Source organism: Achromobacter animicus, from assembly GCF_040775605.1.
GTDB lineage: Bacteria > Pseudomonadota > Gammaproteobacteria > Burkholderiales > Burkholderiaceae_B > Achromobacter > Achromobacter animicus.
Genome location: NZ_JAYGJK010000001.1, coordinates 2,380,088 through 2,437,758 on the forward strand (window position 1 = coordinate 2,380,088; position 57,671 = coordinate 2,437,758).

48 protein-coding genes and 1 pseudogene (2 of these 49 running past the window's edge) are annotated in these 57,671 nt (G+C 66.6%); 26 read left to right on the plus strand and 23 right to left on the minus strand.

Annotated features, from left to right (window positions below; translation table 11 throughout):
- The 7 genes from AB3147_RS10725 to AB3147_RS10755 form a co-directional block, all read left to right on the plus strand.
- Nucleotides 1–1,365, plus strand: the 3' portion of a protein-coding gene (locus tag AB3147_RS10725; protein ID WP_239214445.1) for an ABC transporter ATP-binding protein. 288 nt of this gene lie to the left of the window's left edge; only the last 1,365 of its 1,653 coding nucleotides appear in the window; its start codon lies beyond the left edge, outside the window; the stop codon is at nt 1,363–1,365.
- 11 nt (nt 1,366–1,376) lie between these two features.
- Entirely contained in the window at nt 1,377–2,303 is a 927-nt protein-coding gene (locus AB3147_RS10730) for a 2-hydroxyacid dehydrogenase (RefSeq protein ID WP_367351913.1), read from the plus strand.
- A 48-nt stretch (nt 2,304–2,351) separates the two neighbouring features.
- The gene (locus AB3147_RS10735; protein WP_367351914.1) at nt 2,352–3,332 is read left to right on the plus strand and encodes an alpha/beta hydrolase fold domain-containing protein; all 981 of its coding nucleotides are present in this window, start codon (nt 2,352–2,354) and stop codon (nt 3,330–3,332) included.
- An 8-nt stretch (nt 3,333–3,340) separates the two neighbouring features.
- A complete protein-coding gene (locus AB3147_RS10740) occupies nt 3,341–4,072 on the plus strand; it encodes an FMN-binding negative transcriptional regulator (RefSeq protein WP_367351915.1) in 732 nt (243 codons plus the stop codon).
- A gap of 18 nt (nt 4,073–4,090) precedes the next feature.
- Nucleotides 4,091–4,831: a class II aldolase/adducin family protein gene (locus AB3147_RS10745; RefSeq protein WP_367351916.1), complete on the plus strand. Its 741-nt coding sequence runs from the start codon at nt 4,091–4,093 to the stop codon at nt 4,829–4,831.
- Nucleotides 4,828–6,030 (plus strand): pyridoxal-phosphate-dependent aminotransferase family protein, encoded by a 1,203-nt coding sequence (locus AB3147_RS10750; protein ID WP_246282979.1) that lies wholly within the window; start codon nt 4,828–4,830, stop codon nt 6,028–6,030. The genes AB3147_RS10745 and AB3147_RS10750 overlap by 4 nt, the downstream gene beginning before the upstream one ends.
- A 144-nt stretch (nt 6,031–6,174) precedes the next feature.
- The gene (locus AB3147_RS10755) at nt 6,175–7,746 is read left to right on the plus strand and encodes an ABC transporter substrate-binding protein (RefSeq protein ID WP_175138920.1); all 1,572 of its coding nucleotides are present in this window, start codon (nt 6,175–6,177) and stop codon (nt 7,744–7,746) included.
- 25 nt (nt 7,747–7,771) lie between these two features.
- Here AB3147_RS10755 and AB3147_RS10760 read toward each other — a convergent pair whose 3' ends face one another.
- Complete coding sequence (locus tag AB3147_RS10760) at nt 7,772–8,563, minus strand: IclR family transcriptional regulator (RefSeq protein ID WP_367351917.1); 792 nt, start codon at nt 8,561–8,563, stop codon at nt 7,772–7,774.
- Between the two features lie 184 nt (nt 8,564–8,747).
- Here AB3147_RS10760 and speG point away from each other — a divergent pair, with 184 nt between their 5' ends.
- Nucleotides 8,748–9,332: a spermidine N1-acetyltransferase gene (gene speG, locus AB3147_RS10765; protein WP_175124181.1), complete on the plus strand. Its 585-nt coding sequence runs from the start codon at nt 8,748–8,750 to the stop codon at nt 9,330–9,332.
- Nucleotides 9,333–9,440: 108 nt separating this feature from the next.
- Here the strand turns inward: speG and AB3147_RS10770 are convergent, their stop codons facing one another.
- From AB3147_RS10770 to AB3147_RS10790, 5 genes are all read right to left on the minus strand, one after another.
- The gene (locus AB3147_RS10770) at nt 9,441–9,758 is read right to left on the minus strand and encodes an NIPSNAP family protein (RefSeq protein ID WP_056316357.1); all 318 of its coding nucleotides are present in this window, start codon (nt 9,756–9,758) and stop codon (nt 9,441–9,443) included.
- A gap of 34 nt (nt 9,759–9,792) precedes the next feature.
- Nucleotides 9,793–10,779, minus strand: coding sequence for a tripartite tricarboxylate transporter substrate binding protein (locus AB3147_RS10775; RefSeq protein ID WP_175124182.1), 987 nt, complete (start codon nt 10,777–10,779; stop codon nt 9,793–9,795).
- A gap of 49 nt (nt 10,780–10,828) precedes the next feature.
- On the minus strand, nt 10,829–12,514 hold the full coding sequence (locus AB3147_RS10780) for a thiamine pyrophosphate-binding protein (protein ID WP_367351918.1): 1,686 nt from the start codon (nt 12,512–12,514) through the stop codon (nt 10,829–10,831).
- Nucleotides 12,515–12,705: 191 nt separating this feature from the next.
- On the minus strand, nt 12,706–13,605 hold the full coding sequence (locus tag AB3147_RS10785; protein ID WP_343736756.1) for a helix-turn-helix domain-containing protein: 900 nt from the start codon (nt 13,603–13,605) through the stop codon (nt 12,706–12,708).
- Nucleotides 13,606–13,785: 180 nt separating this feature from the next.
- On the minus strand, nt 13,786–16,302 hold the full coding sequence (locus AB3147_RS10790) for a heavy metal translocating P-type ATPase (RefSeq protein WP_438860970.1): 2,517 nt from the start codon (nt 16,300–16,302) through the stop codon (nt 13,786–13,788).
- A 97-nt stretch (nt 16,303–16,399) separates the two neighbouring features.
- Between AB3147_RS10790 and cadR the strand changes: the two genes are divergently transcribed.
- From cadR to lpdA, 6 genes are all read left to right on the plus strand, one after another.
- Nucleotides 16,400–16,834, plus strand: a complete 435-nt coding sequence (gene cadR / locus AB3147_RS10800) for a Cd(II)/Pb(II)-responsive transcriptional regulator (RefSeq protein WP_175126100.1) — start codon at nt 16,400–16,402, stop codon at nt 16,832–16,834.
- A gap of 104 nt (nt 16,835–16,938) precedes the next feature.
- Nucleotides 16,939–17,532, plus strand: a complete 594-nt coding sequence (locus AB3147_RS10805; RefSeq protein ID WP_175185146.1) for a nitroreductase family protein — start codon at nt 16,939–16,941, stop codon at nt 17,530–17,532.
- A 199-nt stretch (nt 17,533–17,731) separates the two neighbouring features.
- On the plus strand, nt 17,732–18,964 hold the full coding sequence (locus tag AB3147_RS10810; RefSeq protein WP_105238419.1) for a 3-methyl-2-oxobutanoate dehydrogenase (2-methylpropanoyl-transferring) subunit alpha: 1,233 nt from the start codon (nt 17,732–17,734) through the stop codon (nt 18,962–18,964).
- A gap of 2 nt (nt 18,965–18,966) precedes the next feature.
- On the plus strand, nt 18,967–20,010 hold the full coding sequence (locus tag AB3147_RS10815; RefSeq protein WP_367351919.1) for an alpha-ketoacid dehydrogenase subunit beta: 1,044 nt from the start codon (nt 18,967–18,969) through the stop codon (nt 20,008–20,010).
- A gap of 1 nt (nt 20,011) precedes the next feature.
- The gene (locus AB3147_RS10820; protein ID WP_367351920.1) at nt 20,012–21,463 is read left to right on the plus strand and encodes a dihydrolipoamide acetyltransferase family protein; all 1,452 of its coding nucleotides are present in this window, start codon (nt 20,012–20,014) and stop codon (nt 21,461–21,463) included.
- A gap of 2 nt (nt 21,464–21,465) precedes the next feature.
- Entirely contained in the window at nt 21,466–22,869 is a 1,404-nt protein-coding gene (gene lpdA, locus AB3147_RS10825) for a dihydrolipoyl dehydrogenase (RefSeq protein ID WP_367351921.1), read from the plus strand.
- A gap of 22 nt (nt 22,870–22,891) precedes the next feature.
- Here the strand turns inward: lpdA and AB3147_RS10830 are convergent, their stop codons facing one another.
- Complete coding sequence (locus tag AB3147_RS10830; RefSeq protein WP_367351922.1) at nt 22,892–23,803, minus strand: LysR substrate-binding domain-containing protein; 912 nt, start codon at nt 23,801–23,803, stop codon at nt 22,892–22,894.
- Between the two features lie 89 nt (nt 23,804–23,892).
- Here AB3147_RS10830 and AB3147_RS10835 point away from each other — a divergent pair, with 89 nt between their 5' ends.
- On the plus strand, nt 23,893–25,167 hold the full coding sequence (locus AB3147_RS10835) for an amidase (RefSeq protein ID WP_367351923.1): 1,275 nt from the start codon (nt 23,893–23,895) through the stop codon (nt 25,165–25,167).
- 1 nt (nt 25,168) lies between these two features.
- The gene (locus AB3147_RS10840) at nt 25,169–26,146 is read left to right on the plus strand and encodes a Bug family tripartite tricarboxylate transporter substrate binding protein (protein WP_286890233.1); all 978 of its coding nucleotides are present in this window, start codon (nt 25,169–25,171) and stop codon (nt 26,144–26,146) included.
- 18 nt (nt 26,147–26,164) lie between these two features.
- On the opposite strand, the gene AB3147_RS10845 is transcribed toward AB3147_RS10840, so the two are convergent.
- Nucleotides 26,165–28,186, minus strand: a complete 2,022-nt coding sequence (locus AB3147_RS10845) for a PEP/pyruvate-binding domain-containing protein (protein ID WP_367351924.1) — start codon at nt 28,184–28,186, stop codon at nt 26,165–26,167.
- Nucleotides 28,187–28,350: 164 nt separating this feature from the next.
- Between AB3147_RS10845 and AB3147_RS10850 the strand changes: the two genes are divergently transcribed.
- Nucleotides 28,351–28,770 (plus strand): type II toxin-antitoxin system HicB family antitoxin, encoded by a 420-nt coding sequence (locus tag AB3147_RS10850; RefSeq protein ID WP_218343485.1) that lies wholly within the window; start codon nt 28,351–28,353, stop codon nt 28,768–28,770.
- Nucleotides 28,771–28,888: 118 nt separating this feature from the next.
- Here AB3147_RS10850 and argH read toward each other — a convergent pair whose 3' ends face one another.
- Nucleotides 28,889–30,310: an argininosuccinate lyase gene (gene argH, locus AB3147_RS10855; RefSeq protein ID WP_367351925.1), complete on the minus strand. Its 1,422-nt coding sequence runs from the start codon at nt 30,308–30,310 to the stop codon at nt 28,889–28,891.
- A 136-nt stretch (nt 30,311–30,446) separates the two neighbouring features.
- Between argH and AB3147_RS10860 the strand changes: the two genes are divergently transcribed.
- The 3 genes from AB3147_RS10860 (at nt 30,447) to AB3147_RS10870 (ending at nt 34,540) form a co-directional block, all read left to right on the plus strand.
- Nucleotides 30,447–31,814, plus strand: coding sequence for a mechanosensitive ion channel family protein (locus AB3147_RS10860; protein ID WP_175138929.1), 1,368 nt, complete (start codon nt 30,447–30,449; stop codon nt 31,812–31,814).
- A 124-nt stretch (nt 31,815–31,938) separates the two neighbouring features.
- On the plus strand, nt 31,939–34,005 hold the full coding sequence (locus tag AB3147_RS10865; RefSeq protein ID WP_367351926.1) for an NAD(+) synthase: 2,067 nt from the start codon (nt 31,939–31,941) through the stop codon (nt 34,003–34,005).
- Nucleotides 34,006–34,201: 196 nt separating this feature from the next.
- Complete coding sequence (locus AB3147_RS10870; protein ID WP_006386376.1) at nt 34,202–34,540, plus strand: P-II family nitrogen regulator; 339 nt, start codon at nt 34,202–34,204, stop codon at nt 34,538–34,540.
- Nucleotides 34,541–34,642: 102 nt separating this feature from the next.
- Here the strand turns inward: AB3147_RS10870 and gspF are convergent, their stop codons facing one another.
- On the minus strand, nt 34,643–35,848 hold the full coding sequence (gspF, locus tag AB3147_RS10875; protein ID WP_367351927.1) for a type II secretion system inner membrane protein GspF: 1,206 nt from the start codon (nt 35,846–35,848) through the stop codon (nt 34,643–34,645).
- Nucleotides 35,849–36,024: 176 nt separating this feature from the next.
- Here gspF and gspD point away from each other — a divergent pair, with 176 nt between their 5' ends.
- Together gspD and gspE are read left to right on the plus strand one after the other, a co-directional pair.
- The gene (gspD, locus tag AB3147_RS10880; RefSeq protein WP_367351928.1) at nt 36,025–38,406 is read left to right on the plus strand and encodes a type II secretion system secretin GspD; all 2,382 of its coding nucleotides are present in this window, start codon (nt 36,025–36,027) and stop codon (nt 38,404–38,406) included.
- Entirely contained in the window at nt 38,403–39,830 is a 1,428-nt protein-coding gene (gene gspE / locus AB3147_RS10885; RefSeq protein WP_367351929.1) for a type II secretion system ATPase GspE, read from the plus strand. Before gspD ends, gspE begins: the two co-directional genes overlap by 4 nt.
- A 348-nt stretch (nt 39,831–40,178) precedes the next feature.
- Here gspE and AB3147_RS10890 read toward each other — a convergent pair whose 3' ends face one another.
- Nucleotides 40,179–41,870 carry an EAL domain-containing protein gene (locus AB3147_RS10890; protein WP_438860971.1) on the minus strand — a complete coding sequence of 564 codons (1,692 nt, stop codon included), beginning with the start codon at nt 41,868–41,870 and terminating at the stop codon, nt 40,179–40,181.
- A gap of 387 nt (nt 41,871–42,257) precedes the next feature.
- Between AB3147_RS10890 and AB3147_RS10895 the strand changes: the two genes are divergently transcribed.
- Nucleotides 42,258–43,280: a MerR family transcriptional regulator gene (locus tag AB3147_RS10895; protein WP_367351931.1), complete on the plus strand. Its 1,023-nt coding sequence runs from the start codon at nt 42,258–42,260 to the stop codon at nt 43,278–43,280.
- Between the two features lie 380 nt (nt 43,281–43,660).
- Here the strand turns inward: AB3147_RS10895 and AB3147_RS10900 are convergent.
- From AB3147_RS10900 to AB3147_RS10950, 11 genes and pseudogenes are all read right to left on the minus strand, one after another.
- Nucleotides 43,661–44,553: pseudogene (locus tag AB3147_RS10900) on the minus strand (DUF2332 family protein).
- Nucleotides 44,554–44,902: 349 nt separating this feature from the next.
- Complete coding sequence (gene gspN / locus AB3147_RS10905; RefSeq protein WP_367351932.1) at nt 44,903–45,667, minus strand: type II secretion system protein N; 765 nt, start codon at nt 45,665–45,667, stop codon at nt 44,903–44,905.
- Between the two features lie 79 nt (nt 45,668–45,746).
- Complete coding sequence (gene gspM / locus AB3147_RS10910) at nt 45,747–46,331, minus strand: type II secretion system protein GspM (RefSeq protein WP_367351933.1); 585 nt, start codon at nt 46,329–46,331, stop codon at nt 45,747–45,749.
- Entirely contained in the window at nt 46,328–47,320 is a 993-nt protein-coding gene (gspL, locus tag AB3147_RS10915) for a type II secretion system protein GspL (protein ID WP_367351934.1), read from the minus strand. The genes gspM and gspL overlap by 4 nt, the downstream gene beginning before the upstream one ends.
- Nucleotides 47,317–48,324 (minus strand): type II secretion system minor pseudopilin GspK, encoded by a 1,008-nt coding sequence (gspK, locus tag AB3147_RS10920; RefSeq protein ID WP_367351935.1) that lies wholly within the window; start codon nt 48,322–48,324, stop codon nt 47,317–47,319. Before gspK ends, gspL begins: the two co-directional genes overlap by 4 nt.
- A complete protein-coding gene (locus AB3147_RS10925; RefSeq protein ID WP_367351936.1) occupies nt 48,240–48,551 on the minus strand; it encodes a hypothetical protein in 312 nt (103 codons plus the stop codon). Before AB3147_RS10925 ends, gspK begins: the two co-directional genes overlap by 85 nt.
- 15 nt (nt 48,552–48,566) lie before the next feature.
- Nucleotides 48,567–49,172, minus strand: coding sequence for a prepilin-type N-terminal cleavage/methylation domain-containing protein (locus AB3147_RS10930; protein WP_438861020.1), 606 nt, complete (start codon nt 49,170–49,172; stop codon nt 48,567–48,569).
- Nucleotides 49,173–49,174: 2 nt separating this feature from the next.
- Nucleotides 49,175–49,576: a type II secretion system minor pseudopilin GspI gene (gspI, locus tag AB3147_RS10935; protein ID WP_367353533.1), complete on the minus strand. Its 402-nt coding sequence runs from the start codon at nt 49,574–49,576 to the stop codon at nt 49,175–49,177.
- Between the two features lie 232 nt (nt 49,577–49,808).
- Nucleotides 49,809–50,297: a type II secretion system minor pseudopilin GspH gene (gene gspH / locus AB3147_RS10940; protein WP_367351938.1), complete on the minus strand. Its 489-nt coding sequence runs from the start codon at nt 50,295–50,297 to the stop codon at nt 49,809–49,811.
- Entirely contained in the window at nt 50,269–50,697 is a 429-nt protein-coding gene (gspG, locus tag AB3147_RS10945; RefSeq protein WP_175126123.1) for a type II secretion system major pseudopilin GspG, read from the minus strand. Before gspG ends, gspH begins: the two co-directional genes overlap by 29 nt.
- A 335-nt stretch (nt 50,698–51,032) precedes the next feature.
- On the minus strand, nt 51,033–51,476 hold the full coding sequence (locus AB3147_RS10950; RefSeq protein WP_367351939.1) for a hypothetical protein: 444 nt from the start codon (nt 51,474–51,476) through the stop codon (nt 51,033–51,035).
- A 915-nt stretch (nt 51,477–52,391) separates the two neighbouring features.
- On the opposite strand from AB3147_RS10950, the gene AB3147_RS10955 reads away from it, so the two are divergent.
- The 3 genes from AB3147_RS10955 to AB3147_RS10965 are packed head-to-tail and all read left to right on the plus strand — an operon-like array spanning nt 52,392 to nt 56,803.
- Nucleotides 52,392–54,380 carry an alkaline phosphatase family protein gene (locus AB3147_RS10955; RefSeq protein ID WP_367351940.1) on the plus strand — a complete coding sequence of 663 codons (1,989 nt, stop codon included), beginning with the start codon at nt 52,392–52,394 and terminating at the stop codon, nt 54,378–54,380.
- Nucleotides 54,381–54,401: 21 nt separating this feature from the next.
- On the plus strand, nt 54,402–54,596 hold the full coding sequence (locus AB3147_RS10960; RefSeq protein ID WP_175126126.1) for a hypothetical protein: 195 nt from the start codon (nt 54,402–54,404) through the stop codon (nt 54,594–54,596).
- Between the two features lie 35 nt (nt 54,597–54,631).
- Nucleotides 54,632–56,803, plus strand: a complete 2,172-nt coding sequence (locus tag AB3147_RS10965; protein ID WP_367351941.1) for a phosphocholine-specific phospholipase C — start codon at nt 54,632–54,634, stop codon at nt 56,801–56,803.
- A gap of 3 nt (nt 56,804–56,806) precedes the next feature.
- Here AB3147_RS10965 and AB3147_RS10970 read toward each other — a convergent pair whose 3' ends face one another.
- Nucleotides 56,807–57,671, minus strand: partial view of a LysR substrate-binding domain-containing protein gene (locus AB3147_RS10970; protein WP_367351942.1) — the 3' portion only. It continues 38 nt past the right edge of the window; only the last 865 of its 903 coding nucleotides appear in the window; its start codon lies beyond the right edge, outside the window; it ends in the stop codon at nt 56,807–56,809.

The window sequence follows — 57,671 nt, forward strand, 5'->3', positions numbered from 1 at the left end:
ATGATCTTTCAGGAGCCCATGACGGCCCTGAACCCGCTGATGCAGGTAGGCGATCAGATCGCCGAGATCTTCCAGTTCCACGGCCCGTCGCTGTCGCGCCGCGAGGTCGACCAGCGCGTGCTGGCGCTGCTGACCGACATGCGGCTGCCTTCTCCCGAAACCCTGCGCCACGCCTTTCCGCACCAGTTGTCGGGTGGGCAGCGCCAGCGGGTGATGATCGCGATGGCGCTGGCGATGGAGCCGGCGCTGATCATCGCCGACGAGCCGACCACCGCGCTGGACGTGACGTCGCAGGCGCAGGTGCTGCGGCTGCTGCACGGCCTGCGCGAGCGCCACGACACCGGCATCCTGTTCATCACGCACGACTTCGACGTGGTGGCCGAGATCGCGGACCGCGTGATCGTGATGCAGCACGGCCGCATCGTGGAGGCCGGCGCCGCCGCCGACGTGCTGGCGAATCCGCAGCATCCCTATACCCGCAAGCTGATCGACGCGGTGCCCAAGGGCAAGTTCGGCGCCGGTGCGCCGCTGGCCGAGGGCGACCCGGTCATTTCGGTCGAAAACCTGGGCATGCGCTTCGTGACGTCCAGCCTGTTCCGGTCCAAGCGGCGCGAGGTCAATGCGCTGGATGGCGTGTCGCTGTCGCTGGCGCGCGGCGAAACGCTGGGCATCGTCGGCGAATCCGGCTCGGGCAAGACGACGCTGGGCCGGTGCCTGGCGCACTTCGCGCGTCCCACGTCGGGCCGCATCGTCATGAACGGCGAGGACGTGTCGAATCTGTCGCGCGCGGCCTGGCGGCAGTGGTGCAAGCGTATCCAGATGGTGTTCCAGGATCCGTACCGGTCCTTCAACCCGCGCCTGACCATCGAGGCCACGCTGTCCGAGGGGCCGCTGAACTACGGCGAAGACCCGGCCCGCGTGCAGGCGCGGATGCGCGACATGCTGGCGCTGGTCAGCATCGATGCCAGCGCGCTCAAGCGCTATCCGCACGAATTTTCCGGCGGGCAGCGCCAGCGGATTTCGATCGCGCGGGCGCTGATGATGGAGCCCGAGATCCTGATCGCGGACGAGGCGGTGTCGGCGCTGGACGTGTCCGTGCAGGCGCAGATTCTGGATCTGCTCGAGCGGATCCGCGCGCAACTGAACCTGAGCATGATCTTCATCACCCACGACCTGCGCGTGGCCGCCCGGCTGTGCCATCGCATCGCCGTCATGCAGCGTGGCCGCGTCATGGAGATCGGCCCTGCCGAGCAGATCTTCACGCGGCCCGGAAGCAGCTACACCCAGGAACTGCTGGCCGCCATTCCCGGCAAGGACGGGTTGGGCAGCCGGCCCCCGGCCGGACTGGCATTGGCCGGCGCTTGAAGGAAACCCCGATGACACGCGTTGCCTTGTTGAGCCGATCGGCCAATCTTTCCTACTTTCAGCCTTTGTTGCAGGGACTGGCGCCCGAGCTGGACGTCGCCGTCTGGCCGGACCCGCGCAGCCTGCATGCCGACGTGGCGGTCTGCTGGAACCCGCCCGTGGGCGTGTACGACGACATGCCCAACCTGAAACTGATCCACAGCATCGCCGCCGGCGTGGACAACCTGCTGGACGGCCAGCGCACGCGCGGGCTGCCGGTCTGCCGCGTGGTCGATCCGCAGTTGGCCCAAGGCATGCTGCAGTATGTGCTGTGGTGCGTGCTGACGTTTCATCGCAAGCTGGACCTGGCGCTGTCGAACCAGCGTGCCGCGCGCTGGAGCCGGCCGCCGCAGACGCCGGCGTCGCAGTGCCGGATCGGCCTGATGGGCCTGGGCGAACTGGGCGGCGCCATTGCCGCCGTGCTGCCCGGAATGGGCTATCCGGTCAACGGCTGGTCGCGCACGCCGCGCAATATCGATGGCGTGCGCGTCTATGCCGGCGAGGACGCCTTTGACGATTTCCTGGCCAACACCGACGTGCTGGTGTGCCTGGTGCCGCTGACCGACGCTACGCGCGGCATCCTGAACCGCCGCACCTTCGACGCGCTGCCGCAAGGCGCGGCGGTGGTCAATTGCGGCCGGGGCGAACACCTGGTCGCGGCCGACCTGATCGACGCCCTGGCGCGCGGGCAACTGCGCGGGGCCGTGCTTGACGTGTTCGCGCAGGAACCGCTGGATCCCGCTGATCCGCTGTGGTCCACGCCCGGCGTGATCGTCACCCCGCACATGGCGACCATGCCGTCGCCGGGCACCGTGGCCGAGCAGGTCGTGGCCAACATCCGCCGGCTGGGGCAGGGCGAGTCCCTGGCCCACACAGTCGACCTGACGCGCGGTTATTGACGCCGCGATACCGCGTTTTCCGATTGCCAACCCAAGACGAGACATTCCATGCATTTCGAAGATCCCGCGTTCACCATTCCGACCGGCACGCCTGCGCCTCTGGACCCGCAGATCGCCGAATTCCTGCGGCGCATGGCGGCGGACGCGTCGCAGTATCCGCGCCGCGACACCCTGTCCATCGAACAGGGCCGCGCCAATGCCGAGAAGGTGCGCCTGCCGTGGGCCCAGGGCGGCCCGCAGATGGCGCGCACGATGGAACATCAGGTGGCCACGCGTCACGGGCCCGTGCGCGTGCGGGTCTATTACCCCGCAGAGCGCCGGCTGCCGGGCGCGTTCATGTACATCCACGGCGGCGGCTTCGTGCTGTTCAGCATCGACACGCATGACCGCGTGATGCGCGAATACGCCGAACGCGCCGGGGTCGTGGTGGTGGGGGTGGACTACACCCGCGCGCCCGAAGCCAAGTTCCCGCAGCCGCTGGAAGAGTGCGTGGACGTGCTGCGCTGGGTTGCCGCGTCGGCGGGCGAGCTGGACATCGATGCCGGCCAGATCTTCGTGGGCGGCGATTCGGCCGGGGCCAACCTGTCCATGGGCACGGCGCTGACGCTGCGCGATGAAGGCGTCCCGCTGATCAAGGGGCTGGTGCTGAACTACGGCGGCTTTGGCAGCAACCTGTTCCGCAATTCGGTCGTGCGCTACGGCGCCGGCGAATACGGCCTGTCGCTGCACATGATGATCTGGTTCCGCGGCATGCACATCCGCCACGGCAAGGACTTCTTCGATCCGCGCGTGGACATCCTGCGCGCCGACCTGAAAGGCCTGCCGCCGGCTTGGCTGGTGGTGACCGAATGCGATCCGCTGCATGACGACAGCATCGAACTGGAGCGCAAGCTGCGCGAGGCCGGCGTGGACGTCGCGTCGAAGGTGTATCCCGGCACCGCGCACAGCTTCCTGGAGGCCGTCTCCATTGCCGCGGTCGCGGGCGAAGCCTTCGACGACACGGCGCGCTGGCTGCACGCCAAGGCCTAGGGGGCGACATGTATACCCCGCCGGCCTATGCCGAAGCCGATAACGGCGTCCTGCACGCGTTCATGCGCGCGCACAGTTTCGCCACCCTGGTGACCGTGGGCGCGGCGGGCGCGAACGCCACGCACCTGCCGTTCCTGCTGCGCGACGATGGCGGGCGCGGAACGCTGGTCACCCATCTGGCGCGCGCGAATCCGCAGTGGCGCGACCTGCAGGACGGCGCGCAGGCGCTGGTGCTGTTCCAGGGCCCGCACGCGTTCATTTCGCCCAGCTGGTACGTGAATCAGCAGACCTTCCCGACGTGGAACTACACCGCCGTTCATGCGCGGGGCGCGCCGCGCCTGATCGAGGCGCCCGAGGCCATCCGTGCGGTGCTGGCGGAGACGGTGGCGTGCTACGACACGCCGCTGGGCGGCGAATGGCGCTTTCCGGACATGCCCGAGACCCTGACGGCCCCGCGCCTGAAGGCGATCGCGGCGCTGGAGATTCCAATTGCCGGGCTGGAAGGAAAGATGAAGCTGAACCAGGACAAGTCGGTGGCCGACCGCGTGGGCGTGATCCGCCAGCTGGAACGGCGCGGCGACGCGGGGAGCGTGGCGATAGCCCGGTTGATTCGCGCGCAGCCCGATCTTGCGGCTGGTCTTGCGGCGGGCCTTGCGGCGGATCTTGCGTCGGATCTCGCATCGGATTTGCCGGCAGATGTGGCGACCCACGTCGCCGGTCACGCGCCGAACAACGCCTGAAGAAACCGGAGCCTCATCATGCAAGAACCTACCGAAGCCCGCGTGCGCGACGAACTGGCGGCCCTGTACCGTCTGGTCGCGTACTTTCGCATGACCGATCTGATCGACACCCACATCAGCGCGCGGGTGCCGGGCACCAAACACCATTTCCTCATCAACCGCTACGGCGTGCTGTTTCACGAAATGCGCCCGCAGGACCTGGTGAAGATCGACCTGGACGGCAATCCGGTCGATCCCGGCGACGCCGACAGCCAGCTGGTCAACGCCGCCGGCTTCACCATTCATTCGGCGGTGCATGCCGCGCGCCACGATCTGGCGTGCGTGGTGCATACGCATACCGCCGACGGCATCGCCGTGGCGTGCCAGCGCGATGGCCTGTTGCCGATCACGCAGCACGCGCTGCGCTTCTACAACCGGTTGGGCTATCACGATTACCAGGGCATCGCGCTGGACCTGGAAGAGCGCGAGAGCCTGGTCGCCAGCCTTGGCCGGCATAAGGCCATGATCCTGCGCAACCACGGCCTGCTCGCGGCCGGATCGTCGGTGGCGGAGGCCTTCGTCAACATCTATTACCTGGAGCGCGCCTGCCAGGCGCAGGTCAAGGCCCAATCGGCCGGCGCGCCGCTGGTATTCCCGTCGGAGGCGGTGTGCGAACGCACCGCGAGCCAGTTTGAACGGCCCACCGCCTCGATCTACACGCAGCGGGTATGGACCGCCGCGCGGCGCCTGCTGGAGCCGGACCTGGAGACAATCGAATGAAAGACAGCCTGACGACACCCCGCGCCGCATTGGCCGGTCCGCAATTCCTGCATACACCCGGCCCGACGCATGTGCCGGATGCGGTGCGCGAGGCCATGGGCCGCCAATGCATGGATCTGTCCGATCCGCGGCTGGCCGAGCTGGTCGCAGATTGCGAGGCGGGCCTTGCCCGCCTGCTGGGCACCCGGCACGCGGACGTCCTGATGTATGCCGCCAACGGCCACGGCGCCTGGGAAGCCACCATTGCCAATCTGGTCGCGCCCGGCGCGCAGGTGCTGGTGGCGGGGAGCGGCCATTTCGCGGAAGCGTGGGCCGTGCATGCCGAGGCGATGGGCGCCACGGCCCTGCGCACGCCGACCCGCCCGGGACAGGCGCTGGATCCGGCCGCGATCGAGGCGGCGCTGCGCGCCGACACGGCGCACCGCATTGCCGCCGTCTTTGCCGTGCACACCGACACGGCCAGCGGCGTGACCAGCGACATTGCGGCGGTGCGCCGGGCCATGGACGCCAGCGGCCATCCGGCGCTGCTGGTGGCCGATGTAATCGCATCCTTGGGCGCCACGCCGTTCCGCATGGACGAGTGGGGCGTCAACGTGGCGATCGGCGCGTCGCAGAAGGCGCTGATGGGACCGCCGGGGCTGTCCTTCACCGCAGTGGACGCGCGCGCGATGCAGGCCGCGCAGGCCAATCCCACGCCGCGCGCCTATTGGGACTGGGCCAAGCGCAAGAGCGATCTGCTCTACCGCAAGTTTTGCGGCACGCCGCCGCAAAGTTTGCTGGCAGGCATGCGGGCAGCGCTGGATCTGATTGCGGCCGAAGGCGAGGAGGCCGTGTTTGCCCGGCATCGGCGCGTGGCGAATGCGGTGCATGCGGCGGTTAATGCGTGGTCGCAAGGCGGCGCGTTGAAGCTGTTCGTTGAAGACCCCGCGGCGCGCGCGGTGTCGGTCACGACCATTTCGGTCGCCGACGGCGTGGACGTCGAGGCGATGCGGACCGTTGCGCGCGAACGCTTCCACGTTGCGGTGGCGGGCGGGCTGGGGCCGCTTGCAGGACGGATGTTCCGCATCGGTCACCTGGGCGACGTGCATCCCGCCATGATCCTGGGCGCGCTGGGCGGGGTAGATGCCGCGCTGCGGGCGTGCGGGATTCCCGTGGGCGACGGGGCGCTGCAGGGGGCTGTGAAGGCGCTGCAGGAGTGAATCGCAAGACTGAAGCGCAGGACGGAATCGCACGACTGAAACACCAGACTGAAACGCAAGACTGATACGAAACCCTGAAACGGCTTTCAGACGCGGCCCGGACGCGGCCGCCATTTCTTCTTCACCTTGAATCGGGATAAGACGATGAGACAACGTGGTTTTGCGGCGGCCGCCCTGGCCGTCCTCGCGGTGGCGGTTCCCCTTTGCCCGGCCCAGGCCGAGCCGGTCAATGCCAAGGTGGTCATGCACGCGCCGTTGCGTGTGCTGGACCCCGTCCTGACCAATGCGTACATCACACGCAATCACGGGTACATGGTGTACGACACGCTGTTTTCGCTGGACGCGGCCTCGCGCCCGCAGCCGCAGATGGTCGAATCGTGGACGGTTTCGCCGGACCAGCTGACCTACGTGTTCACGTTGCGGCCAGGCCTGAAGTTCCACGACGGCGCGCCGGTCACCGGCGAAGACGTGGTGGCGTCGCTCAAGCGCTGGGCGCAGCGCGATCCCATCGGTTCGCGCCTGTCCGCCGTCACCCAAAGCATGGACAGCCCGTCGGCCGACACCTTCCGCATCGTGCTCACCAAGCCGTACGGACTGCTGCTGGACGCGTTGGCCAAACCGGGTTCGCCGGTGCCGTTCATCATGCCGCGGCGCATCGCGGCGACGCCGCCGTCCGAAGCCATCAAGGAAACCGTCGGCTCCGGCCCGTACAAGTTCGTGCAGGCCGAGTTCCAGGCGGGCGTGAAGGCCGCGTATGTGAAAAACGCGGACTACGTGCCGCGCAAGGAGCCCGCCAGCCGCTTTGCCGGGGGCAAGGTCGCCATGTTCGACCGGATCGACGTCGTCAACGTGCCGGACGCGCAGACCGCGGTGAACGCGCTGCGCCAGGGCGAAATCGACTTTGTCGAGAACGTGGCGCCCGACCTGCTGCCGCAACTGGATGGCGTGAAGACCCTGACGGTGCAAAGCTATGGCGACGCATCGGAAACCTACACGCTGCGCATGAACTGGAAGCAGCCGCCGCTGGACAACGTGAAGGTGCGCCGCGCCGTGCTGGCCGCGCTGTACCAGGCCGACTACCTGGATGCGTCGCTGGGGGATCCCGCCTATTACAAGCTGTGCGGCGCCATGTTGAGCTGCATCTCGGCCTACCAGACCGAAGCCGGCGCCACGCAGACCAAACCCGCCAATCTGGCGCAGGCGCGGGCGTTGCTCAAGGACAGCGGCTATGCCGGCGAGAAGATCGTCGTCCTGCATCCCACCGACGTGCGCAGCCTGTCCACGCTGGCGCCCGTCACCGCGCAGGCCCTGCGCAGTATCGGCATGAACGTGGAAGTGCAGTCGATGGACTGGGCCACGCTGCTGTCGCGGCGCAGCAAGGACGCGCCGCTGGCCGACGGCGGCTGGAGCATCTTCCATTCCAGCCTGACCAGCATGGACCTGCTCAACCCCATCGTGAACGCCAATCTGGATGGGCGGGGCGAGGGCGGTTATCCGGGCTGGACCCGGGACGACACCATCCAGCGCCTGCGCGCCGAGTTCGAGTCGGTGACGGGATTGGATGCGCAAAAGCGTGTCGCCGCCGAGATCCAGCAGCGCGCTTATGAACAGGTGATGTTCGTGCCGCTGGGCGGCTATTCGGAGTTCAAGGCCTACGACAAAAAGTTCGACGGCATGGTGGCCGCGCCGTTGCCGTTGTTCTGGCGGGGCAAGTAACGGGTCGGGGCGGCGGGCAGGGCGGTCAAGACAGGCCGACCTTGCCGCTCAGCCCCCGCGCCGCAGTCAGCAGCAGCGGCGAATAACGCCGCGCAAATTCCGCCGGCGAGGCCCATTCGGACACCAGCCCCGCGATCTGTATGGCTGCCACCGGCCGGTGGCGATGATCCAGGATGGCGGCGGCCAGGTTCAGCTCGCCCAGCATGCTTTCCTCGATGGCCGTCGCATAGCCGTCCTGGCGCGCCTGCTGAACCAGGCCCCGGATGCGGTCCGGTTCGTTGTCGGTCTTTGGCGTGCTTGGAATCGTGGCAAGCGGCATGTCCTTGGACCGCGCAAGGATGTCCTCGACTTCCTCTTCGGGCAGGTGGGACATGATGGCCCGGCCCCCGGCCGTCTGCACCATCGGCAGGGCGCGGCCGGCCAGCGTGCTGCTGAAAGTCTGACGCTTGGTCTGGCGGCGCAGCGCAAAAATGATGTACAGGTCGTCGAACAGGCTCAGTTCCACGCGTTCATTGGTTTCGCGCTGCATCTCGGCGATGAGCGGGGTGGCGCGTTCCAGCAGCGGCACGCTGCGCATGTAGTCAAAGCTGCGCTGCAGGATCTTCTTGCCCGGCGTATAGCCCTTGCCACCGGCGCCGCGTTCCAGATACCCCAGCGTGACCAGCGTGTGCGTCATGCGCTGCGTGGTGCTGCGGTCGAATCCCGTGATTTCCATGAGTTCGTTCATGCTCATGGTGGACGGGCGTTGGGCAAAGGCTTCCAGCAGTTCGAAGCCTTTGGCCAGGGATTGAACGAAGAGAGGGTCGGGACGACTCATGGGATTCGCAGAAAAGTGGGCGGTGGGCGTCCGCGGCGGGCGGGGGAATCAGGGATTTTATAAAGATTCTTAGGTATTTCCTAGAGATACTTGTGTGCTCGCAACCCGGCAACGGTTTCCTGAACGCAGGACCCGTGGCCTTGACATAGAATGGCCGCACCCCAGCGGTCATTTCGAGGTATCTATGTCGGTCGCATCCGATATCAAACTACGCCCGCTCGAACGCGGCGACCTGCACTTTGTGCACAAGATCAACAATAACGACGTCATCATGCGCTACTGGTTCGAAGAGCCCTACGAGGCCTATGACGAACTCGTGGCTCTGTACGACCGCCACCTGCATGACCAGAACGAGCGGCGTTTCATCATCGAGCACGACACCGGGCAGCCGGCCGGGCTGGTCGAACTGGTCGAGATCGATTACATCCACCGCCGCGCCGAATTCCAGATCATCATCGCGCCCAGCTACCAGGGCCGCGGCTACGCCAAGGCCGCCACGCGCATTGCGGTGGGCTACGCGTTCCGCGTGCTGAACCTGCACAAGGTGTATCTGGTGGTGGACAAGGACAATACCGCTGCCGTCCACGTGTACGAGCGCTGCGGCTTCCAGATCGAAGGCCTGCTCAAGGAAGAGTTCTTTTCCAACGGCGCGTACCGCGATGCCTATCGGATGGCGCTGTTGCAGCACGACCATCTGCGCGACGTGGGACCGGGCGCGCCGGATGCGCCCGTGCTGCGGGACTGGCCGCAGGAAGACCAGGCGGGCTGACGCCGCCTGCAAAGGCGAAGGCCGCGGCATCACACGCCGCGGCCTTCGCCGAACGAAACCTGAACCATCGCGCCGCCCTGCGCTTCATGCGCGAGGCGGCGTTTTACATCAGGGCTTGAAGAATGCCGTCGGCGTCATCAGGCGGTTTTCCTGGCTGATCAGGTAGCCGGCCTCGGCGCTTTTGGTCAGATAGGTCGCCCAGGCCGGATCCTTCTGCAGCGCCTGGCGCTTGGCTTCGCGGTCGGCGGCGCTGTCATAGACCCAGATGTGCATGTAGGTGTTGACGTTGCCCGTCTCGGTCTGCATGTAGGCGAGCGGCTTGCCCAGATGGCGGCTCTGCACCTCGTAGCCGTGTTCGGCATACAGCGCCAGGTGCTTCTTGATGGTGCCGGCGCGGCAGGTGTAGGTACGTACGTCGTAAAGCATGATGAATCCTTGATGGCGGTTGCAAAAACGGGCGTCAGTCGGCGGTGGCGCCGGACTGCTTGACCAGCACGCTCCAGCGTTCCACTTCCGTGTTGACATATTTCTGGAAGGCGGTGTGACCATCGCCCACCGGGTCGGCGCCCAGTCCCTTGAGCTTGTCCTGCACCGCCGGGTCGGCGATGCCGTCGGTGATGGCCTTGGACAGTTTTTCCACCACGGGCGCGGGCGTGGCGGCCGGCACGAACAGGCCGAACCACGAGCGCGCGTTCATGGCCGTATAGGCCGTCTCGGAAAACGCGGGCACGTTGGGCAGGGCGGCGTGGCGCTGCGTGCCGGTAACGGCGATGGGGGTGAGGCGGCCTGCCTGCACCTGCGACAGCACCTCTGGCAGGTTGGCGAACATGATCTGGACCTGTCCGCCCATGAGGTCGTTGAGCGCCTGCGCGCCGCCCTTGTACGGCACGTGCGTCATCTGCGCGCCGGCCAGCGAATTGAATTGCGCGCCCGCCAGGTGCGAGGCCGTGCCGGTGCCGCCGGACGCGTAGTTCACGCGGTTGCCGTTGGCCTTGGCGTAGTCGGCCAGCTCCTGCGGCGTCTTGGCCGGCACGGACGGGTTCACCACCAGCACCAGCGGCACCGAGGCCAGGTTCGACAGGCCGGCGAAGTCACGCGTCAGGTTGTAGTCCAGCTTGTGATAGAGCGAGGCGTTGATGGCGTGGCTGGACGTGGCCATCAGCAGCGTGTAGCCGTCGGCTTCGGAACGGGCCGCCATGACGGCGCCGATGTTGCCGTTGGCGCCGGCCTTGTTTTCCACCACGACGGGCTGGCCCAGCCGGGTGGACATGGACTGCGCCACGGTGCGGGCGATGACGTCGGTGGCGCCGCCTGCGGCGAACGGCACGATGATGCGCAGGGGGCGCTCGGGGAAATCAGCCGCGGCAGCCGTTGCGGCCGCGCCCAGCGAGGCGGCGGTCATCAGGAAGGCGGCCGCCAGGCGGCGCGGGGTCAGGGTTGTGGTCATGTCTCTCTCCAGTGTTGGATTTTTTTATGTAAACGCCGCGCCTGATCTGTCAGGCGCCGGCGGTGCGCGCCTTTTCGCGCAGGCTCGTCAACGTGGCCCGGGGCGTGATCACCTCGGGGTCCAGACTGAGTTCGATCAGATAGGGGGAACCGCTGTCCAGCGCACGCGCCAACGCGGGGCCGAACGCTTCATGGGTGTCCACGCGTTCGGCCGTCACGCCGAACGATTGGGCGTAGGCCACGAAGTCCGGGTTGCACAGGTCCGTGCCGATGGTGCGGCCGGGGTAGTGCACCTCCTGGTGCATGCGGATCGTGCCGTACATGCCGTTGTTGAACACGATTAAGACGATGCCCAGCTGGTGCTGCTTCACGGTGGCCAGTTCCTGCGAGGTCATCAGGAAGCAGCCGTCGCCCGCCAGGCAGATCACCTGGCGCTCGGGGTGTCGTAGCTTGGCCGCGATGGCCGCGGGCACGCCGTAACCCATGGCGCCGCTGGTGGGCGCCAATTGCGTGCGCGGTTGGCTGAAGCGGTAGTAGCGATGCGCCCAGGCGCTGTAGTTGCCCGCGCCGTTGGTCAGAATGGCGCTCGGGTCGAGCTGGTCGCGCAGCGTGGCAATGACGCGCGCCGGGTCCATGTCTCCGCGCGCGGCGGGCAGCTCGGTGTAGCGCAGGTAGTTGCCGCGCAGCGTCTGCGTCCAGTCGCGCCACGGCGTCGCATCCACGGGCGTCAGTTCCGCCGCCGACGCCGCAAAGGCATCCATGCCGGACTGGATCTTCAGCGCGGGTTGATACACGCGGCCCAGCTCTTCGGCGCTGGCCAGCACATGGATCAGCGTCTGGCTGGGCACCGGCGATTGCAGCAGGGTATAGCCGCCCGTCACCATCTCGCCCAGCCGCGCGCCCACGGCCAGGATGACGTCGGCCTGGCGCACGGCCTCGGCCAGTTCGGGGTTCACGCCGATGCCGACTTCGCCGACGTACTGCGCGTGGTGGTTATCAAAAAGGTCCTGGCGGCGGAACGAGCACGCGACCGGCAGGCCGTTCAGTTCGGCAAAGCGGGTCAGGCTTGCCAGCCCCGCGTCCGTCCAGCCGGAACCGCCGGCGATCAGCAGGGGACGCTGCGCGTTGGCAAGCAGCGTGCGCATGCCGGCCATCGCGTCGGGCGCCGGGTAGGCCTGCGGCACCTGGATCGCGCCGCAGGACAGGGCCGGGGCCACGTCCGTCAGCATGTCCTCGGGCAGCGCCAGCACCACGGGGCCGGGGCGGCCGGACGTGGCGACGGAAAAGGCGCGGTTCAGGTATTCGGTGACGCGCGCGGCGCTGTCGATCTGCGCCACCCACTTCGTGAACTGGCCGAACATGCGGCGGTAGTCGATTTCCTGGAAGGCCTCGCGCTCGACCATGTCGTTGCCGACCTGGCCCACCAGCACGATCATCGGGGTGGAATCCTGGAACGCGGTCTGCACGCCGATGCTGGCGTTGGTGGCGCCGGGGCCGCGCGTCACCATGCAGATGCCGGGTCGGCCGGTCAGCTTGCCGTGCGCTTCGGCCATGAATGCCGCCGCGCCTTCATGCCGGCAGGACACCAGGCGGATCTGCTCGCGGTGCGCATACAGCGCATCCAATACATCCAGGTAGCTCTCGCCGGGCACGCCGAATACGGTGTCCACGCCGTGTTCCAGCAAGGCCCGCACCACATGCTGGCCGCCCGTCATCAATGTCGAAGTGTCATTCATCGCAGTTTCAATCTGGCCGCAGCGCGGCGGGTTGAGTCCGGATGAACTTTACGCAGCCCGGGTCAGGGCGCGTTAGGACAGATCAGAGCTTGTTTTGCACTTTTTTGCGGGGCGGGCGACGCGGCCGCCATTCGGTATGGCCGTCATCCAACGGCGCCGTCATTCATTACGGCCGCCATCCGACGGGGCCGTCATTCGATGGGGCGGTAGTACTTCTTGCGGAAGTCGCCCGGGGTGCAGGCCGTGTGCTTCTTGAAAAAGCGCGTGAAGTACGCCGGGTCCTCGATGTTCAGCTGGAATCCGATCTCGGCGATGCTCAAGTCCGTGTTGCACAGCAGCCGCTTGGCCTCCAGCGCAATGCGCTCCTGCACGAGCTGGCTGGCGGTGCGCCCCACGCTGCGCTTGACCGCGTCGTTGAGCTGGCGCTCGCTGACGCACAGGGCGTCGGCGTACTGGCGGATAGCCGAGAAGTCCAGGTAATGCTCTTCGATCAGCATGGTGAAGCGCTTGGCCAGCGAATAACTGGGACCGGCGGCGGTCTCGCGTTCGTCGGCCGGATACAGGCGGCGAAGCTGCGTCAGGAGGATCAGCAGGTACGAGCGCACCACGTCAAACCGGCCCGTCTGCCGGTCGCGCGTTTCGCGTTCGATCTCGGCCAGCAGCGGCAGCATGGCGTCGTGCTGCTCGCGGGTCAGGTAGATCACGGGCGGGCCGCCCGCCAGGTGAAAGAACGGAAACTTGGCGATGTCGTCCGCGCGCGGGAACATCTGCGCGAAGAATTCGGTGCTGATGTTCATGACGTAGCCGCTGGGTTTTACCGACGACGTCCAAGCGTGAATCTGGCCCGGGGACAGGAAGAAGACCGAGTGGTCGCGCACCGCGTGCTGCTCGAAGTCGAGCAGGTGGGTGCCCTGCGCCTCGGTCATCCACAGCAGATGGTAATAGCGGTGCCGGTGCAGGAAGCCGCGCGGAATGTCGTCGTGATCCTGCAGGCGCACGAGGTCGAAATAAAAGGATCCCTCGCCCGAGAAATCCGATGATTCAAAGGTGGGAAACGTTTCCGGGATGGGCGAATGCGAACCTGCGGACAAGCGGGAGTCTCCTTGATGGCGCGCGGGGCGGCTCTGTTTTTCGCCATCATACGGGCAATCGCGGCGAGGGCTTTCGGTGGAGACTGCGTTCGCAGGCCGCTTTGGATCGGCGCCGCCCGCTGCAGCGAGCCCGCCGCAGTCAGCCCGACTGTGGAGGCGGCGCGGCACCTTGCTTGCGGGTCAGCGGCTGGCCGGCGCGGCGCGAAGCAGCCGCAGGCCGTTGGCCACCACCAGCAGGCTCGCGCCCACGTCGGCAAACACCGCCATCCACAGCGTCGCGTGGCCCGTCACGGCCAGCGCCAGGAACACCACCTTGATGCCCAGCGCCAGCGCGATGTTCTGAACCAGCACGCGATGCGTGGCACGAGACAGGCGCAGGAAGGTGCCGATCTTGCGCAGGTCGTCGTCCATCAGCGCCACGTCGGCGGTCTCGATGGCCGTGCCGGTGCCGGCCGCGCCCATTGCAAAGCCGATGTCGGCGCGGGCCAGCGCGGGCGCGTCGTTGATGCCGTCGCCCACCATGCCGACCCGCACGTCCGGCGCAAGCTTGCCTTCAATGGCGGTCAGCTTGTCCTCGGGCAGCTGGTCGCCACGCGCTTCGTCGATGCCGACCTGGCGCGCGATGGCCTGCGCAGTCGGCGTGTTGTCGCCCGTCAGCATCAGCGTGCGTACGCCCAGCCCGTGCAGGTCGGCGATGGCCTGGGCGCTGGTGGGCTTGACCGTATCGGCCACAGCCGCCAGCGCCAGTACGCGGCTGCCGTCGGACAGCGCGATGACGCTCTTGCCCTGGCTTTCCAGCGCGTCGAAGCGGGCGTCGAGCGCGGCGTTGGAGACGTCCAGTTCGCGCATCAGGCGGCGGTTGCCCAGGTGGTACGTCTGGCCGTCGACCTGGCCGCTGACGCCGCGGCCGGGCAGGGCGGTGAAGGTGTCGACCTCCAGCAGCGCGCTGCCGGCCTCGCGCGCTGCGGTGGCCACGGCGAGCGACACGGGGTGGTCCGACCGGGCAGCCAGGCTGGCGGCGATCAGGGCGGCGGGGTGGGGATTCTGCGCCGGGGCGTCCCAGTCCTGCAGATCGGTCTGCACCGGCTTGCCGTGCGTCAGCGTGCCGGTCTTGTCCAGCGCCAGCCATTTCAGGTTGCGCCCTTCTTCAAGATAGACGCCGCCCTTGATGAGGATGCCGCGGCGCGAGGCGGCGGTCAGGCCGCTGACGATGCTGACGGGTGTGGAAATCACCAGCGCGCATGGGCAGGCGATGATCAACAGCGCCAGCGCGCGGTAGATGGCGTCGAACCACGGCTGGCCCCACAGCAGCGGAGGCAGCACGGCCACGGCCGCCGCGACGGCCACGACGGCAGGCGTGTAGATGCGCGAGAACCGGTCGATGAAGCGCTGCGTGGGCGCGCGCGCGCCCTGCGCCTGTTCCACCGCGTGGATGATGCGCGCCAGCGTCGTGTTGCCGGCCGCGGCGGTCACGCGGTATTCAAAGGAACCGGAGGTGTTGATGGTGGCTGCGAACACCGGATCGTCCTGGGCTTTTTCGACGGGCAGGCTTTCACCCGTGATGGGCGACTGGTCCACAGCCGACGCGCCGTTCACGACGATGCCGTCCGCGGCGATGCGCTCGCCCGGCCGCACGCGCACGATGCCGCCCGGCTGCAGCGATGCGGCGGGCACTTCTGCCCAAGTGCCGTCCGGCTGGCGCAAGGTAGCGGTGTCGGGCGCCAGATCCAGGAGGCCGCGCACGGCGTTGCGCGCGCGGTCCAGCGAGCGGGCTTCGATCAGTTCGGCCACGTTGAACAGGAACATCACCATGGCCGCTTCGGGCCATTGGCCGATCAGCACGGCGCCGGTGACGGCGATGCTCATCAGCGCGTTGATGTTCAGGTTGCCGTTGCGCACGGCAATCCAGCCCTTGCGATAGGTGCTGACCCCGCAGGCCAGGATGGCGGCCACGGCCAGTGCCGCGGTCAGCAGCAACGGGCCGCCGGCAAAATGCGAGAACTCGGACAGCGCCGCCAGCACGCCCGCGCCGCCGATCAGCCACCAGTTCACCGCCTTGGCGGCGGGGGCGGGCGCGGCCGCCGCGCCGTCGGCCAGGGGCTCGGGCGTCATGTCCAGCGATTTGATGGCTGCGATGATGCGGTCCAGCGCGCCGTCGGCGTGAACCACGGTCAGGATGCGCTGCATCAGGTTGAAGTCCAGCGCATGCACGCCGTCCACGCCGGCGAGCTTCTTGCGGATCAGCGTTTCCTCGGTGGGGCAATCCATCTGGCCGATGCGCAGGCGCGCAAGCAGCTGGCCGGGGCCGGCGGTGAGCGTCGCGGCGGCGGCCGGCTGCAGAACCGCATCGCCATGCGCGTGGCCGCAGCAGGAATCGTCCTGGGCAGCCGGGGCTGCGGCAGCGGGCGCGCAGCAGGTGTCGGCGCCATGCTCGCTGCCATGGCCGTGGCGGTGATGGTGATCGTGGCCGGTGTGGGCATCGTGCCCGTGGCTGTGGTCGTGACCCGCGTGCGCATCATGCCCACGGCCGGGGGCCTCGCCCGCCGCCTTCGGATGTTCGTGGCCGCAGCAGGCGGCATCGCCTGGCGTCTCAACGCGCGCGACGGCGACCGGCGCAGGCGAGTGTCCGCCACCGCAGCAGGCGCCGCCGTGCTTGCCCGACTGATGTTTGTGTTCTTTGACCGGAGGTAAAGACATCCGCTTGACCCTTCAAATAAGCTGATGACGCGATTCCACACCTTGGAGTTACTATAGGGTCAACCCCTAATCATCGGATCGGATCCGGGAGGCAGCGATGCGTATCGGCGAATTGGCCACGGCGGCCGGCACCACGGTCGAAACCGTCAGGTATTACGAAAAAGAGGGGCTGCTGCCCGCCCCGGAGCGCGGGTTGAACAACTACCGCACCTATGGCCAGACGCATCTGGAGCGCCTGCGCCTCATCCGCAACTGCCGCGCGCTGGACATGACGCAGGACGAAATCCGCGCCATCCTGTCCGTGGCCGACAACCATCGCACCGGTTGCGGCCCCATCAACAAGCTGTTCGACGAGCACATCTCGCATGTCGACGAGCGCATCGCCGAACTGATGCAACTGAAAGCCCAATTGAGCGACTTGCGCCAGCGCTGCGTGTCGGCGCGGCCCGACTCGGACGATTGCGGCATCCTGCACGGGCTGAGCGAAATGCAGGTCGAAGAGCGGCAGGAGCGGCACACCCACCTGGGCTGAGCGCACCGCCGGGATGTCCTTGTTGCAGTCCGGGGGATCAGCGACCGGTCAGACGTCATCGCGTACTATGAGAATCTGTTTCTTTCCCATTTGCGCATCGATCAATGACCGTAAACCAGACCGCCACGCCGCTCCACGCCCTGACCTCGCGCCGCTCCTTCAAGTTCCTGCGGGCGCCGGCGCCCAAACCCGACGAACTCGAACAGATCCTGCAGGCCGCCATGTCTGCGCCCGATCACGGCGCGCTGCGTCCGTGGCGCTATGTCGTGATCCAGGGCGAGGCCATCGGCAAGCTGGCGGACATGGCGCTTGACGCCGTCAAGCGCAGCGGCGACCCGCGCATGACGCCCGAAAAGGAAAAGTCGGTCCGCGAATGGATGGCCAGCGTGCCGCTGTTCATCGCCGTGGCCCAGAAGATCGCCCACGGCAACACCAAGATCCCCGAACAGGAACAGCTGCTGGCCGCCGGCTGCTCGGTGATGAACATCCTGAACGCCGTCCACATGCTGGGCTACGCCGCGTTCTGGAGCACCGGCCTGGGCACGTACGTTGAAGACGTGCAGGACGCGCTGGGCCTGGACTCGCTGGATTACCGCTTCCTGGGCTTTTTGGCCGTCGGCACGCCCGCGTGCGCGGTGCCGCCCGCCAAGCGTCCGGACTACCGTGAATTCGTCACGGAATGGACCGGCGCCGCCTGAGGAAAACCCTCAGTCCAATGCGGCCCCAAAAGGCCGCGCGGCCCGCTCATCGGCCCTGTCCCCTGTGCTAATCTCGTCAACGGCTTTGCCCAAGTATCCCCGGGCGCAAGCCGTCGACGGTAGCGTCCGAGGTCACACGCCTCTGGCAACGCCTTGGTAGGAAGAAAACGCATGACACGATCAAGCGTGGAGACAATACATGAGCCAATATGGGCCGCTGAAGTTGCACGTCCCCGAGCCGACAGGGCGACCGGGTTGCAAGACAGACTTCTCCTATCTGCATCTTTCGCCGCCCGGCGAGGTGCCCAAACCCCCCATTGATGTTGCCGCGGTCGACACCGGTCCACTGGCCTACAGCCTGGTCCGCGTCATCGACGAGCACGGCCGCGCCGTCGGCCCGTGGGCGCCTGAGATCAGCCACGACCTGCTGCGCGCCGGCATGCGGGCGATGCTCAAGACGCGCATCTTCGATGGGCGCATGCTGACCGCGCAGCGCAAGAAGAAGATCTCGTTCTACATGCAGAGCCTGGGCGAAGAGGCCATCGGCACCGCCCACGCCATGGCGCTGGAAAAGGGGGATATGTGCTTTCCCACCTATCGCCAGCAAAGCATCCTGTTGTCGCGCGACGTGTCGTTGGTGACGATGATGTGCCAGCTCATGTCCAACGAGCGCGACCCGCTCAAGGGCCGCCAGCTTCCGGTCATGTATTCCGACCGCGAAAACGGCTTCTTCACGATTTCGGGCAACCTGGCCACGCAGTTCATCCAGGCGGTGGGCTGGGCCATGGCCTCGGCCATCAAGGGCGACACCCGCATTGCCTCGGCCTGGATTGGCGACGGCGCCACCGCCGAAGCCGACTTCCATACCGCGCTGACCTTCGCGCACGTCTACCGCGCGCCCGTCATCCTGAACGTGGTCAACAACCAGTGGGCCATCTCGACCTTCCAGGCGATCGCCGGCGGCGAGGGCGCGACCTTCGCGGGCCGCGGCGTGGGCTGCGGCATTGCGTCGCTGCGGGTGGACGGCAACGATTTCCTGGCGGTCTATTCCGCGTCGATCTGGGCTGCCGAACGCGCGCGCCGCAATCTCGGCCCGACGCTGATCGAGTGGGTGACCTACCGGGCCGGTCCGCACTCCACCTCCGACGATCCCACCAAGTACCGTCCCGGCGACGACTGGAGCCACTTCCCCCTGGGCGACCCGATCGAGCGCTTCAAGAAACACCTCATCCTGTTGGGCATCTGGTCCGACGCCGAGCACGACGCAGTCCGCGCCGAACTCGACGCCGAGATCCTGGCGGCCCAGAAGGAAGCGGAGAGCTACGGCACTTTGGTGGACGGCCACGTCCCCAGCGCCGCCAGCATTTTTGAAGACGTGTACAAGGACATGCCGGAGCATCTGCGCCGGCAGCGCCAGCAGCTCGGAGTCTGACCATGGCAATCGATATCAACGCTGGTCCGGCCTCGGCGCCGATGACCATGATCCAGGCTTTGCGCTCGGCCATGGATGTCATGCTCGAGCGCGACAACAACGTCGTCGTGTTCGGGCAGGACGTGGGCTACTTTGGCGGCGTGTTCCGCTGCACCGAAGGCCTGCAGGCCAAGTACGGCAGCTCGCGCGTGTTCGACACGCCGATCTCCGAAGGCGGCATCGTCGGCGTGGCGGTGGGCATGGGCGCGTACGGGCTGCGGCCCGTGTGCGAGATCCAGTTCGCCGACTACTTCTATCCGGCCTCGGACCAGATCGTGTCTGAAGCCGCGCGCCTGCGCTACCGCTCGGTGGGCGAGTTCATTGCGCCCATGACCATCCGCATGCCTTGCGGCGGCGGCATCTATGGCGGGCAAACGCACAGCCAGAGCCCCGAGGCCATGTTTACGCAGGTCTGCGGGCTGCGCACGGTGATGCCGTCCAATCCGTACGACGCGAAAGGCCTCTTGATCGCCGCCATCGAGAACGACGATCCGGTGATCTTCCTGGAACCCAAGCGCCTCTACAACGGCCCGTTCGACGGTCACCATGACCGCCCGGTTACGCCGTGGACCGGCCGCCCGGGCAGCGTCGTGCCCACCGGCTACTACACCGTGCCGCTGGAATCGGCCGCCATCGTGCGTCCGGGTTCGGAACTGACGGTGCTGACCTACGGCACCACCGTGCACGTGTCGCTGACCGCGGCCGAAGAGACCGGCATCGACGCCGAGGTCATCGACCTGCGCAGCCTCTGGCCCCTGGATCTGGACGCCATCGTGAACTCGGTCAAGAAGACCGGGCGCTGCGTGGTCGTGCACGAAGCCACGCGCACCTGCGGCTTTGGCGCGGAACTGATTTCCCTGGTGCAGGAACACTGCTTCCATCATCTGGAGGCGCCCGTCGAGCGCGTGACCGGTTGGGACACTCCCTATCCGCACGCGCAGGAATGGGCGTACTTCCCCGGCCCGCGCCGGGTCGGCGAAGCGTTCAAACGCGCGATGGAGGCATGACATGGGGATTCATATCATCAAGATGCCCGACATCGGCGAAGGCATCGCAGAGGTCGAGCTGGTGGGCTGGCACGTCAAGGTGGGCGACACCGTCGCCGAGGACCAGCCGCTGGCCGACGTCATGACGGACAAGGCCACGGTCGAAATTCCGTCGCCGGTGGTCGGCAAGGTGATTTCGCTGGGCGGGGATGTTGGCCAGGTGATGGCCGTGGGCGGCGAGCTGATCCGGCTGGAAGTCGAAGGCGAAGGGAATGTGAAGGCGGGCGCTGCGGCGGCGCCGGCGGCGAAGGCGGCTGTGCCTGCGGGTGAGGGGATTGCTGCCGACGGGGCGCAGCGGGCGGGTGGGCCGAGTCTGGTGGAAAGTGGTGCTGCGGCGTCTGGCGTAGCGACGTCCGGCGCATCGACGCCCGGCGCATCGACGCCCGGCGCATCGGCACCCGGCGTATCGACGCCCGCACCTTCCACGCCTGCTAAGTCTTCAACCTCGGCATCCGCATCCGGTCCCGCGCCGGTGTCGGCCAAGTCGCCGGCCGGGCGCCAATCCGGCGGCGCGCCCGCCGCAGTCCGCCAGCCCGGCGAAAAGCCGCTGGCCTCACCCGCCGTGCGCAAGCGCGCGTGGGATCTGGGCGTCGAACTGCGCTACGTGCAAGGCAGCGGCCCGGCCGGCCGCATCCTGCACGAAGACCTGGACGCCTGGCTGCAAGGGCAGGGCTCGGCAAGCAACGCCCGCGCCGGCTCGGCCTACGCCGAACGCAACGACGAAGACGCCGTGCCCGTCATCGGGCTGCGCAGGAAGATCGCGCAGAAGATGGCCGAATCCAAGCGCCGCATCCCGCACTTCAGCTACGTCGAGGAAATCGACGTGACCGAGCTCGAAGACCTGCGCGTGCAGCTCAACGCCAAATGGGGCGAGCAGCGCGGCAAACTGACGCTGCTGCCGCTTCTGGCCCGCGCAATGGTCGTGGCGCTGCGCGATTTTCCGCAGATCAACGCGCGCTACGACGACGAGGCCGGCGTGGTGACGCGCTACGGCGCGGTGCACATCGGCATCGCCACGCAAAGCGACGGCGGCCTGATGGTGCCGGTGATGCGCCACGCCGAGGCGCGGGATCTCTGGTCCATGGCGGCCGAGATCACGCGGCTGGCCCAGGCGGTGCGCAGCGGCTCGGCCGGGCGCGACGAACTGTCCGGCTCGACCATCACCATCACCAGCCTCGGTCCCTTGGGCGGCATTGTCACCACGCCGGTGATCAACCACCCTGAAGTTGGCATCGTGGGCGTGAACCGCATCGTCGAACGCCCGGCCTTCCGCAACGGCGCCGTGGTGGCGCGCAAGCTGATGAACCTGTCGTCGTCCTTCGACCACCGCGTGGTGGACGGCATGGACGCGGCGCGCTTCATCCAGGCCGTGCGCGCGCTGCTGGAACAACCCGCGCTGCTTTTCGTGGAGTAAGCATGAGCCAGATCACAAAGACAACGACATTGCTGGTGATCGGCGGCGGTCCCGGCGGCTACGTGGCCGCCATCCGCGCCGGGCAACTGGGCGTGCCCACCATCCTGGTCGAGGGCGCGCAGTTGGGCGGCACCTGCCTGAACATCGGCTGCATCCCGTCCAAGGCGCTTATCCACGCAGCCGAGGAATTCGACAAGGCGCGTCACTACGCCGGCGAATCGGCGCTGGGCATCGTGGTCGACGCGCCGCGCATCGACATCGCCAAGACCGTGGCCTGGAAAGACGGCATCGTCGGCAAGCTGACGGGCGGCGTCGGCGCGCTGCTCAAGAAGAACGGCGTGGAAGTCGTGCGCGGCTGGGCCACGCTGCTGGATGGCAAGACGGCCGAAGTCGAAACGCCTGATGCGGGCCGCATCCGCATCCAGTGCGAACACCTGCTGCTGGCGGCGGGATCCGAACCCACGCCGCTGCCGTCCATGCCATTCGGCGGAATGGTGGTGTCGTCCACCGAGGCCCTGTCGCCCACCAGCATCCCGAAGCAACTGGTCGTGGTGGGCGGCGGCTATATTGGGCTGGAACTCGGCACCGTGTACCGCAAGCTGGGCGCAGAAGTCGCCGTCGTCGAGGCGCAGGACCGCATCCTGCCGACCTACGACGCCGAACTCACCAAGCCTGTCGCGGCCGCGCTGGGCAAGATGGGCGTGGCGCTGCATCTGGGTCGCAAGGTGCTGGGACTGAACGGCAAGGGCGACGCGGTGCGCGTGCAGGACGCCAGCGGCGCCGAAACGCTGCTGCCCGCCGACCGCGTGCTGATCTCGGTGGGACGCCGCCCGCGCACGCAAGGCTGGGGACTGGAAAGCCTGCAACTGGACCGCAAGGGCAACGCGTTGCGCATCGACGACCAGTGCCGCACGTCGATGCGGGATGTCTGGGCCATTGGCGACATCGCAGGCGAGCCCATGCTGGCGCACCGCGCGATGGCGCAGGGCGAGATGGTGGCCGAACTGGTGGCGGGCAAGCGCCGCCACTTCCAGCCAGCGTCCATTCCTGCCGTGTGCTTCACGGACCCCGAGGTCGTGGTCGCAGGCCTGTCGCCGCAGGAGGCTGAAAGCGCCGGGCTGGACTGCGTGACGGCGGCATTCCCCTTTGCCGCCAACGGCCGTGCCATGACGCTGGAATCCACCGACGGCTTCGTGCGCGTGGTGGCCCGGCGCGACAACCATCTGATTGTGGGGTGGCAAGCGGTGGGGCGCGCGGTGTCGGAGCTGTCGACGGCGTTCGGGCAGTCGCTGGAAATGGGCGCGACGCTGGAAGACGTGGCGGGCACGATCCACGCGCATCCCACGCTGGGCGAGGCGGTGCAGGAGGCCGCGCTCAAGGCGCTGGGGCACGCGTTGCATATCTAGCGCCCGCCGGAAGGGCTGGCGCTTAGCGGCGTGAGCCGGAATGCGCCAGCGCCGCTGCAAATCCCTCCAGGGCCGGATTGCTTTGGTCCCGCATCGCGGCGAGCACGATCTGCGCTTTTTCGCCTGCGATATCGCGCAGCGGCAAAAAACGCAGCGAATCCGGGCGCATCCGGCTCAAGGATTGGGGCACGATCGCCGGTCCGACGCCGGCCTCCACCAGCGTCAGCAGGGTGGGGATGACGCTTTCCTGCGCGATCAATGGCTTGAGTTGCGCGCGTGCAAAAAGCCGTTGGATCATGCTGCGGAAGTAGGGTGAGATGTCCTGCCGATAGCCCACCATGGGGAACTCCAGAAGCTCCTGCAGCGATACGTCGCGCTGGTTTGCCAGCAGGTGGTCGTGACGCAGCGCCACGCACAGGGGCTCTTCGTGAACGCCCGCGGTCTGGATATCGGCGTCCAGCGGGTGCGGACGCATCAGGGCGACATCCACGATTCGCGAACGCAGTGCGGGGTCCATGTCCACCGAGTTCATTTCGCGCAGGTCGATCCGGACTTCCGGGTGCGCGTCGCGGTAGTGGCTAAGCGCCGACACCAGGGGCGAACTGGCGGCGCTGGGCGTGATGCCAATGACGAGCGAGCCGGTCTCGCCGCGCGCCGTACGGCGCGCCTGGCGCAACATCAACTGGGTATCAGCGGAAATCCGCCGCGCTCGCTCGTACATGATCTCGCCGGCGGGCGTCAATTTGACCGAGCGCGTCGTCCGTTCGAACAAGGCCACGCCGACCAGCGTTTCCAGCCGTTTGATCTGCTGGGTGAGCGGCGGCTGTGTCATGAACAGGCGCGCCGCAGCCCGGGCGAAATGCAGTTCCTCGGCCAGCGTGCAAAACAGGACCAGCAGTCGGCCGTCCAGGAAGATTAATTCTGATTTCGACATAATTGATGCCAAATTACATATTGGACATGGATTAATTGTATTCCTAAGATACGGCATCGAAGCTGTTCAGCCGTTTGCTGGAATACACCATGCCTGTCGCACCTTATTCCCCTTCTGTCCAAGCGCTATCTCGTCGCGTCCGCGCGGGCGAGGTGGCACCGCTGGCGGCCGCGCGCGCCAGCTTGAGGGCTATCGGCGAGCAGGACAGCGCCATCCGCGCCTGGTGCCATACGGCGGACCCGGAAGCGCTTGAAGCGCCGGCTGGTACAGAGGGCGTGCTGGCTGGCGTGCCGATCGGGGTCAAGGACGTGATCGACGTGGCGGGTATGCCCACCGGCTTCGGCGTGCCAGACCTGGCCGGCGGCGCTGCCCGGTTCGACGCGTGCTGCGTGGGGATGCTGCGCGCTGCAGGGGCGGTGCCGGTGGGCAAGACGGTGACGGCGGAGTTCGCCTTCAGGACGCCGGGGCCCACCCGCAACCCGCATGCGCTGGGACATACGCCGGGCGGTTCCTCCAGCGGCTCCGCGGCTGCGGTCGCCGCCGGCATGGTGCCCGCGGCGCTAGGCACGCAGACCGGCGGGTCGATGATCCGGCCTGCGGCATTCTGCGGCGTGGTGGGCTTCAAACCCGGCTTCGGCCAGGTGTTCCGCGATGGCATGAAGCTGACATGCGAATCGCTGGACACCATCGGCTGGTATTCGAACACCGTCGAGGATGCGGAGGCGATCGCCCAAGTGCTGATCGCCGACGGGCACGCTGACGAGGCGCCGGCGCGGTCGCTGACGATCGGGGTGCAACTGGACAATCCCAACGCCGCGCTGTGCCCGGAAAGCCAGCGGGAAATCGCCCGCGCATGCAAAGCGTGGCATGCGCATGGCGTGCACTGTGAACCCGTGGAATCGGCCGCGGAAACGGTCCTGCTGCTGCGAGCGCACGACATCATCATGCACTACGAGTTTGCGCGCAGCCTGATGCCGGTGGTGGCGCAAATTGGGGATCGCGTGAGTTCGGCCCTGCGGCAGGCCGTGGCGCACGGCCTGGCCATCGGCGCCGGGGAGTACCGCGAAATGCTCGCGGTGCAGGCGTCGCTGCGGCATGGGTGGCGTGCGCGCTATGGCGGCGCGGATCTGATCCTGACGCCCAGCACGCCGGGGCCAGCGCCCAAGGGGCTGAGCCATACAGGCGATGGCGTCTTCAACAAGATCTGGTCGGTGTTGGGATGGCCATGCCTGCACCTGCCGACCGCTTTCAACCGGGCAGGTTTGCCCATTGGCATGCAACTGGTCGGCAATTGGGGAGACGACCGCAGGTTGCTCGCCATGGGTCGACAACTACATCATCTGCTGACACAGCAAGGGGAATGACATGGGGTTCAAGTTACTGAAGCAAGCGCTGGTGGCGCTGTGCGCGGCCGCAGCCGTCTCGGGCGCCGCGCGGGCCGCGGGTGAATACCCCAACCGGCCGGTCAATATCGTCGTGCCCACAGCGGCGGGCGGCACCGTGGATATCGTGGCCCGCATCATGGCCGAAAAACTGGGCCCGGAACTGGGCCAGCCAGTGATCGTGATCAACAAACCCGGCGCGGGCGGGGTGGTGGGCACTCAGGCGTTTCTGCGTGAGCCTCAAGATGGCTACACCGTGCTGTTCACCGCGAACAGCAACCAGCTGATCGTTCCCTGGGTCTATAAAGACGCAAAGTTTGACCCCATCAAGGATTTCGCGCCGATCGCGGCCGTGGGCGAAGTGCCCAATGTCCTGTGCGTGAATCCGGCGTTTCCGGCGAAGGACATGAATGAATTCATGGCGCTGGTCAAGGCCAGTCCGGATACGTACCCGTACGCCTCGGCGGGGGCGGGCACCTTGAATCACCTGCTGGGCGTCATGCTGAACGAACTTGGCGGACTGCGCATGCAGCATGTTCCGTACCGCGGCGTGTCGCCCGCGATGGCCGACGTCATGGGCAACCAGGTGCCGATGCTTTTCGCCAGCCTGCCGTCCGCATTGGAGAGCATCAAAGCCGGCAAGCTGCGCGCGCTGGGCGTCAGCAGCGCCGCAAGAAACCCGCTGTTGCCCGATGTCCCCGCCATCAATGAGTTCATTCCCGGTTTTACGGGTGACCTGTGGGTGGCATTCTATGGCGCGAAGGATGTGCCCGAGAGCGCAGTCGCCCGGCTACATCAGGCGATCCGCAAGGTCATGGCCGATCCCGCTCTGAAAACGAAGTTCGATCAGTTGGGGGTCACGATGATGCACGACGGCCCGGCGGAGCTGGCCGCTCGCCAACAGGCTGAATTCATGCAATGGAAGCAGATTGTGCAGGCGTCGGGCGCCGCGCCGGACTGATCTGGTATTTGTTATGCATTACCGGCCGCCGTCGATGTACGGCCGCGCCTGCAGGATCAGGATCTCATCGCCTTGGACGGCCCATTCGATGTCCTGGTCCGCATTTCCCAGCCGCTTCTTCACTTGCCGTCCCACGGCGGCCAGGCGCGCGACCAGCGCGTCATTCAGCACCTGCCCGGCGCCCTCGATGGGCACTTCTCGTACGCCGCCACTTGCGGCGGCTACGAGCTGCGTGTCTTCGGCCGATCGGCTCAGCACCTGCACGGCCTTGGACCAGCTTGAATACATGACCTGCTCGGCCTGGCGCTTACCTTCCACCACCTTGATGCCCAGGCCGCGCTTGGCCGACAGATACGTAACGTGTCGGCGTGAGGCATCGAAGGGATCGCGCGTGATCATGACGCCCGAACTGTCCGATGCCGCGGCCAGTTGCACCAGCACGGCCATGACCACCGCGTCCTGGTTGAAGCCCGCGGCGCGGCGCGCTTCGTAGGCCTCGAAGTTGTAGACCGACGCCCACACCGTCTGCACGGCCCGGGCCAGCGCGTCGGCCTGCGTGACGTTCGGCACGGTTGTGTACAGGCCCGCGCCGCTGAAGCCGGGCAGGTCTTCGGAATTGGACGAGCTGCGCACGAAGACGCCGCGGCCGCCCAGCTGTTTTTTCCAGCGGGCGAGCCAGTCGGCGGACAGCGCATCGGGCGGTGCGTCGGCGATGTCCTGGCGCAGCTTGGCCAGTTCCGCGCGCCGCACATTGGCGTCGGACACGAAGTCGGCCCGTTGTTCCAGCGCCGCCACGCGCGCGGGCACGCCCAGCTTGTCCATGAACGCCGCGTACTCGGCAAACGGAATGCAGAAGCCGTCCGGCACGTTGGCCGCGGGCGGTAGCACGGACTTCAACGCGCCCAGGTTCGCCGCCTTGACACCGCAGTAGCGGCTGTCGCGCGTGGTCATGCCGGACAGCGGCTTGACGGCGCGCACCGACAGATCGGGTTTGGGTAGCGGCGTGGCGGCTTTTGCGGGCGTCGTTGCCGCTTGGTTGGCATTGACCGCAGGCTGTGCAATGCGTTGCACCCTATAGCCGTTGTTTTCCACGGTCAGCTCGACCCACTGGCCGTCATGCTCGCGCAACGCCGCCACGGCGTCCCGCACATAGGCATTGGGAATGCGCCAGCCCTTGGCCAGCAGGTTCACATGCGAGAGCAGGGTGGACGGCCGTTGCGTGATCAGACCGGCCACGGGCGTCAGCGCCACAGGCACCTCGTCCAGCACCACGATGTCGGTGGGCGACAGGTCAGACGTTTCGTCCACCGATTTGACGATGCGCAGCCGGCCCTGCGCGCGCCCCGTATTCAGCGGCAGGAAGGTCTGCTCGCGCAGCAGCGCCTCTTGCGTGACAACCTCCATCCCGGCGCGCTGCGCCGTCTGCTCCTGCAAGGTGGAGTTGCTCTTGAAACGCAGCGGTTCGTAGAACGTGGCCGCCAGCCGCTGCGCGGTCAGGGTCAGCAGTTCCGGCGTCAGCAGATCGCCTTCCCAGAATTCAAACGTGTAGCCCGGCAGGCCGTTCTGCCAGCTCAGCGTGCCGAACAGCAGACGCCGGTTCGGATCCTTGTACTGCGCGATCAGCTTGGCCTTGTCGCCCGACAGCAGACGCCGCTCGCGCGCGAACGTCTCGTGCAGCCCATAGCGGGGCGTGTGCAGGTAATAGATGCGGTCCTTGCGCTGGCGGTCGATGACGAACAGCACATGCGGAATTTCCAGCGGCGTGCCGGCGTTGTAGACCCGCGCCAGTTGATCGAATTCGGCCCGGGTCTGGATCTTCCCCAGGAACCGCGGGCCTCCCCAACGCGCGTCCTCCGCCTTGCGCACCTCGACCTCGTCGGGGCGAAGGGGGCGGCCGTTTTCGTAGGGGGAGGGTTTGCGGGCGGTTTGGGCGTGGGCGGAACCGCTGGCGGCGGTCCCCAGCATGCACAGGACGGCCAAGACGATTCGGGATACGCGGGAAAGCGGGAAGTGCTTCGACGACGCACTCAGGGTGGGCATGGGACGTGGGCGGGCTACGGGAAGCCGCAATCATATCCAACGTTATTGGGGACGCGCCATCGGTGGGTTAAGCGACGGAAGCTCTCCCTCCGACGTGCGTTAGTCTGATTTCGCCTCGATCGGGAATGTGCGAGGGGGCAGAGCGCAATATGCTGGCGCCTGCCATGCTGACCTATCCCTACACGTTGACTCCCGATACGAACGGCACCTTTCTGGTGCTGTTTCCGGATTTTCCGGAAGCGACGAGCGTCGGCGAGGATGAGCAAGATGCGCAGGTGAACGCGCTGGAAGCGCTTGAGGCGGCATTGGAGATCTATTTCGATGAACGTCGCTTGATCCCGATGCCGTCGGAGAAAACGTCATCGCCGTATGCGGTCACCTTGCCGGCGGTCGTTACCAGCAAGGTGTTTCTGTCGAATGAAATGATTCGCCAAGGCGTGCGCAAAGCCGAGATGGCTCGCAGGCTTGGCGTTCATACGCCGCAAGTGGATCGATTGCTGAATCTGCGGCACGGGTCGCGGATCGAACAGGTCGAGGCGGCGCTTGGTCAGTTGGGCCGAAGGCTGGACGTGTCCATGGTCTAGCTGACTCGGCGGGTTGGAACCTGAACATCGCCGCTTTGAGTCACGGCATCGGTCGGCGCTGAATGCAACAAGGCCCCCAATGGGGGCCTTGTAGTCAAACCATCACCCGCAGCGGCAATCAGCCTTCCGCCGTTTCCGCCAGAACGCGCTGGGCTTCTTCAGCCACGCGCTCGGGAGCGGTGCCGCCCACATGCTTGCGCGCGGCAACCGAACCTTCCAGCGTCAGCACCTGATGCACGTCTTCGGTGATGCTGGGGTGGTAGGCCGTGAGTTCGGCGGTGGACAGGTCGGCCAGATCGCAGCCGCGCTGTTCGCAGTCGCGCACGGCGTGGGCCACCACTTCGTGGGCGTCGCGGAAGGGCACCCCTCGCTTGACCAGGTAGTCGGCCAGATCGGTGGCGGTGGCAAAGCCTTGCAGCGCAGCGGCGCGCATGTTGTCGGCCTTGACCTTGATGCCGCCGGCCATGTCCGCGAAGATCGTCAGCGTGTCGCGCAGCGTGTCGGCGGTGTCGAACAGGCCTTCCTTGTCTTCCTGGTTGTCCTTGTTGTAGGCCAGGGGCTGGCCCTTCATCAGGGTCAGCAGGGCGACCAGATTGCCGTTGACGCGGCCGGTCTTGCCGCGGGCAAGTTCAGGCACGTCGGGATTCTTTTTCTGCGGCATGATCGAGCTGCCGGTGCAGAAGCGGTCGGCCAGGTCGATGAAGCCCACGCGCGGGCTCATCCAGAGCACCAGCTCTTCGGACAGGCGCGAGACGTGCGTCATGATCAGCGCGCCGGCGGCGCAGAATTCGATGGCGAAGTCGCGGTCGGAGACGGCGTCCAGCGAATTGCGGCACACGCCTTCAAAACCCAGGGTCTTGGCGACGCGTTCGCGGTCGATGGGGAACGACGTGCCGGCCAGGGCGGCGGCGCCCAGCGGCAGGCGGTTCACGCGGCGGCGGCAATCGGCCAGGCGCTCGGCGTCGCGGCCGAACATTTCGGCGTACGCCAGCAGGTGATGGCCGAAGGTGACGGGCTGGGCGACTTGCAGGTGCGTGAAGCCCGGCATGATGGTGCCGGCGTTTTCCAGCGCGACCGTGGCCAGCGCGTGGCGCAGCTGGCGCAACAGGACCTGCAGCGTGTCGATTTCGTCACGCAGCCACAGACGGATGTCGGTGGCGACCTGGTCGTTGCGCGAACGGCCGGTGTGCAGGCGCTTGCCCGCGTCGCCCACCAGTTCCACCAGGCGCTTTTCGATGTTCAGGTGGACGTCTTCCAGGTCGAGCAGCCACTGGAACGAGCCGGCGTCGATTTCGGACAGGATCTGGGTCATGCCGCGCTGGATGTCGGTCAGATCCTGGGCGCCGATGATGCCCTGGGCGGCCAGCATGTCCGCGTGCGCGAGCGAGCCCTGGATGTCGTGGCGCGCCAGGCGCTTGTCGAAATCCACGGACGCCGTGTAGCGTTTGACGAGTTCGGAAACCGGCTCGGAGAACCGGGCGGACCAGGCCTGCGCCTTGTTGGCGAACTGGTTTTGATCGGGGGAGGGAGTCTTTGCCATGATGGCCGGGATTATAGGGCCTCGCGCCGCGCCGGGTAATGCCGGGGCCGGATTTGCGGGGCCGGAACCCGCGGACAGGGCGAGTTGTCGGATAATCCCCGGTTAGTTTCAAGACCTGAAAAGCGAGTACGGATCCATGCCCCTGGAATGGGAAGAGCTAGTCACCCAACTTGATACCCACATGCCGCGGGAGATCTGGGCGCAGACGCTGATCGGGATCGGCGTGCTTATCCTGACCGCGTTGTTCGTGCAATGGGTCGTCGCCCGCGTCGTCCTCTTGCTGGCCCACCGGCTGCTGGTCGCCAGCGGCCGCGTCGACTGGGACAAGGCGCTGCAGCGCCGCCGCGCGTATCAGAACCTTTGGTACGCCGTGCCGTTTGCAGTGGTGTCGGTGGGCATCGACCTGGTGCCCCATGCCGAACGGGCGGTCAGCATCGTCGGCCGGCTGGCGCACGCGGGCGCCTGGATCTGCGTGTTCATTGCGTTTTCGGGCGTGCTGAGCGCCTGGCAGGACACCTATTCGGCCACGACCCGCGCGCAGACCCGCTCCATCAAGGGCTACATCCAGATCGGCAAGCTGATTCTTGCGGCGGTATGCACCGTTCTGGTGCTTTCCATCCTGATCGACCGGTCGCCGTTGTGGATGATCTCGGGCCTGGGCGCGCTGTCCGCGGTGCTGCTGCTGGTGTTCAAGGACACGCTGCTGTCGCTGGTGGCCAGCACGCAGCTCACCAGCAACGACATGCTGCGCATCGGCGACTGGATCGAGATGCCGCAATGCAACGCCGACGGCTTCGTCAAGGACATCGCGCTGCATACCGTCAAGGTGCAGAACTGGGACAACACCGTCACCACGGTGCCGACCTACAAGCTGTTCTCGGAAAGCTACCGCAACTACCGGCATATGTTCGAATCGGGCGGCCGGCGCATCAAGCGCACCATCCGCATCGACGCCGCCAGCGTGCGATTCCTGGCCGACGACGAGCCACAGCGCCTGATGAAGTTCCGGCTGCTGCACGACTACCTGCAGACCAAGACCCAGGACATCGTCCAGGCCAACCAGACGCTGGGCGAACTGGCCAGCGTGCCGGCCAACCGGCGCCGGCTGACCAACATCGGCACGCTGCGCGCCTACGCGCTGGCTTACCTGAAGCAGAATCCCGAGATCCGCCAGGACATGGCGATGATGGTGCGCATGATGGAGCCCACGTCCGAGGGCATTCCGGTAGAGGTCTATTGCTTTACCGCCGTGACCGCCTGGGTCGAATACGAACGCATCCAGGGCGACGTCTTCGACCATCTCCTGGCGATCCTGCCGGAACTGGGCCTGCGCCTGTACCAGCAGCCGTCCGGGGCGGACATCGGCGCGATGGGCAGTTACCTGCGCGACAGCGCCATCCAGGCGGCGCTGTCCGCCGAGCGCGACCGGCAGGGGCCTGTCGTGGACGGCGACGCGGCCCTGCCGTTCGAGCGGGGGCTGACGGACGGCAAGATGCCGCGCTAGGGACAAAGGCGCGGAGGCACGCCGCCGCCAGAGGGCCGTGAGATAATCCGGCGGTTGTTTCCAGGGCTTACGAACTCTCGGGCCCCAGGCAAAACCCCCAGCGAAACTCCAGGCGAAATTCCCGATGTCGAACCCGTTCTTCAACCTGTATTCCCACGGCTTCGCCCGGGTCGCGGTCGGCGTGCCCGAGTGCCGGGTCGCCGATCCCGCCTTCAACGCCGCGCAGACGATTGCGCTGGCGCAGCAGGCCGCCCAGGGCGGCGCGGTGCTGGCGGCGTTTCCCGAACTGGGCCTGTCGGCCTACACCTGCGACGACCTCTTTCACCAGAAGGCCCTGCTGGACGCCTGCGAAGCCGCGCTGGCGCAAGTGGTCGAGGCCACGGCCGATCTGGATATCGCCATCGTCGTCGGCGCGCCGTTGCGGGTCGCCCACCAGTTGTTCAACTGCGCCGTGGTGGCGGCGGGCGGACGCATCCTCGGGGTGGTGCCCAAGACCTATCTGCCCAATTACGGCGAGTTCTACGAAGCCCGCCAGTTCAGCGCCGCCGATTGCGCCATCGACGCGCGGATCGACCTGCTGGGCCAGACGGTCCCGTTTGGCGCCGAACTGCTGTTCCAGATGGAAAAGCTGCCGCTGTTCCAGTTCCACGTCGAAATCTGCGAAGACGTCTGGGTGCCGATTCCCCCGTCGTCGTTTGCCGCGCTGGCCGGCGCCACGGTGCTGGTCAACCTGTCGGCCTCCAACATCGTCGTCGGCAAGTCCGCATACCGCCACCAGTTGGTCTCGCAGCAGTCGGCGCGCTGCCTGTCGGCCTATATGTACACGTCGGCCGGGCGGGGCGAATCCTCGACGGATCTGGCGTGGGACGGCCAGGCGCTCATCTATGAAAACGGCGAACTGCTGGCCGAATCCGAACGCTTCCTGAACCATTCCCATCTGCTGTTCTCGGACGTCGACCTGGAACGCCTGTCGCGCGAGCGCATGCGCCAGAGCACCTTCGGCCAGTCGGTGCGCCGCCATCAGGACGAGGTGCGCAAGTTCCGCCGCGTGGCGGTGCCGGTGAATCCGCCGCTGGAAGACACCGAACTGCCGCTCGAACGCCGCGTGGCGCGCTTCCCGTATGTGCCGGCCGACCCCCAGCGCCGCGACGCGCGCTGCCAGGAGGTCTACAACATCCAGGTGCAGGCGCTGGCGCAGCGGCTGTCCGCCAGCGGCATGAAGAAGGTGGTCATCGGCATTTCGGGCGGGCTGGATTCCACGCACGCGCTGCTGGTCTGCGCCAAGGCCATGGACGCGCTGGACCTGCCGCGCTCAAACATCCTGGCCGTCACGATGCCGGGCTTTGCCACCAGCACCCGCACGCTGCAACAGGCGCGCCGCCTGATGGCGGTGGTGGGCTGCACGGCGTCCGAAATCGATATCCGCCCCAGCTGCCTGCAGATGCTCAAGGACCTGGGCCATCCCTATGCCAACGGCGAACCGGTCTACGACATCACGTTCGAAAACGTGCAGGCGGGCGAGCGCACCAACCACCTGTTCCGCCTGGCCAACTTCAGCAACGCCATCGTTATTGGCACCGGCGATCTCAGCGAGCTTGCCCTGGGTTGGTGCACGTACGGCGTGGGCGATCACATGTCGCACTACAGCGTGAACGCCAGCGTGCCCAAGACGCTGATCACGCACCTGGTGCGCTGGGTCGCCGAATCGGGTCGTCTGGGCGACGACGGCGCGCAGGTGCTGCTGGACGTGCTGGGCACGGACGTCAGCCCCGAGCTGGTGCCGGGGGGCGCGGATGACAAGCCCGAGCAAAAGAGCGAAGCGTCCATCGGTCCTTATGAATTGCAGGATTTCAACCTGTACTACACGCTGCGCTACGGCTTTGCGCCGACCAAGGTCGCGTTCCTGTCGTGGACGGCCTGGCGCGACCGCGATGCCGGCGCCTGGCCCGAAGCCGGGCACGTCGCCCGCAACCAGTACGATCTGGCCGCCATCAAGCGCAACCTGAAGATCTTCCTGGACAAATTCTTCCGGACCAGCCAGTTCAAGCGCACCTGCATCCCGAACGCGCCGAAGGTGGGTTCCGGCGGTTCGCTGTCGCCGCGGGGCGACTGGCGCGCGCCCAGCGACTCGGAATCGGTGGTCTGGATGCGCGAGGCCGACACCATTCCCGACGAGACGCCCAAGGGCTGACGGCGTCGCCGCGCACCAAGTTGGGGCGGCGGCAAGCGGGGCGCGCTGCGGGGCAGGGCCAGCGCGCGTTTCCCCGGAGCCGCAGCCGCGCCTGCCCGGTGTTATTCTCTTAACCATTGCGCCCGGCGCCCGCCCGACAAGACGATCGGCAGCGCGGCAGGGCGACGCAACACATCAAAAACCCAGGACGACCAACGTGAAACAAGTCACCGCCATCATCAAACCCTTCAAGCTCGACGAAGTCCGCGAGGCGCTGGCGGAAGTCGGCGTCAGCGGGCTGACCGTCACCGAAGTCAAGGGTTTCGGCCGCCAGAAGGGCCACACCGAACTCTATCGCGGCGCCGAATACGTGGTCGACTTCCTGCCCAAGATCCGCGTTGAAGTCGTCCTCCCGGACGACCAGGTCGAAGCCGCCATCGAAGCCGTCGTCAAGGCCGCGCGCACCGGCAAGATCGGCGACGGCAAAATCTTCGTGACCCCGGTGGAGCAGGCCATCCGCATCCGCACCGGCGAGAGCGACGAAGAGGCGCTCTGATTTCTGTATTTCGCGGGCCGCGCCATGGTGCGGCCCGTATCCATTTGGGTCGCATCGATTTGACCCGTACCCCTGCCGCCCGTATTTCTGCGGCCCGCATCCCTACCTGATCAACTGGTTCATCTCCAGGATCGGCATCATCACCGCCAGCACGATCAGCAGGACAAATCCCCCCATCAGCAATATCAGCGCCGGCTCCAACAGCGCCGTCATCGCCATCGCGCGCCGTTCCAGGTCGCGCGACAGGTTCTGCGCGCCCCGGTCCAACAGCTCGGGCAGGCGGCCGGTCTTTTCGCCGCTGGCGATCAGGTGCACCAGCAGCGACGGAAAGACCTTCTGCGCGCCGAGCGATGACGACAGCGCCGCGCCTTCGCGCACCCGCGCGGCGGCTTCGTCCACCGCCAGGCGCAGCACATCGTTGCTGAGCGTGCGGCGCGCCGCCTCCAGCGCGGTCAGCAGGGCCACGCCGCTGCCCGACAGGATGGCAAGCGTGGACGCGAAGCGCGCGGCATTCACCCCCAGCACGAATCGACCGGCCAGCGGCAGCCGCAACACGCGCGCATGCCAGGCCCGCCGCGCGGCCGGCGCGTGCAGCGTGTAGCGCCACAACGCGATGACCGCGACGATGGCGATGCCGGTCACCGCGCCCCATTCGCGCACGTAATCCGACAGGCCCAGCATCACGCGCGTCAGCAGCGGCAGTTCCTGCTTGGCCTGGCTGAAGGCCGACACCACCTGCGGCACGACATAGCCCAGCAGAAAGATGACGATGACCACCGACACGCTGGCCACCACCGCCGGGTAGATGAACGCCGTCATGACCTTGCTGCGCAGCGTGTTGCGTTCCTCGATGTAGTCGGCCAGCTTTTCCATCACCTGCGCCAGGTCGCCCGATTCCTCGCCCGCGCCGATCAGTGCGCGGTAGATCTCGGGAAAGTCGCGCGGCCGCGAGGCCAATGCAGCCGACAGGCGATGGCCGGCGCGCACGTCGTCGCGCACGCCGCCCAGCGTGGCGGCGATATGTTTTTTTTCGGCCTGTTCCAGCGTGGCGCTGAGCGCCGCGTCCAGCGGCAGCCGCGCGGCCAGCAGGCTGGCGAGCTGTCGCGTCAGCCACGCAAGGTCGGCGTCCGACAGGCGCGTGCGCAGCGCCGCGCCCATGCCTTCGGCGCGCGCCGCCAGCGAGGTCGACAGCGGCAACAGACCACGCCCGCGCAACTGGTTGCGGGCGCCGCGCTCGGAGTCGGCGTCGATCGTGCCGCGCACGATTTTGCCGAGCGCGTCGGTGGCTTCATAGCGAAAGGAAGGCATGACTGTAATAAAGCGGAAGCACCTGCCGAAATCGCCAAGAGCCCCGAATTTAAAGGGTTTCCAGCCCGTTACCTTGCCTTGGAAATATGACCGTAGTGTTGCAGTCACACCCCGTATACTCCGACGCGCTTTCACGTTTTCTCAAACGATTTCTCGTCTCGGGCAACTATTTCGTCATGCGTCACATCGCGCAATTCAGCCTCGCTTTCCTGCTTGCCGCAAGCCAACTCGGACCCGCCGCCAGCACGGCTCATGCACAACAGGCGGACAACCGCGTCAGCCTGAACTTCGTCGACACGGACATCCCCGCAGTGTTGCGCGCGCTGTCCCTGTTCACGCAGCGCAACTTCCTGGTGGACCCTCGCGTCAAGGGCAAGCTCACGCTGGTTTCGGACCGGCCCGTGGATAGCGCGCAGGCGCTCTCCATGCTGACGGGCGCGCTGCGCTTGCAGGGCTTTGCCATCGTCGATGTCGACGGCGTGACGCGCGTGGTGCCCGAGGCCGACGCCAAGCTGCAAGGCAGCGCTGTCGTGGGTGGCCCGGGCGTGGGCGGTGCCCGTCCGGCGGGCGCCGCGACCGCTGCGGGCGGCAGGGCGCCCGTGCCCGTGTCAGCCTTTGCCAAAAGCGGCGGCAACAGCGGCGAAATGCTGACGCGCGTGTTTCCGCTGAAGTATGAGAACGCCGCGAACCTGGTGCCGGTGCTGCGCCCCATGGTGCCGCCCAACAACCCGATCAACGCGTACCCCGGCAACAACACGCTGGTCGTGACGGACTACGCCGACAACCTGGAACGCATCGCCGCCGTCATCGCGCGCATCGACGTGCCCAGTTCGATGGACACCGACGTCGTGCCGGTGCAGTCGGCCATCGCCACCGACATCGCCATCCTGGCCTCGCAGTTGCTGGACACGCAGAGCAGCGATCCGACGCAGCGCATCGCCATCGTGGCGGATCCGCGCAGCAACAGCGTGCTGGTGCGCTCGGGCAGCCCGGCCCGCACACGTCTTGCGCGCGAGCTGATCCAGAAGCTGGATGCGCAGCAGAACCGCGCGGGCAACCTGCACGTGGTCTACATGCGCAACGCGCAGGCCACGCGCATCGCCGAGGTGCTGGGCGGACTGCTGACGGGCCAGGCCAATTCCGCGCCCGGCGCGGCCCCCGGCGCCAGCAGCAGCACCGGCGGCACGCAGGGCGGCGCGCGCACGCAGAACACCGCCAGCAGCACGTCCAACCAGGCCGGGCTGGGCATGTCCAGCCAGTCGGGCTCATCCCGCGGCGGCCTGTCCGGCGAACAGGAGCGCATCGCGCGCGAAGACAACTCGTCGCAAGCCGTGTCGTATTCCGCGGGCGGCGCCACCATCCAGGCGGACCCCGCCACCAACTCGCTCATCATCTCCGCGCCCGAGCCGCTGTACCGCAGCCTGCGTGAAGTGATCGACCAGCTTGACCAGCGCCGCGCACAGGTGCTGGTGGAAAGCCTGATCGTGGAAGTCAGCGAGGAAAAGGCCGCGGAATTCGGCATCCAGTGGATGACCGGCGCGGGCAACATCAACGGCAACGGCACCAGCTTCATCGGCGGCACGAACCTGGGCGGCAGCGGCATCACCGGCAACGGCCCGACGTCCATCGACGCGCTGGGCGGCGGTCTGAGCCTGGGCGTGGTGAAGGGGACTGTGGATGTGCTGGGCAACGAAGTCATCAACCTGGGCGTGCTGGCGCGCGCCATGCAGAACACCGGCGAAGCCAACATCCTGTCTACGCCCAACCTGCTGACGCTGGATAACCAGTCGGCCAGCATCCTGGTGGGCAAGACGGTGCCGTTCGTGACGGGGCAGTACGTGACCTCGGGCAGCAACGGCAGCTCGAACCCGTTCCAGACGATCGAACGCGAGGACGTGGGCCTCAAGCTCAACATCCGACCGCAGATCTCCGAAGGCGGCGCGGTCAAGCTCGACATCTACCAGGAAGTCAGCAGCATCGACGAAAGCCGCTCGACCCCCACGACCGGCATCGTCACCAACAAACGCGCCATCGACACCAGCGTGCTGATCGACGACGGCCAGATCATCGTGCTGGGCGGCCTGCTGGAAGACAACGTGACGCTGACGTCCAATAGCGTGCCGGGGCTGGGCTCGCTGCCCGTGATCGGTTCGCTGTTCCGCTACGACACGCGCAAGCGCACCAAGACCAATCTGATGGTGTTCCTGCGTCCCTACGTGGTGCGCGACGCCAACCGCAGCGCCAGCGTCACGATGGACCGCTACGACTACATGCGCCGCGCGCAGGGCGCCGTGCAGCCGCGCGATCATTGGGCGCTGCCAGACATGCAGGCGCCGATCCTGCCGCTGCCGGGTTCCGCGCCGTCGGTGTCGAACAACGCCTACGATCTTCGCCCTGAACAGCAGGCGCAAACGCTGCGCCGCCCGCCGCCCACCACGGTGGAGACCTTTGCGGTGCGCCAGTATCCCGGCGCGCCGCCCGCGCCCGCGCAGCAGCCCATCCGCGCGCCGCGGCCGGTCATGATGACGGTGGCGGTGGACCCCGAGAAGCTGCTATGAGCGCGCACCCCTTGCCCTACGCCTGGGCCCGCGCGCAGCGCGCGGTGCTCTCGCTGCGCGGTGGGCAGGCGCAACTGACGGTCAGTCCGCGCACGCCCGAATGGGCCGTGCGCGAAATCCGGCGCTGCCACGGCGATATCGGCCTCACGCAGATCGACGACGAAGCGCTGGAGACGTTGCTGACCGCGGCCTACAGCCACTCGGAAGACGCGGCGTCGGTCATGGGCGTGGCGGAGAACGAGATCGACCTCGATCGCCTGATGCAGGACATGCCGGAAGTGGCGGACCTGCTCGAAGCGCAGGACGACGCGCCCGTGATCCGCATGATCAACGCGCTGTTCGCGCAGGCCGCGCGCGACGGCGCCAGCGACATCCACATCGAGCCCTTCGAAACGCATTCCGTGGTCCGCTACCGCGTCGACGGAACGTTGCGCGATGTGGTGTCCCCGCGCAAGGCGCTGCATGCCGCGCTGATCTCGCGGATCAAGATCATGGCGCACCTGGATATCGCCGAAAAGCGCCTGCCGCAGGACGGCCGCATCGCGCTGCGCGTGGGCGGCCGGCCGATCGACGTGCGCGTGTCCACGCTGCCGACCGGCCATGGCGAACGCGCCGTGCTGCGTCTGCTGGACAAGGAAGCGGGGCGCCTGCAACTGGAAAAACTGGGCATGAGCCCCGGCGTGCTGTCACAGCTGGACCGCCTGATCCGCCAGCCGCACGGCATCGTGCTGGTGACTGGCCCGACCGGCAGCGGGAAGACCACCACGCTGTACGCGGCGCTGAGCCGCCTGGACGCTTCCACCAGCAACATCCTGACGGTGGAAGACCCCATCGAATACGACCTGGCCGGCATCAGCCAGACGCAGGTCAACGCCAAGATCGACATGAGCTTCGCGCTGGCCCTGCGCGCCATCCTGCGCCAGGACCCGGACGTCATCATGATCGGCGAGATCCGTGACCTGGAAACCGCGCAGATCGCGGTGCAGGCGTCGCTGACTGGCCACCTGGTGCTCGCCACGCTGCACACCAACGATTCCGTGTCGGCGGTCACCCGCCTGACGGACATGGGGGTCGAGCCTTTCCTGCTGGCGTCGTCGTTGCTGGGCGTGCTGGCGCAACGCCTGGTGCGCAAGCTATGTCCCGCTTGCAAGGCGCCGTCGATGCTGAACGGCGTGCAGGTGTTCCACCCCGTGGGCTGCGAGGCCTGCAACCACACTGGCTACAGCGGCCGCTCCGGCATCCACGAGCTGTTCACGGTGGACGACGAGGCCCGCCGTTTGATCCACGAAGGCCGCGACGAACGCGAACTGCGCCGCGCCGCGGCTGCGTCGGGGATGCGCAGCATGCGCGAGGACGGACAGCGGTGGGTTGATGCGGGGCAGACGTCGCCGGAGGAAATTTTGCGGGTGACGCGGGACGCGTAACGCTGGCAGTTGCTTGGCGTCGGACACCTCACTTCGTTCCACACACTTCGCCCGGTGTCTGACACCCGGGTGAGTTTGCCTTCCTATTGTGCAGGCCTTCCCTGGGTGTCCGACACCTTCGCCTGCCCGTCGCCGCCCTTGATGTCGAAGTTCATCCAACTTGAGATTTGGTTCACCGAACTTGGCCTGTAAGTGGGCGGAATGTCGGTTGAGCGGCCGACAGCTTGCGACCCAAAGCGGACCGTGAGCCGACCGATGGAAGGCTGAAGATGCCTTTGGTGGGATTGATGGGTTTTGCGGGCGTTGACTGTATCGACTCCGCCATAGCGTCAGCGCGCGTCCTGTGCATCAAGCCCGTCGCATGAATTCTGCAAAGGCATCTGAGTCCAATGGACGGCTAACCAGATAACCCTGGATGGAATCGCAGCCGACATCCTTCAGCTCATCGGCTTGATGTTGGTGCTCGACTCCTTCGGCGACCGTTTTCATGCCCAGCGACCGAGCAAGAGCGACGATGCCTCGAATTACCGCCGACGCCTTTTCCGACGCCGCCAGCCCCGAGACAAAGGATTTATCGATCTTGAGCGTGTCCACAGGCAGTCGGACCAGATAGCTCAAACTTGAGTATCCCGCACCGAAGTCGTCGAGCGACGCGGATACCCCGGCCTTTTTCAGTGCGGAAAGGACTGAAGTCGCCATTTCAATATCGCTTACCAGGCAATCCTCCGTGATTTCTACATCGAGCAGGGCGGCGGAGATGCCATGTTTACTGACGACATTTTGAATTCGATCTGCTAGCCCGATATCGAGTAGTTGTCGAGCAGAAAGGTTCAGGCTGATTCGCGGTGCGGTGACGCCCATTCGTTGCCATGCGGCGATATGCATGCAAACCGCATTAAGCAGCCATTCCACAAGTACGTCTTCATATGGAGATTCAAGCAGCAAAGTCAGGAATGCGTCAGGCGTCAGCAAGCCCCTGTCCGGATGACGCCAGCGAAGAAGCGCCTCGGCGCCGACCAGGGAGGCATCGGCGAGTGATATCTGAGGCTGAAAATGAAGCTCGAACTGGTTTTCCGAAAATGCCGTACGGAGATCGGAGCGTAATGCGACACGGTTGCGCACGCCCCTGTCCAATATCACGTCATACGTGCGGACCTGAAGCCCGCCAGCCGACTTGGCTGCATACATGGCCGTATCGGCCTGACTCAGCAATGTCTCGGCGGTTGCCGGCTCTTCTCCCATGAGCGCGATACCAATGCTAGCCGACAGAGGGATCGCTCGACCGCCTACTTCGAACGGCATTGCCAGCGCGTTGAGCACCGAAAATGCGCACGCTTCGGCCGCGCGTTTCGTGGTCTTGCGCAACAGTAGAACAAACTCGTCACCCCCTACGCGCGCAACAAAAAAGGCAGGTCCGAGGCTTGCGGTGAGCCTTATCGAAAAATCACGCAGGAGTTCGTCACCAGCAGCATGGCCGAATGCGTCATTGACTTCCTTTAGGTGGTCCAAGTCGATAAAAAGCACCGCGACAGAGACCCCAGTCGTCGTGCTTGGCACGGCAGCGCCAGCTACTGCGCGAGACAGTGCTTCCATGCAACTGCGTCGATTCGCCAACCCGGTCAGATAATCGTGACTCGCTTCAAACTCTAACTGGGCGGCGTGCTCGTGTTCTCGGGTGACGTCGCGAAAAAGTACCGTAATGCCCTCGTCGTGACGAAACGAGCGCGCTTCGAACCAAGTGCGAAGCGGGGGGTAGTAGCCGGTGTGACAGCCGGGACGTCCTGTCGCCGCTGTTTGCCGGTAGATGCGGTAATAGCCGGAGTTCACCAAGTCCGGATAGCACTGCCAGATGTTGCGTCCTAGAAGGTTGTGACGCTCCTGCTGCAAATACCTCTCGGCGGTACCGTTGAGGTACGTGAAGCGCCAAGACTTGTCTATCGACATGAATCCGTCGCTAAGGCTATCAAGCATTTCCGCCAGATGAGCTGGCGCGGGCTCGTGGGGCCGAGCAGCCAGTGGATGGTGCGTATGTCGTGCCATTTTTCGGACCTATGTTCGCGTGGAACTTAAGAGCCAACTGTTGGCCCGCAAACCGTGGGTCGTAGTATTTTAGCTGCCTGCTCTGACTCATGGAGGACAAGGGGTAGGCCATACGAATCGCCTCTGATCACCATTCTGAAACCGCCGAGTAGTACCGCTCATGGCCGCGAACTGCCCTCAGCGACCGGCCGATAGCGACCCGAAACGGTCGGGCGGCCGTGACATAGCCCGGTACCGTTGCGCGGTCGACCTCCGTGCGCCACCTCCGGCCTGCTGCGGCGGCCGACATCCAATTAAACCCTGACCGCCCACAGGACTTGCAGCACCGCTTGACCCTCACGTAACGTGATGGCCCAAAGTTTGGCCTGCGTATTCGAAGGAGGAAACATGCAACTGACCGTAGGAGAACTGGCAAAGCGTACCGGGCTGACCGTCCGCACGCTTCACCACTACCACGCGATTGGTTTGTTGACGCCTTCAGCGCGCGCCGAAAACGGCTATCGCCTGTACGGTCGCGACGAGATTGCCCGGCTGCATCAGATCCAGGCATTGAGTCGTTTCGGATTGGCGTTGGCGGAAATTGGCGCTTACCTGGACCAGCCCGGCGCGCGCTTGGCGGACGTGATCTCCCGGCAGCTTGCCATGCTGGACCGCCAGCTACAGCAGGCCGCGCACCTGCGCGAACGCTTGGCGCAACTGCACGAGCAGCTGGCGGACGGCACGGAGCCTGAGCTGGCCGATTGGCTGAAAGCTTTGGAGATGATGACTATGTATGATAAATATTTTTCGCGAGAAGAACTGGCGCGTTTGCCCCTGTACACCCGTGGGCCGGACGGCGACCCGGACTGGCTTGCATTGGTCCACGAAGTGGAGCAGCTAATGGAGCAGGGCGTGGCGCCCGAGGAGGCTAAACCTCGCCAACTTGCCCATCGCTGGATGGAACTGCTGCTGCGCGATACCAACGGCGATCCGCGCTTGTTGGTGAAGCTGAACCAAATGCACGATCAGGAGCCCGACATGCAGACGCACGTCGGCATTTCCAAAGCCATGCGCGATTATGTGCTGCGCGCCTTCTCGGAAAGCAAGCTGCTTATCTACGAAAAATATCTGACGCCGGACGAAGCACGGTTCATGCGCGAGCATTACTGCGACAGGATTTCGGAATGGCCACCGTTAATCGCAGAGGTCCGGAACGCTATTGATGCGGGCGCGGCGCCCGACTCGGAAGCTGGGCGGGCGCTGGCGCGGCAGTGGTTGGAACTGTTCAGTTCGTATGCGGGCAAGAACCCGGCCACCCACGCCAAGTTCCGGCAGGCACTGATGACAGAGCCCGACTTGACCGCTGGCACATGGGCGGACGACGCGACGCTGGCGTTTGTGCGGCAGGCGATGGGGACGCTGGCGAAGTAGCCAGCCCCCTGACTTCCTGACTTCCCGGCACAAGCCGGCGGGCAAGGTGAATGGACAAGTGGCGAAACTCATTGCCGCCGCAATACGACAGCTTCGATGCCAGACCTCCCTTGTGGCATCGGTCATGTAAGGTTCCGTTCGTTGCTGGGGAGCGGTCTTTCGTGGTGGGCGATGAGGGGCTGCCGACGTTCACTGACCCCGCAACATCCGCCAAAGCAAGAGGCCGCACTAGGCGGCCATTGCTTTGGACGCACGGCGGGGCCGCGCGTTCGAATCCGCAAGGACGGCCATCGGTGTGATCCGGCAGCTTTCGACCCAAAGTGGTCTCTCGTCTCTACATTTCGAAGATTCCGATGGCGGTTGGCAAAGAAAGCGTTGGATCACAGCCATTGCAACGCGCCACCATGCGGATCCGTCCAGGCCGACGCATGGCCATTGGTACATAACAGGAACATCCCGGACGGTTGCGGCGTGGCCGCGGGCAAGAACTGCGGAAATACCAAAGGACTTTCATTGCTGATCCAGACGCAACGCGAGGCCAACATGCTGCGTGCAAATTCATTGCGCAGTGCCTGGTCCATAACGTAGTTCAGAACAGCGGAGTGATACACAACCACGGTCGCTTCCGCCGGAGCCTTTTCGATTAAGGAAGCAAGATCCCGCAGCAGATCGCCCCGGACGATCTGAGGCGGCTCGCGTCCGCAGATCCGCAGCGCCGACTGAAGGCGTGCGAGTCGATTGGGCTCAAATCCAGTCCAGCCCTCCACACGACTTCAGGATAGGTGTGGGGGAGCGGACCCGCGCCGGTGACCTCACAAGAGAATACCGGATAGTCCGAATCGTCTCGACACGGAACCAGGCGTTGGGAACCCCAGTCGTAGCCGTATTTGTCCATCAGCAGGCACAGCCCTGCGGAGGCCCCCACCTCGATGAGCGCTATCTTGCCCGCGATCGAAGCGAGAGCAGGCAGCAATACCGCACAGCGCCCTGGTTCGTTGGTCTGCGTGGAACGCGCCAACATGAGGGCCCGGATGGCGTCGCCATGTTGGGCCAAGCCTGCATCGAATTCCGCAGTCGAGGTAGGCGCACCTACGGTATGCCGGAACGCTGCAAACAGCAGGTTTGGTTGCTGCTTATCTACAGGCAGACTCTGTAAAAACGCCAGTGCGTCAAACGAATTCGCGACATGCAATGCCCATTTTTCATACAACGGCGAGCGACCCGCCGCCTCGATCTTTGCAAACCTCAAGTAGCGGTCAGCAATCGGATCCATGCCATCCCCCCTTACGCAGATGAGTCCCGGCTGAGTAGCACCGCTCGCGTAAGTCAGCCATGCTACTAAGCACCTAGCTGCTGGAATTGACGTTGCATTATGACCGCTCCTGGCCGGTAGTGGTCATTGGTCGCCCAGGTCTGGCTCACCGCCGTTTTAGGGTGCGCGAGGGGGCTGGGATTGGAGAGCATCGTGATGTGATGGACTCGATCAGCTACCCAGTTCAATGAACTTTCTGGGGAAGAATGCCAAATTCAATGAACCATTGCGGACAGAGTAAATGAACCAAACATCACTAAGTCGTTGACTTCCAAGGCGTCGGGCTTCCACCTCAAGTGAACTTCGACACTTATCGCGCCGATTTCCCCACGCTGAACGTCACTGTGTCGCCCGAGCGGCGGCCCAGTGTCGACATCAGGCCGTCCAGCGCGGCGCGGTCGGCTTCGCTGGCCGATCGAGCGAACGTGACCTCACCCTGAAAGTTCAAACCGCGGGGGCCGGTGCCGCCCTGGCCCTTCACGTCGAGCAGGCCGCTTTCTGTGCTCAATACCAGCGTGGCGCCGCTCTTTCCGCCTTGTGCCCGCAACAAGTAGGTGCCCACCGGCGTGATGGGCGAGAGCGCAGTCGCGGCATTGCGCCAGCGCAAATCGACGGCCGGGCCGGGCGGGAGCGGGGCGCCCAGGCGCAGGGGCTGCCAGCTGATTTCCAGCATGCCTTGCGGCGACAACGTATTCCAAGGCGCGCCGAGCGCGGGCAGGACCGTCGCGGGCACGCGCAGGGACGACGCAGGCAGCGCCAGGCCGTTCCACCCGGGGCGCGCGCGTAAGGTGCCCTGCAGCCAGGGATGCGAGATGTCGAGCGCCAGCGTGTCCCAGCGCCATTGCCACTGCACCGGTTGCGGCAGCACGCGGCGCGCCCCTTGGGCGCCCAGTGCGACCCAGGCACTGCCGCGCCACAGCGTTCCGCTGGCGTCGGCCAGTGTGACCGGCGCGTCGTCCGGCAACAGCGTCAACACCCAGCGCGCGGGCAGCACAGCGGCGCCTGCGGCGGCGGCGCATAGGACGCCGGCGAACCACAGTCCTGCGACGCGGCGAGAGGGAAGCTTCACAGGCATGAGTAGCTCCCGATTGCAGCGCACATCGTGCCAACCCTCTGCGGGCCTGCCGCGCGGTCCAAGAGAATCTTTACGACCATCACCGGCTCCCCGCCGCCTGCGGCGGCAGCAGCACGACCTTGCCGTTGACCAGGCCCGGCAGCGGACGTCCATTGGCGTTCGCGGCGCGTGACAGGTCCACCTTGGAGATGGCCAGCCCCCAGTCGCGTCCCGCACCGTCCAGCCAGCGCATCAGCGCCGACGACGGCGCCTGGTCCAGCGACAGTTCCACGCCACCGCCTATCGCATCCGCCAGCTTCCATTGCCCCGCGGGCAGGCCGGCGCGTTCCAGGCTGGCCGACAATTCCGCCGTGCTGGGCATCCCACCCGTGGGCGCGGCGCTGCGCTGGCGCAGGGCGGCGGCTTGCGCGGTCAGGTCGGCCACGGTGGCGGCCTGGGCGCGTAGTCCCGGCAGCTCCGTCTGCAGCTTGCGTACCGTGTTCAGGGCGGGTTCGATCAGGGTGACGAAGCCGATCGCCGCGCCAAGCAGCAAGGCGGCTCCGGTGACGAGGCGCCGTTCGCGCGGGGCCAGCGCCTGATAGCGCTGGCGGGCGCGCGCGAGCGCCGGATCCACGGGTTTGCGCGCGGCCTGCCACGCGGTTTGAAGTCGGTAAAGCGGTTTCATGGTTGGCTGCGCACGATGCGCCAGGTGTTGTCGGTGTCGCCGCGTTCCAGCTTCAGCCCCAAAGCGGCGGCCTGCTGGATCAGCGCGGGGGTTTCGGCGACGCGTTGCGCCTGCGGACCGGCGTCCGCCAGCTGCAACGTCAGCGCCTGATCGGCGTAGGTCAGGTGCGCGACCTTGTCGGCCGCAAAGGGCAGGGCCTGCGCGGCGGCGCGCGCCAGCGGCAGGAAGTCGCCCGCGCTGGCGGCGCCGCGGTTGGCCTGCAACGCGTCCAGCCCTTGCTGCGCCTGACGCGCCGGGTCCAGCACGACCGGCACGTTGGGAAAGGCCGCCAGCACCTGATCGTGCATGCCGCGCTGCAAGGCGTCGGCCTCGCCGCGCAACTGCGCCGCGTAGATATTCAGTCCTGCAATCCACACCACCGCGGCCAGCGCGCCCCAGCGCCACACTGGCTGCCAGCGCGACACGCTGACCGGGGCAAGCTGCGGCATCGCCAGCGACCATGCGGGCGAGGGCGCGTGCCAGCGCGGATCCGCGGGATCGCGCAACGGCGCATCCGTGGCCGGCGCCAGCGTCTGCGGCGCGATCAGCGCGCGCACGCGCAGCCCTTGCTGGCTCAGCAGGCTCCACGCGCGCCGAACCGGCTCGCGTGGAGACCACGCCAGCGGCACGGAGCCGTCCGTGGCACGTGTGCCGTACCCGATCGCCAGACTATCCAGATCGCTCAGCACCAGCGGTTCCAGCGCACCGCGCACGGCCGCGCCAAAATGTGCGCGCGTCACCGCAGGGATCTGTACCGTCGCGGCGATGACGTCGGCAGGGTGCAGCACGGCTTCGCACACGGCCTGCGGCCAGGCGTTCCCGAGCGCGCGCAGCGCCAGCTCGCCTTGCCGCACGCAGCGGCCGCGCCGGTCGAACCACGCGTAGGGCAGCGGCGAATCGGCGCCAAATTCCTCCAGCGCGGGCAGGGCGATGCGCAGGGTGTTCTTCAAGGTGTTTCTCTCGTCCAGATGGTTTCGGGCGCGGCCGGCGGGGCGCTGCGCATCAGCGCCTGCATGGAGACGCGCGCCCGTTCGTAGACCACGGTGCCGCTGGCCAGGAACCAGCCGCTGTTGGTGGAGACCGACGGGGCGGGCGTCTTCACGCCCGTGCCCGCCAGCCGATTGGCGAAATCGCCCGTGTTGTTGAACCAGTTGCCGCGATCGCGCTCGCCCGCCATTGCGCGCGCCTGCGCCAGCGACAGCCCCGGCACCAGCGCCGCGATAACCTCGGCGGGCGCGGTGTTGACGTTGACCGTGGTGGCCGAAGGCAGCAGCGTCATCGTGCGCCGCAGCGCATTGCGCATCGGCGGCTCCAGCCCCAGCAGGGCGGCCACTTCGTCGACCCCGCGCGGCAGCGGCGCGCGCGCCTGCGGGCCGGGCCGCGCTGCGGTGTTCGGGGCGGTGTCTGGGGTGGCGTTAGGGGTGGCGTTAGGGGCGGCGTTAGGCCCGGTGTTCGAGGCGTTCGCCGCCAGCGCGGGCGGCTGCGCCGACGCGACGATGTCTACGATCCGCGCGGCCAGCGTATCGGGCAGTTCCAGCATGCCCAGCAGACGCCGCAGGATTTCTTCCTGCTCCGGTTGCGGCACGCCGTTGCGCGCCAGGTTGTAGAGGTTGTACTTACCCTGTTCGTCCTGCACACCGCCCGAAAACACCGCCACGCGATCGTCGCCCGGACGTTCGATGCGGGTGTCCAGCACCGGCGTGGCCCAGATCTGGTCGCCGCGGGTGGTGGGCTCGCGCCGGCCGTGGTCTCGCACGACCAGCCGCGCCCAGTCGATCCCGCTCGCCAGCATCGCGCGCGCCTGCACCCGCGCCAGTTCATTTTCCACGCGGCGTGTGCTGGCAGTCTGCCGCTGAAACAGGCTGGTCGTCAGCGCAGCCACGATTGCGACGACGATGAGCGCGCTGACGACCGCCGCGCCGCGTTGGCGGAGCGCGGTGGGGGTGTAGCGCACGGCGACTGGATCTTGTGTGTTGCGTGCGCCAAATGCATCAGCTGCGCCGGATGCGGCAGATGCAGCAGATGCAGCAGATGCAGCAGATGCAGCAGATGCAGCAGATGCAGCAGAGGCAGCAGATGCAGCAGATGCAGCAGATGCGTCAGATGCGCCAGATGCGCCGATTGCGCCGATTGCGCCGATTGCGCCCCTTGCGCCGCGCGCGCCACCTCTGCCAGTTCCATGAATGACCACCCGGCTCATGGCAGCTCCAGGACGCGCGTATAGCGCCGCAGGTCGCCCGGCACCCCGCGTTCAAACGCGATCTCCAGACCGCTAGGCGCGGCGGCAAACGAGGCGTTGGCGTCCGCCCAGCCCACGCCCGGCACCCAAGCGCGCAGCGCGAGCGACCGCACGCCCGGCAGCAATAGCACGCCGTCATTCGCCGCAGGCAACGGACTGCGCGGCACGGACGGTCCGCCCACCCGCCACAAACCGTCGCGGCGCACCTGCCATTGAATACGCTGCCACAACCCGTTGCCATCCGGATCGGGACGCAGAATCTCCAGCGTCTGCGCGCCCGCCGCGCGCGGGAGCAGGCGCAAGCCCGTCGTGAACGCCACCGCGTCCAGTCCCGGCGAATCAAAGGCCGGCCCCGTGTACGACAACTCGACGTCCCGCGCCATCTGCCCCAACGTGCGCACGATGGCATCCGTATCCTCGGCCTGCGCGGCAATCAGATCGCGCGCGCCCGACACGCTGGCCAATCCGCGCCAGGCCATCAGGCTGACCAGCGCCATCAGCGCCAAGGCGACCAGCACCTCGATCAGCGTGAAGCCGGCCTGCGATTGCGGAGAACGGCGCATCGTCATCGCAGGCTGGACAGCAGTCCGTCAAGCTGCAGCAGAATCGCCCCGTCGCGCGAAGACGCGGCGTCGTGGACCTTCACCGCCACCTGCCGGAAGCTTCGGTTCATGGAGTTGGTGAACACCAGTTCGCATTGCAACGCCAGCCCGCCTTGCGGACACGGCACCATCTGCGTGCCGGCGCGCGGCAAGGCCTGCTCCAGTCGCAATTGCGTCAGCGCGTTCTGCGCGGCCAGCAACGCCAGCGTCTTGTCCTGCAGCGCGCGGTTGTTCGCCGCCATCACGCCGGTGGCGCGCAGCGCCGCGCCCATCGCCACGGCGATGATCGCCAGCGCGACCAGCACTTCGATCAGCGTGAAACCGCGCTCGCGGTTGCGCGGACGGCGAAACGCGGCGCCCGCCACGCTTGGGTGAGCTTGGCCGCTGGCGCCTGGGGCAGAGTCCCCGGCGTTGCCGTGGCGGGCGTCACCGGCGGCGGCATTGCTGGCTTTGTCGACGGCGTCATCGACGGCTTCATCGACCGCTTCAACGACCGCTTCATCGACCGCTTCATTAACAGGCAGACCGAAAGTGTCATCGACAGCATCATCAACAGCCTCATTGACGACTTCATCCGCGGCCACCTCGGAAGCCATCTCAGCGAATCTCATAGCGCCCCGCAGCGTCGCGTTGCAGCGTCACGTGCGCATCCGCCGCGCTCAGCGTCAGCGTCATCGGCGCGGCAACCCATTCGGTATTGAAGATCAGCGGGCGGTCCGGATCCAACCGCCATTGCACCGGCGAGGCCGACCACGACTGCGGCCGCAGCACCTCATCGCTTTCCAATCGGTCGACAGGCACGGGAATATCGTCCTGCGCCGTGGGGCCCGCCGAACGGCCCGCGCGCTCGAACGACCAGCCCTGGCCGTTCGCCAGCCAGCGTATGTTGCGTCCGTCGCTGCGCGCTTCGCTCTGCGCTACCGTAAACGCATCGGCAAGACGCTCGGCATCAGCCCGCAAGCGGTTGTCGCCCCGGCCGACAGACAGGCTCACCATGCTCGCGGCAATGGCCACGATCACCAGTACTACCAAAACTTCGACCAGCGTGAAACCGCGCTCAGAGGTCCCAGGAACCGATGTCGGCATCGCCGCTTTCTCCGCCGGGCTTGTTGTCGGCGCCAAACGAGAAGACGTCGACGTCGCCTTTGACGCCGGGGCTCAGGTATTGATAGGGGTGGCCCCACGGATCGTTGGGCAGCTTGTCCAGATAGCCGCGCCAGTTGGCCACGCCATCAGGCTTTTGCGCCAACGCCCGCAGGCCCTGCGCAGTAGTGGGATAGCGGCCATTGTCCAGGCGATACAGCTTCAGCGCCTGCATGATGCCGCCGATGTCCTGACGGGCAGCGGCCTGGCGCGCCTGGTCGGGGCGATCGAGCACACGCGGCACCACCAGCGCGGCCAGAATCCCCATGATCACAATCACCACCATGATCTCGATGAGGGTGAAGCCCTGCTGGCGGGCAAGCCCGCGCGGTAACTGACGCACTTTGCAACTCCGGTCTATCTGTTGAAGCCCGGGATTGTGGACATGAAATATGACAGTAATGCGCACGCCGGGAGATCGCCCCGTTCGTCCTTGCGCGGCTTTGTCGCTAGCTGCTGAATTACTAGATGCTGATTCACGAGCTGCTGAGTCACAAGCTGCTAAGTCACAAGGTGCTAAGTCACAAGCTGCTAAGTCGCAAGCCGAACATTCACGGGCTGCTAGTTCACGAGATGCAGGTTCAAGAACCGCCGATTCCATAGATCGTTCGTCAGGACGCGCAGCGTTGCCAGCCTGCCGCCTGTCATTGGCTCATGCGTCGCGGCCCCATCCCGCGCCTACTTCTCCCGCGTGATCCCGCCCGGCGCATCCTTGGCCGCCGGCGTCGCCAGACGGCTTGCGCGGCCCGACTGTTCGACCGTCACGGCATCCGCGGCAATGTCGCGCAGCACGATCCCCGGCGCCACTTCCGCGCCGGCCCGCCACGCCAGCGGCGGTCCGCCGTCCACGCTCAACACCGCCGCGCCGTCAGGGCCGGCCGCGATCACGCCCAGCACGGTGATCTGCGTACGCATAGCCTCATCCTTGCCGAACCACAACGCCACCGGCGTGTTGTCGGCCGCGCGCGGCGCAGCCGCGGAGACGGCCGGGGGCAGGGGGCCGGGCTGCGGCGCAAGCAGGATCGACGCCCACACCCCAAGCACCGCGGCAAAGGCCAGCACGGCGAGGACGCGCAGCGCGGCTGGCGCGGAGGGCAGGGGCAGGCGCAAGGACAAAGGCATGGCATTCAGGCAAGGGCAATAAGACGCGGCCGACTATAGCGGCGTTTCATGACAGCAATGCAATAGCAGCAACCAGACGGTAGCAATACGACGGTGTCAGACACCTGGGGAGACTCCCGCGGCAAATGCTCGTTGGCTTGCCGCGACGTCTCAGCGGGTGTCAGACACCTCGTCTCAAGGGGAGAGCCTCGTCGGTATGCCGCGATGTCTCAGCGGGTGTCAGACACCGAGAGAGGTCGGGCACCAAGACGTTGCCGGACCCGCGAAGATGGAGCCACACGCGAAGCGTCATCGCCACGACGCAAGACACCGTGTAAGTCCGCGGAGGCCGCCCGCGCGGCCGAACGTGGACGGGCCCCGCAAGCCGCTTCTAACCCGGGCACATCTCCAACAGAACGCCAAGCACGCTGACCGTCCCGCCGCCCGGCAAGCTTGAACTGCTCGAGTCCGGTGCGGTGGCGGCCCGGGGCGCGCGGGGCGTCGATAAGCCCGAGGGAATCGGAAGGCAGGCGCCGAAGGCGACAACGACGATGACGACGGGGAAGTCCGGAGCGAAGGCTCCGGACCGCAATCGTGGCCCCGCGCGCCCCGGGCCGCCACCGTGCCGGACGCCTCAAGAACTCAACGCCCCCCCGACCCAGACGCCTCACCGGCGTCAGACACCCAGCATCACCGCGCCGCCGGCCGCCAAAAATCCCCCCCCCCTCCCTTGCCCAACAAGCAACCGACCCATCCAAAAAGCCCCCCAGCATTGCCCCATACGCAAAAGAATCCTGATTCAGCAATCAACGTTTCTCTCCTTTGCTTCACGGGTCTTTCACGTTCGATCGCCACCATGTCGCCCAGCGTAAGACCCCCTTCATGAAAAAGAGAAGAGAAGCAATGCAGACATTGAATTGGAGAAGATGGTGCGCCATGTTGCTGGCGACCAGCGCGTTGGCCGGCTGTGGCGGCGGCGATGATGATGATGACGCGCCCGTCGCTCCGCCACCGCCGACCCAGCCCCCCGTGACAACGCCCGGCGAGGCGCGCATCGACAAAGTGCTGTTCGTCGGCGTAGACGGCCTCACCTACGACGCGCTGCGCCGCGGCGCCGCCGACAACACGCTCCCCAACCTGAGCCAGCTGACCGTCACTCGCGCCTGGACCGGCGGCGTCACCGGCACCGTGACCCAGCAACCCACGCTCACCGCACCCGGCTGGGCCACCTTGCTGACCGGGCAATGGGCCGACGTCCACGGCGTGCGCTCCAACGCGCAAGGCCAGGGCATGAAAGCCCCCAGCCTCTTCCAACGCATCAAGACCGCGCAGCCAGAAGCGCGCACCGCCGGCGCCTTCAACTCGCCGCTGCTGGCCGGCCTCTTAAGCACCGACCGCGACGCCGGCTACGTCCAGACGCTGACCGACTGCGCCGGCCAAGACGACTGCGTCGCCTCCCAAACCCGCGACCGCATCGCCGAAGGCTACGACCTCGTCGTCGCCCAATTCGCCGCGCCCGAACGCGCCGCCGCCGAAGACGGCTTCGGCACCACCTACGAAGCCGTCATTCGCCAGACCGACGCCGCCCTGGGTGTGCTGACCAAGCAACTGGCCGACCGCCGCGCCGCCCATCCCAACGAAAACTGGCTCATGGTCGTCGCGTCCAGCCACGGCCTCGACAAAACCGGCGGCAGCGACGGCCTGCCGTTCTCCTCCAACAAAACCATCCTCCTAGCCGCCAATCAACCGTCCCTGCTCGGCGGCAGCGCCGATGACGCTTCGTTTGACGGCGTCTGGGACACCAATTGGTACGCGCTGCCCAGCGCCGCCGACGTCGCGCCCACCGTCCTCTCGCACCTGGCTGCATTGCCCCAAGCGGACGCCTACGACATGGCCGGCACCGCGCTCTCCGAACCGCTTGCGCTGCGCCGCGTCGCCACCCGCACCGCCATGGACAACAAGAGCGTCACCGTCAGCTGGGTGCGCGTCGGCGAACCCGCCGGCGACATCGTCGTCAGCCGCGACGGCAAAGAAGTCGCGCGCCTGCCCGGCACCGCCACCGAATACGTCGACACCGGCTTCACCTTCGACACCGAAGGCCTGCACGAGCTGGCGTACAGCGTCTCCGCTGGCCGCGCCGTCAGCGCAGCGCGCGCCTCGGTCGTCTACGCCAAACCGGTCCCACTGCTCGCCTCGCTGCGCACCGGCCTGACCATGTTCTTCCCCTTCGAAGGCGACGTGACCGACAAGGCCGCGGGCGGCGGCGCAATCACCCCGTTCGACGGTGCGCAGGCCCCGGCCTACGCCGACCCCGGCGTGTACGGCAAAAGCTTCCGGAACGAACGCGGCACGGCGGCCCTGGGCGCCTTCAAGCTCGACTACCCCGCAGGCCTCATGGACAGCGTCCAGGCCTTCACCATCGGCTTCTGGTATCAGTCCGACGGCACCGCCAACGACCGATCCATCGTAGGCAACAAAGACTACAACTCCGGCGGCAACCCCGGCATCACCATCGCCCAATGGGCAGGCCCCGAGCTGCGCTTCAACGTCGCCGGCGGCGGCAAACGCGCCGACATCAACGGCGTCAAGTTCACGGCCAACAAGCCCGTCTACATCGCCATGACCATCGACAAGACGGCCCGCACGATGACCGCCTACCGCTACGACAGCGAACTGGGTTTCGTGCGCAACGTCACGTCCACCGCCAACCCGGGCGTCGACCTGACCCAGATCGCCGGCATCTTCGGGCCGCATATCGGCCTGAACGAAGACGGCAAGGGCACCTACGGCATCTGCTGCGCCGGCACCAAGGGCCCGTACACCATGATTTTTGACGACCTCGCCTTCTGGTCGCGCGCGTTGACCGAGGAAGAAGTGAAATCCCTCGCCCTGTCCGGCAAGTCCGTCTCCGAACTGTTTCCCTGATGTCCCAAGGATAGATACCCCATGAGCAAGTCCATGATTTTGCGCGGTTTCCTGCGCGCCGGCGCGGTGCTGATGCTGACCGCCACCCTGGCCGCCTGCGGCGGCGGCGACGACGATGACGACGCCGGCACCCCCACCGACCCGGGCACTCCCACCCAGCCCGAGACGCCCGCGCCGCCGCCGCCCGCCAAGCCCGAACTGCGTTGCGCGCCCTGAGCCGCGCTTCTTGTAGACCCATAGGAAAAGCATCCGTGAAGTCCGAAAAAGACACGATCCACGCCGGCAAGCGCCGGTTCCTGCGCAACGCCGCCGCCTCCACTGCCGGGCTGACCGCGCTGTCGATGTTCCCGCCCGCCATCCGCCGCGCGCTGGCCATCCCCGCCAACAACCGCACCGGCACCATCAACGACGTCGAGCACGTGGTCATCCTCATGCAGGAAAACCGCTCGTTCGACATGTACTTCGGCACGTTCAAGGGCGTGCGCGGCTTTGGTGACCGCATCACCATTCCGCTGCCGCAGAACCGCTCCGTCTGGGAACAGACCAACGGCACGCGCGTCGTCATGCCGTATCACCTGGACAGCACCCAGGGCAACGCCCAGCGCGTGGCCGGCACGCCCCACGACTACGTCGACGCCCAGATGGCCTGGGACGGCGGCCGCATGGACCAATGGCCGCGCTACAAGCAGAACCAGTCCATGGGCTACTACCGCGAAAAGGAAGTGGAGTTCCAGTTTGCGCTGGCCGACGCCTTCACCCTGTGCGATGCCTACCACTGTTCGACGCACGGCGGTACCAACACCAACCGCCTGTTCCACTGGACCGGCACCAACGACCCGCTGGCGCAGGGCAATGGCCCGTCCACCCGCAACCAGTGGGACAGCCTGGGCGCCTCGAACATCGGCTGGACCTGGAAGACGTATCCCGAACGCCTGCAGGAAAACGGCGTCACCTGGAAGGTCTACCAGAACCTGCCCGAAAACTTCGGCGACAACCCCCTGGCCGGTTTTCAGCAGTACCGCCGCGCAAACGAACTGGCCGGCAACGGCAGCAACGGTGCGCCGTACCCGGCCTGGACGCCCAGCATGGACGCGGCCAACCCGCTCTACAAGGGCACGGCCAACACCATGCCCGACGGCGGCTTCCTGCAGGCCCTGCGCGATGACGCCCTGAACGGCACGCTGCCGCAGGTCTCCTGGATCGTCGCGCCTGCCAATTACTCAGAACACCCCGGCCCGTCCAGCCCCGTGCAGGGCGCCTGGTACATCCAGGAAACGCTGGACGCGCTGACCGCCAATCCGGACGTCTGGAGCAAGACCGTTCTGCTCATCAACTTTGACGAGAACGACGGCTACTTCGACCACGTGCCGCCGCCCGCTGCGCCGTCGCTGAACGCCGACGGCTCGATGGCCGGCGCTTCCACGGTCAACACCGACCTGGAACGCCACACGCACGCGTCCGCCCAGGACGCCGCCGACAATCGCGTCTACGGCCCCGGCCCGCGCGTGCCGATGTACGTCGTGTCGCCGTGGAGCCGTGGCGGCTGGGTCAATTCCCAGGCGTTCGACCACACGTCCGTGCTGCGCTTTCTGGAAGCCCGCTTCGGCGTCAAGGAAGAGAACATCAGCCCGTGGCGCCGCGCCGTGCTGGGCGACCTGACCTCGGCTTTCAACTTCGCGACGCCCAACGACGAGAAACTGTCGGGCCTCGACATCCTGACCCGCTCGGAGGCAGACCAGGAGCGCGCCGCCCAGCAGGCGTTGACGGCCGTGCCGCTGCCGGATCCGTCCACGCAGGCCAAGGGCATCCAGGAAAAGGGCGTGCGCAACTCCCGCGCCTTGCCGTACGAACTGCACACCAGCGGCCGCAGCCAGCCGGGCACCGGCAACATGTGGCTGGTGTTCTCGAACACGGGAAAGCAGGCCGCGGTGTTCCACGTCTACGACCGCCTGCACCTGGATCGCCTGCCGCGCCGCTACACGGTGGAGCCTGACAAGCAGTTGGAAGGCAGCTGGGACACGGCCGCCGATGGCGGCAAGTACGACCTGTGGGTGTTGGGCCCCAACGGCTGGCACCGCCATTTCGCGGGCGACCTGGCGCATGACCGCACGGCGCAGCAGGATGCCGAGATCCGCGTCTGCTACGACATCGCCAACGGCGACGTCTACGTCAGCTTCATCAACGCCGGCAAGACGACGTGCACGTTCGAGGTGATACCCAACGCCTATTACGCCAACCACGAACGCTGGACGTTCACGGTCCCGGCGGGCGGGCAGGTCGAGCAGCACTGGGCGCTGGCCGGCAGCCATGCTTGGTACGACTTCACGGTGCGATTGGCCGAGGATCCGTCGTGGCTGCGCCGCTTTGCCGGCCGCATCGAGACGGGCAAGGCGTCCGTGACCGACCCGGCCATGGCCGAGTAAGCCTCACGCGGCGGTTTGCGGTTCGCGTGCGCGGAAAGCCTGCGCGCACGCTTCGCAGATCGCCGCCGTGATGCCCTGGCGGGCATGCTCGCGGCGTTCCAGCATCCCGATGGAGCGCGACAGGGGCCCCAGGTCCTCAGGCAGGTAGAAAATCCGCAGTTCGGGGCTGTGCTGCCAGTTCGCGCCGTTGATCAGCGGCAGCAGCGTCACGCCGACCTCCTGGCGCACCAGTTCCACCAGCGTCTCGATGGCGTTCAGTTCCAGGAAGTCGTTGACCGGCACCGCCATGCGCCGCAGCAGGCGGTCGATCTGCAGCCCCGTGCGCTGGGTCCGGTCAAAGCGCAGGAACGGATTGCCCGCCAACACCTCGCGTGCGTCCCGGCCGGCTGCAGAACGCGGCGCGATCACCACCATCTGCTCTTCATATAGCGGCGTCCAGCGCGTGCTGGCCATCTTGCGGCCGGCTTCCACCAGGAACGCGGCGTCCAGCTCGCCGTCCTCCACCTTGCCCGCCAGTTCGCTGGCCTTGCCCGACAGAATGCGCACGTCCAGCTTGGGATGGGCCTTCTTCAGCCCCGAGATGACCTTGGACAGCGTGCCCATGCAGGACACGATGCTGCCCACCGACACCGATCCGGCCAATTCGCCGGGCGCGGTGCTCGGACGCCTGAGTCTGTCGTATAAATCCAGCAAGTGCTTGATCTCGGGCAGCAATTCGCGCCCGGCCGCGTTCAGGATGGCCAGACGCCCGCTGCGGTCGAAAAGTTCTCGTCCCAGCTCGGCTTCAAGCGACCGCATCTGAAAGCTCACGGCCGCCTGCGTCAGGGCGACCTGCTCGGCGGCCTCAGAGAAGGAACCGTGGTGCGCG

Bases quoted from the DNA above. Each gene is read 5' to 3' on its own strand.
- AB3147_RS10730 (WP_367351913.1), top strand. From the start codon at position 1,377: ATGACACGCGTTGCCTTGTTGAGCCGATCGGCCAATCTTTCCTACTTT.
- AB3147_RS10735 (WP_367351914.1), top strand. From the start codon at position 2,352: ATGCATTTCGAAGATCCCGCGTTCACCATTCCGACCGGCACGCCTGCG.
- AB3147_RS10740 (WP_367351915.1), top strand. From the start codon at position 3,341: ATGTATACCCCGCCGGCCTATGCCGAAGCCGATAACGGCGTCCTGCAC.
- AB3147_RS10745 (WP_367351916.1), top strand. From the start codon at position 4,091: ATGCAAGAACCTACCGAAGCCCGCGTGCGCGACGAACTGGCGGCCCTG.
- AB3147_RS10750 (WP_246282979.1), top strand. From the start codon at position 4,828: ATGAAAGACAGCCTGACGACACCCCGCGCCGCATTGGCCGGTCCGCAA.
- AB3147_RS10755 (WP_175138920.1), top strand. From the start codon at position 6,175: ATGAGACAACGTGGTTTTGCGGCGGCCGCCCTGGCCGTCCTCGCGGTG.
- AB3147_RS10760 (WP_367351917.1), bottom strand. From the start codon at position 8,563: ATGAGTCGTCCCGACCCTCTCTTCGTTCAATCCCTGGCCAAAGGCTTC.
- speG (WP_175124181.1), top strand. From the start codon at position 8,748: ATGTCGGTCGCATCCGATATCAAACTACGCCCGCTCGAACGCGGCGAC.
- AB3147_RS10770 (WP_056316357.1), bottom strand. From the start codon at position 9,758: ATGCTTTACGACGTACGTACCTACACCTGCCGCGCCGGCACCATCAAG.
- AB3147_RS10775 (WP_175124182.1), bottom strand. From the start codon at position 10,779: ATGACCACAACCCTGACCCCGCGCCGCCTGGCGGCCGCCTTCCTGATG.
- AB3147_RS10780 (WP_367351918.1), bottom strand. From the start codon at position 12,514: ATGAATGACACTTCGACATTGATGACGGGCGGCCAGCATGTGGTGCGG.
- AB3147_RS10790 (WP_438860970.1), bottom strand. From the start codon at position 16,302: ATGTCTTTACCTCCGGTCAAAGAACACAAACATCAGTCGGGCAAGCAC.
- cadR (WP_175126100.1), top strand. From the start codon at position 16,400: ATGCGTATCGGCGAATTGGCCACGGCGGCCGGCACCACGGTCGAAACC.
- AB3147_RS10805 (WP_175185146.1), top strand. From the start codon at position 16,939: ATGACCGTAAACCAGACCGCCACGCCGCTCCACGCCCTGACCTCGCGC.
- AB3147_RS10810 (WP_105238419.1), top strand. From the start codon at position 17,732: ATGAGCCAATATGGGCCGCTGAAGTTGCACGTCCCCGAGCCGACAGGG.
- AB3147_RS10815 (WP_367351919.1), top strand. From the start codon at position 18,967: ATGGCAATCGATATCAACGCTGGTCCGGCCTCGGCGCCGATGACCATG.
- AB3147_RS10820 (WP_367351920.1), top strand. From the start codon at position 20,012: ATGGGGATTCATATCATCAAGATGCCCGACATCGGCGAAGGCATCGCA.
- lpdA (WP_367351921.1), top strand. From the start codon at position 21,466: ATGAGCCAGATCACAAAGACAACGACATTGCTGGTGATCGGCGGCGGT.
- AB3147_RS10830 (WP_367351922.1), bottom strand. From the start codon at position 23,803: ATGTCGAAATCAGAATTAATCTTCCTGGACGGCCGACTGCTGGTCCTG.
- AB3147_RS10835 (WP_367351923.1), top strand. From the start codon at position 23,893: ATGCCTGTCGCACCTTATTCCCCTTCTGTCCAAGCGCTATCTCGTCGC.
- AB3147_RS10840 (WP_286890233.1), top strand. From the start codon at position 25,169: ATGGGGTTCAAGTTACTGAAGCAAGCGCTGGTGGCGCTGTGCGCGGCC.
- AB3147_RS10845 (WP_367351924.1), bottom strand. From the start codon at position 28,186: ATGCCCACCCTGAGTGCGTCGTCGAAGCACTTCCCGCTTTCCCGCGTA.
- AB3147_RS10850 (WP_218343485.1), top strand. From the start codon at position 28,351: ATGCTGACCTATCCCTACACGTTGACTCCCGATACGAACGGCACCTTT.
- argH (WP_367351925.1), bottom strand. From the start codon at position 30,310: ATGGCAAAGACTCCCTCCCCCGATCAAAACCAGTTCGCCAACAAGGCG.
- AB3147_RS10860 (WP_175138929.1), top strand. From the start codon at position 30,447: ATGCCCCTGGAATGGGAAGAGCTAGTCACCCAACTTGATACCCACATG.
- AB3147_RS10865 (WP_367351926.1), top strand. From the start codon at position 31,939: ATGTCGAACCCGTTCTTCAACCTGTATTCCCACGGCTTCGCCCGGGTC.
- gspF (WP_367351927.1), bottom strand. From the start codon at position 35,848: ATGCCTTCCTTTCGCTATGAAGCCACCGACGCGCTCGGCAAAATCGTG.
- gspD (WP_367351928.1), top strand. From the start codon at position 36,025: ATGCGTCACATCGCGCAATTCAGCCTCGCTTTCCTGCTTGCCGCAAGC.
- gspE (WP_367351929.1), top strand. From the start codon at position 38,403: ATGAGCGCGCACCCCTTGCCCTACGCCTGGGCCCGCGCGCAGCGCGCG.
- AB3147_RS10890 (WP_438860971.1), bottom strand. From the start codon at position 41,870: ATGGCACGACATACGCACCATCCACTGGCTGCTCGGCCCCACGAGCCC.
- AB3147_RS10895 (WP_367351931.1), top strand. From the start codon at position 42,258: ATGCAACTGACCGTAGGAGAACTGGCAAAGCGTACCGGGCTGACCGTC.
- gspN (WP_367351932.1), bottom strand. From the start codon at position 45,667: ATGCCTGTGAAGCTTCCCTCTCGCCGCGTCGCAGGACTGTGGTTCGCC.
- gspM (WP_367351933.1), bottom strand. From the start codon at position 46,331: ATGAAACCGCTTTACCGACTTCAAACCGCGTGGCAGGCCGCGCGCAAA.
- AB3147_RS10925 (WP_367351936.1), bottom strand. From the start codon at position 48,551: ATGGAACTGGCAGAGGTGGCGCGCGCGGCGCAAGGGGCGCAATCGGCG.
- AB3147_RS10930 (WP_438861020.1), bottom strand. From the start codon at position 49,172: ATGCGCCGTTCTCCGCAATCGCAGGCCGGCTTCACGCTGATCGAGGTG.
- gspH (WP_367351938.1), bottom strand. From the start codon at position 50,297: ATGCCGACATCGGTTCCTGGGACCTCTGAGCGCGGTTTCACGCTGGTC.
- AB3147_RS10950 (WP_367351939.1), bottom strand. From the start codon at position 51,476: ATGCCTTTGTCCTTGCGCCTGCCCCTGCCCTCCGCGCCAGCCGCGCTG.
- AB3147_RS10955 (WP_367351940.1), top strand. From the start codon at position 52,392: ATGTTGCTGGCGACCAGCGCGTTGGCCGGCTGTGGCGGCGGCGATGAT.
- AB3147_RS10960 (WP_175126126.1), top strand. From the start codon at position 54,402: ATGAGCAAGTCCATGATTTTGCGCGGTTTCCTGCGCGCCGGCGCGGTG.